Here is a 57,092-nt window from a genome sequence, read left to right on the forward strand (position 1 = left end):
GGTGTTTGCCGGTAACGGCATCGCCGCGCTGCAAGAGGCTGGCGTGATCGAAGCGGATCGCTTTAACTTCATCACTGTGCCGCTGCTGGGCATACACCCGACCGTACAAGGTGTCGGCACGCAAGCGATCGTGCTGGTGCTCGTGATACTCGGTATCTGGCTGTCGCGCCGTCAGGCGAATGCGAAGTAAGGCAGTGCGATAACGCAGTACAAAAAAAGCCCGCTGATGCGGGCTTTTTTATTAGCTTATCTTGCGCTGACCTTATACAGAAGTTGCCAGCAAGGATGCCACCGACATTTGCTGTTCTTTGGTCAGATCCAGGTCGCGCGTTAATTTATTCAACTGCCCGTAAGCAGAGTTAAGCGCGCCACTCAATGAATTGATGGTGGCTTGTATTTGCTGCATCTGTTCCTGCTTTTGCTCGGGACTCAGCCTTTGATTCGCCATGATGGTATTCAGCTTTTGCTGTTGCTCGCGTATTTGTTCCTGCAGCTCGCGTATGCGCTTGAGTAAGTCCTTGATGGTATCGGGCAGGCTGCTCTTGTCTATGTCCTGATTCTTGACAGGCTGGTTCGCTGCTTGTCGTTTTGCGGCAAGTGCCTGGCCGAGGTCAGAGAGTGTGACCCGGGTGCCGGATGATTTTTCACTGGACTCTGCATCTGTTTGCCCGTTAGCCTGCGCAGGGACGCGGTCTTGTGCCGAGTTCGGCGCCGGAATTGTGGAACTGTTAACGGATGTGATGTTCATCTGCAAACCTGTGGGATGGGCAGTTAATGCTTCATTAACGACAGGCTGTGAATAAAGTTGAGAGCAGCGTTGCGGCAGGGATGCTCGTCTTGTGTAAAGTAAAAAGCCCGCATCAGCGGGCTTTTGTTTTAACCCCTGATGCCGGGTTTTGTTTTCAGTCGTCGATAGAGTCGTGCGTATCGGCACTACCTTTGCGCCAGTAGCCGGAGGCGCGTATCCATTTCGGATTCGCTTTATGCACATCGATTAAATGCGTGCGTACGGCTTTGGCTGCTGCTGATTCGCAGGCTACCCAGGCGTGGAAATCGCCTTCTGGCAGTACGCTTTGTTCCAGTGCGGTCAGCAAAGGGAATGTACCTGCACTTGCACCGTTGCGATAGGCCCAAATGATTTGCACGTTGGCAGCACTCGGCAAGTCTACCTGGTCGTCAGCGGAATCAACTTCGGCGATGACGATGGCGTGTGCGCCTGCAGGCAATTCGGCGAGACGACGTGAGATCGCAGGCAGGGCAGTGTCGTCACCGACCAGCAGATGCCAGTCAAAATCTGTGGTCACGATGAATGAGCCACGTGGTCCGCCTACACCGATGCGATGGCCAGGGGCGGCTTGCTCGGCCCAGCGTGTTGCCGGTCCCGCCAGGTGTAGTGCGAAATCAATCTCCAGCGTCCTGGCGACAGGATCGTAACCACGCGGTGTGTAATCACGCATGGTCGGTTTGGCGCCATCCGGCCAGACCGGACCATCCGGGCCGCTCGTTGGCAAGGTCAGGACGCCATTTTCATCAGGGAAGAATAGTTTGACGTGATCGTCAAAGGCCGGACTGACGAAGTCAGCCAGTTCGTCACCACCGAGCGTAATGCGTAAGAGATGTGGTGTGACGCGTTCGGTCTTGACGACTTCCAGTGCGCGGAAGCGCAAGGTGTGGCGCACACGTTTCGGTGTGCGGTCGGGTTGGGTGGCAGCTGGGGGAAGGTTGGCTGTCATTAAATTTGCTCCAATTGTTGGGCTGCGCGATCGAGGATGGCGGCAAAGGCGTTGGCTTGTTCCGCTGTCAGCGCTTCGCCGGACAGGCGCAGGCGCATCGCGAGCTTGAGGTTTTCGATAGCCCGTTTGACTTGCGGTGGACGACCGCCACGCAGGCCGGCACCATCGACGCCGCCATTCAGGCGCAGCAGCATGGCGTCTACCATAGGACGGTTTTCTTCCAGGTGACGCAAACCGGCTTGGGTGATTTGATAACGCTTGCGTCCGCCCTGGTCGGCTTCATCGACGCTGAGCAGCGTCAGTTCTTCCAGCAGGGTGAGGGTGGGGTAAACCGTGCCCGGGCTCGGGCTGTATGTGCCGTCCAGGCGTTCTTCAATTGCTTTGATTAATTCGTAGCCGTGGCTTGGTTTCTCGGATATCAGGTGCAGCAGTACGAAGCGCAAGCCACCGTGGCCGAATATGCGTCCTTCGCCTGTCATGCGGCGGCCTCTGCCGCCACCGATATCATCGCCGTCGCTGCGGCTGGCCATATGGCAGTGAGAATGTTGATGATGTTTCATGTTTTTCCTATCTAGTTTATATCTAGAACAATTACGATATATCTAAATGCAGTCTAAGTCAAATTAGATAGGGTAAATATTTGGAGTAGAGTTAGCTGAGCGGATTGGTGCTCAAAGGCAATAAACTCAAGATTTCCCCTGTGCGCAGCAAGCTTTGCTACGTATGGCGATAATGTCGCTCTGGTGTATGTGAGTGCCATGTAGATAGATAACGGGGTATCGGATTTGGACTTGTTTGATGGAATAGAAGAGCGGCGTAGCTGGCGCGAAGACTTGTGCGCAGGTGCGACGGTGCTGCGTGCTTATGCGCTGGCGCACGAGGCTGACTTGCTGGCTGGCGTGACTAGTGTGTGTGAGGTCGCACCGTTTCGCCATATGCATACCCCGGGTGGTTTTCGCATGTCGGTCGCAATGACGAATTGCGGTGATTACGGCTGGGTCACTGATAGAACGGGTTATCGCTACGATGCGATCGACCCTGTCAGTGGCCAGCCGTGGCCGCAGATGCCGGATGCGTTTCTGAGGTTGGCGAAAGACGCAGCGGCGTCGGCAGGCTTTACGGACTTCACGCCGGATGCCTGTCTGATCAATTGCTATGAGCCGGGTGCGCGCATGTCGCTGCACCAGGATAAGGATGAGCATGACTTCCGCCAGCCCATCGTGTCGGTATCGCTAGGCATACCTGCCGTGTTTCAGTTCGGCGGTGATGCGCGTAGCGATAAGCCGGTGCGTGTGCCCTTGCAGCATGGTGATGTAGTGGTGTGGGGCGGGCCTGCGAGATTGCGCTACCACGGTGTGCTGGCGCTGAAGCAGGCGACACATCCCTTGCTGGGTGGTCGCAGGATTAACCTGACCTTACGCAAGGCAGCCTGATTTGAATATTCATTCTTAATTTGAATATTCGCTTCAGGCATGCTTGCATGCAGCCGCTGGTTTATTGCTCTGCGGCCGCTTTCAGATTGGCGAGACCGATAGCAAAATCATCGCCGACCATTTTGTCCATATTGAAAAAGACACTCATCAGCTTGGACATATAGTTGGCCGGACCGTACATGCTCCAGGTCACCTGGGTGGCATCGCCCTGCGGCTGCAAGGTAAATTCTGCCGTATTGTGTGCTTCGAACGGCGCCAGGAAGTCCAGTTTGATCACGATGCGTGATGCAGGCGATGACTCGGTGATTTCCATCCGTCCCTTACCGACGTTCTTGTCGCCATCCCATTCATAAACTGCACCCTGGCCACTGGCTGCGCCACTGTGTGTGCGTTTCATGTCCGGATCTTTTTTCTCATATGGCGACCATGTGGTCCAGCTATGGAAGTCGTTAATGAGTGGATATATCTTTTCCGGTGGCGCCTTGATGGTCGTTGTGCGTTCGACGCGGAAGGTGTCCGGCTTGGTGGTGGCAAAGACTAGGATGGCGATGATGACAACCAGTACTGCGATGGCGATGATTTTGAACATGGATGGTCCCGTTGTTAGTCGTTGTTATGGGTGCTTGTAGTGGAGTCAGTTCTGGTCCGCTTCCATTTTGGCGCGCAGGCGTTCTTCCTGTGCCCGCAGCTCTGGCGTTAGCTCGGCGCCGAAATCTTCCATGTCAAATATCTGGCGGATTTCGATCTCCGATTCAGCTCCGGTCGGGTTGGGACAGCGTTTGACCCATTCGATCGCTTCTTCTTTCGACTTCACTTTCCAGATCCAGAAACCGGCGATGAGTTGATTCGTTTCTGGAAATGGGCCGTCGATGACCGTGCGTTTGTCGCCTGAGAATCTGACGCGTGCACCTTTCGAGCTTGGGTGCAAGCCGTCACCGGCCAGCATGATGCCGGCATTTACCAGTTCTTCATTGAAGTTGCCCATCTCGGTAAAGAGTTTTTCATCCGGCATGACACCGGCTTCCGTGTTTTTGTCTGCTTTGATGATGATCATGAAGCGCATATTGATGCTCCTCTCGGGTTTTATTTGGCTGGTTCTTCGGCACACATTTTCTGTGCACCTTCACGTATTTCTTCCGGGCTCATATCGCGTATATGGGTAGCGATCGACCATGAATGGCCGAATGGATCTTCCACTACGCCATAGCGATCACCCCAGAAGGTGTCTTCCATCGGCATTTTGGCGATGGCTCCGGCTGCGACCGCGCGGTTGTAGACGGCATCAGCGTTTTCCACATAGAGATGGATGGTGACCGGACTACCTTTCAGCGACTTGGGGCCGAACGAACAGAATTCCGGATATTCATCCATCAGCATCAGCGATGAATCACCGATGCGCAGATGGGCGTGCATGATCTTGCCGCCGGGGCCGGGTAGTACTGAAGCGTCGGTGGCGTGAAAGGCTTTCTTGTAAAACTCGATGGCGGCCGCTGCATCGGCACATACCAGGTGTGGGGTCAGGCTATGCATTCCTTCCGGGATGGCTTTCACTGCTGGCTTACTCATGGTGTGCTCCTCGTGGATATCAGATGTATGGTCCCTGTCTGTTGCATGGACTCTATGGACGGACCTTGTTGCCGGATTCGCCGTTGTAGTCTCTGTGGTGTGCTTCGTATTGCTCTATTTGTTGCAGCAGGCTTTGCATCTCGGCCTGCTCGTGTTCAGCCTGGCCGACCGCCCACAGCTGGTCAAAGCGTTGAATCATTTGCAGGTAGTCGGCCTCGCTGGTACTCAACGCTGGTGCTCCGGCTGGGATGTTCATGGCTGCTTCTGATCGCTGGGCTTAGGGTTGCAGGTCGAACAAGGCCTTGCTGGTTTCCATGTCGAAGGGTGCCGAGAAGTGTTCATGCACGATTTTCCATTTGCCATCTATCTTGCGATATCCGGTGCTTGAACGCATCCATGAGGTCTGCTCCTTGCCATCCTTGTCTACGCCGCCGCAGCGGTTCAGGCAATGGCTGAACGCCACATTGCCGTCAACTGCGATGTGCAGGTCATGCACCTTGAAGCTCATGGCGGAACACATAGACATACACATCTGCCAATGCTTTCTGTATACATCCCAGCCCTTGAATTGCAAGGCCAGGATGGCATCGTAGGCGATGACATCGGGGGCATAGTGCGCCATCGTCGCATCGACATCGGCGGCACTGGCGGCCTTGATCCAGCTATCGATCAATGCGCGGATTTCTGCTTCTGCTGCAGTGTTATTTGTCTCCTGACTCATACTGTTTCTCCTATGGAAGGTAGTTGTTGTGTACAGTGTTCATAAATAATAGTACAACTAGTGTACGGCGTACACATTTATTCAAAATGACGAAAAAAGTAGTGGTTCCTAAGCGCAATACTTACCGCCACGGGGATTTGTACCGGGCTTTGCTGGAAGCGGGAACGCAGATGGCGCGGGCAGGAGGGCCGACTGCAGTGGTATTGCGTGAAGTGACGCGGCAGGTCGGGGTGGCACCGAATGCCGCGTACCGGCACTTTGCCGATCGCAATGCCTTATTGCAGGCGGTTTGCTTTGTCGCTCAGTCGCAACTGGCGCTGGCGATAGAAGCTGAAATGCAAGCATGTGTCGACAATGGCAATGCTGCGGATCTGGCGCGTGCGCATGTGCGTGCCGTCGGTACTGGCTATTTGCGTTTCGCGCGCGCCGAGCCAGGCTTGTTCCGCACGGCATTCTCGGTGCATGAAGATTTGCAGCAGGCGCAGACACCGGCAATGGCCGGGGAGAGTGGCCTCACGCCATTCCAGTTGCTGGGTTCAGCGCTGGACGAACTGGTGGCGGCAGGTGCGATGGGAGCGGAACGCCGCGCAGGTGCCGAGTTCCTGGCATGGTCGGCAGTGCACGGACTGGCCATGCTCTCGATAGACGGGCCTTTGCGTAGCCTGAATGATGAGCAGGCGGCAGCGATAGGGCAACGTCTGATCGATATGGTGGAGTTTGGTATGCCGCTGGCGCGCGGCTGGGGTTGACTGCTTAAGGTTGGCGCAATGGATCCAGCAAATGCCGCAAGGCATTGTGATCCAGTTCATACATGAGTGCGATCAGGCTGCCCAGTTCACCAGACGGAAAACCTTCACGCGCAAACCAGCCCAGGTAGTGACCGGGTAAATCGGCCAGCAACCTGTCCTTGTATTTCCCGTAAGGCATGGTGCGGGTGACGAGTAGTTGCAGTGCTTCCTGGTTCATGTCTGGTGTGTTTGTATTTGCTGACGTAAAAAATAAAGCTGTGCGCTGATGGGAGCGACGATAATGGCGTACGCATATTTTGCGTATGTAAATGATAAAGAAAAAGTGTCGGGCGCAAATTAAATTGCACCAATTTATTAGCCGCGTGAAACTTTTCCCGCCTTATCCTCTCTACAGAATTGTCTTATAATGAGAATCATTGTTATTTGTATTGGCTTGCTGTGAATCTTTCCGAATTGCCTCCCTTTACTTTTGCCGTAGTCGACGACGTGATCAATGTCGATGGCGTGGACCCGATAGCCAAACGCTTGCGTGAACTCGGTTTTGTTTCCGGTGAGCCGGTGCGCATCGTGGCGCGCGGACCTATAGGCGCTGATCCTCTTTTAGTGCAAATCGGCTTTACCCGTTTTGCTTTACGTCGTTCTGAAGCGCAGCGCGTGCGCGTGCACGTCGCCAGCTAATTTTTATATTTCATGTCCATCTCCCGCATTGCGCTTGTCGGCAACCCTAACTGTGGCAAGACTGCCTTATTCAATCAACTGACCGGAAGCCGCCAGAAAGTAGCGAACTACGCTGGCGTGACGGTGGAGCGTAAAGAAGGGCGCTTCACTGCGCCATCCGGTCGCGTCTTCAGCCTGCTGGATTTGCCGGGCGCATACAGCCTCGACGCCACCAGCCCGGATGAAGTGATTACACGTGATATCTGCCTCGGTCGACGCGCTGGCGAAGCGGTGCCGGAGCTGATCGTGTGCGTGGTGGATGCGACCAATCTGCGCCTGCATTTGCGCTTCGTACTCGAAGTCAAACGCCTCGGACGCCCGATGGTGCTGGCGCTGAATATGATGGATGCGGCGCGCAAACGTGGCGTCACTATCAATCGCGAAGAGTTGCAACGTCAGCTCGGCATGGATGTGATTGAAACCGTCGCCATCCAGACCGGTGGTGCACAAGACCTGGTCGCGCATCTGGATAAAGTGGTGGCCAAGGATATGGTCGCGCCGGTGGTGCACGAAGGAGAAGTGCATGATCAGGTACGCAAGATACTGGCGGCAGCGGTAGTGATGCCAACCGCGACTTCCGGCATAGACGACACGATAGATCGCTGGGTGCTGCATCCGGTGTTTGGCCTGGCGATTCTGGCGCTGGTGATGTTCTTTATTTTCCAGGCGGTGTTTTCCTGGGCCGAGCCTTTGATGGACGGTATAACCGAAGGCGTGACCGTCACCGGCGAGTGGTTCGCCGCGACTTTGCCGGATGGTTTGCTGCGCAGCCTGGTCGTGGATGGTTTGTTTGCCGGGCTGGGTGCGGTGCTGGTGTTCCTGCCGCAGATTCTGATCTTATTCTTCTTTATCCTGGTGCTGGAAGAATCCGGCTACCTGCCGCGTGCGGCTTTCCTGCTGGATCGCCTGATGTTCAAGGCCGGGTTGACCGGACGTTCCTTTATTCCTTTGCTGTCCAGCTTTGCCTGCGCGATTCCCGGCATCATGGCAACGCGCAGCATCCAGGACCCGCGGGATCGTTTGACGACCATCCTGGTTGCGCCGCTGATGACTTGTTCGGCACGTTTGCCGGTGTATACCTTGCTGATCGCGGCCTTCATTCCGGCCAGCACGGTGTGGGGCATCTTTAATCTGCAGGGTATCGTGCTGTTTGTGTTGTATGTGGCCGGTATCGTCAGTGCGATGGCGGTGGCCTGGTTTATCAAGCGCATGCGCAAGGATAAGAGCGAGCACGCATTGCTGATGGAATTGCCTTCGTACCGCATGCCAGGCGTGCGCAACGTCGCTATCGGCCTGTGGGAACGCGCGCTGATCTTCCTGCGCCGTGTGACCACTATCATCCTGTCGCTGACAGTATTGCTGTGGTTCCTCTCGACTTTCCCGGCGCCACCTGCGGGCGCAACTCTGCCTGCCATTGATTACAGCCTGGCGGGTCAGCTCGGACGTTTGATGGAACCTGTCTTTGCGCCTATCGGTTTCAACTGGCAGATCTGTATTGCACTGATTCCTGGTCTGGCGGCACGTGAAGTGGCGGTGGCGGCGCTGGGTACCGTATATGCGATGTCGGGCAGCGAAGAAGCGGTGGCCGCGCAACTCGGCCCCTTGATTGCCGCGCAATGGTCGCTGGCGACGGCCTTGTCCTTGCTGGCCTGGTATGTATTTGCGCCGCAATGCATGTCGACGCTGGCCGTGATCCGACGTGAAACCAATTCCTGGCGTACAGTAGCCGTCTCCGCAGGTTATCTGTTTGGCCTGGCTTATCTGGCCGCATTCCTGACTTATCAGATTACAAAGGCACTGACATGAGCGCGTATGACTTGCTGCAAGATGTGATTATTGGTGCGATTGTTTTCTTCAGTGCGCTGTACGTGCTGCGCAAATTGATGCCGAAGTGGATGCGCGCCCGTCAACAGGCGCTGGCGACCATCTTGAGTAAACCTGCGCGGCCGTATCTGTTACGCAGCCTCGGTGCTTTTCTGATGCCGGGTGAGAGTTCTGGTGGTGGTTGCGGTAGTGGTTGCAGCACGTGCTCGACCTGCGAATCAAATCCGGAAGCAGAGCCTGAAGCGAAGCTGGAAGCAAAGCCGCTGGAGTTCCAGCGACATATTTGAACTGAAGTAATGCAATCGCCTGATCCTTCAAGCGATTGCAATCCGGCCGGGCTTACTTGAGATTGAGCTTGGCCATCACCGGCTGATGATGTTCTTTCGTCAGCAAACGATGCAGGTAGTTGGCATCCGCAGTCCGGCTCGAACTCCCACGCGCATTCAATAAAACCATGATGGCATCGCGTCCAGCGGCACGTACACGCATGATGATGCAGCGTCCGGCTTCCTGCGTGTAGCCGGTTTTCGACAGCGAGATAGCCCAGTTCTTGTCACCGACCAGCTTGTTGGTGTTGTGATAGTGGCGCATCGAGCCATTGACGTCGATCAGGTCATTGCTGACAGTCGTTATTCTTTCGATTTCCGGATATTTGGATGCTGCCAGCGCGAGCCTGGCCAGGTCACTGGCGGTCGAGGTGTTGTACGGCGAGAGGCCGGTTGGTTCTTCTATATTGGTGCGGCGCAGGTTGAGCATATGCGCCTTGTTGCGCACCGCCAGCTTGAAGTGTTCCAGTCCGCCAGGGTAGCTACGGGCCAGCGCGTGGGCAGCACGATTGTCGGACGACATCAGTGCCAACTCGAGCAATTCATGGCGCGATAATACGGCGCCTACCGGCACGCGTGAGGAGCTGAACTTCAGGGTGTCGACATCCTCTTCAGCGACCGTGATGCGCTCATGCATATCGGGTTTGGTATCGAGTACCACCATCGCAGTCATCAGCTTGGTGAGCGAAGCGATGGGGACGATGTCGGTGGCATTCTTTTCAAATACGACGTGGCCAGTGCTTTCATCAATCACGATGGCATGTTTGGAACCGACGGTAGTAGCAGAGGCAGAGCTGGCAGCGGTGATGGCAACAGCGAGGAGGATGGAACGGATCATAAACGCTCGTATGAATTTCTTTGAGCGGGAATCATATCCTCGTTTGTTACTGCAAAGTTGCTGTTAGCTAGTGCGCAGCAGACTATTTTTTGTAACGGATGTTAATTTGTTCAGAGATGTTCTGAACGGCGTATGCGGAGGTGGTGGAGGGTGATACCTGCTGCACAATTTTTAGGCAGTGCAGCAGGTGTTTCAATTCTGTGAATTGATGCCGGAAGATTATTTCTTCGGCAGGTTAGGATCAACCGTGTGTGCTACCGCTGCGAACATATCGGCAACGGTTTCGAATTGGTTTTTGCCCAGGTACTCGGCTTCACGCATCAGGTGCATGGCGAGGGCGGTGTTGCTTTCTTCGTTGCTGCCTTTCAGGCTGCGGCCAAGATGGCGACAGAAAGAAAGGATCTCGCTTCTGCTGTAGGTATCTTCTGCCGGTGCCGTGTCTGTGTTCTGATCGCTCATGGATGCTCCTGTCGTTGGTATGAGTAAGAGGCAAATAGTATCCAATCAGGGCGGGGTTTGTCTTGGTATGGGTCAATTAATCATTTTTTATCAAATCATGCCCCCGGCACATCATCGCATAAAGCACATTCAATTAATGTTACAAGCAATTGATTAATTGGAGTTTTACTTTTAAATCTAAAGTGGATTCTAGAATGGTGAATTGCATGAGTGTAAGCTTGTGATGGCGTGCGAATTGCTAGTAAAACCGGGGCTACACCCGTACACAAATGATTTTCCTATTGCAAGAAAGTGAACGTTCTTGCATCAGACATGCCAAAGCGTGCTGAACATATAGCTATCAAGGAGCACAATGCAACGTCGTGATTTACTCAAAGCTTCCGCCGCACTGACACTGGCCGGATTTCATGCTCCCGCACTTTACGCAGCGGGCAGCGCCAATTCCAACCTGAAAACCCTGGGCAAGGCAGAAGCCTTCGACTATGCATGGCTCAAAGGGCGCGCTCGCACCCTGGCCAGTCAGCCTTACCATGCGCCCGATTATCCGGTGCCGGCGGCAGTCAAGGCGCTGGATTGGGACCAATACCAGGCCATCGGCTATCGCGACGATCACGCTTTGTGGGCGCAGGAAAAATTGCGCTTTCAGGTCAAGTTTTTCCATCTCGGCATGTATGCCAACCAGTCGGTCAAGATCCATGAAGTCAAGGATGGCAAAGCGCTCGAGATCGCTTACGATCCGGCCATGTTCAACTATGGCAAAAGCGGACTGAAAGGTTCGGAGATGCCCAAGGATCTCGGCTTTGCTGGTTTCCGCGTCAACTTTCATACCGATCTGGTGCGCGACATTACCGCTTTCCTCGGCGCCAGTTATTTCCGCGCAGTTGGTGGCGAATGGCAGTACGGCCTGTCGGCGCGCGGGCTGGCTATCGATTGTGGTATGGAGCGGCCGGAAGAGTTTCCGCGTTTCAGTGAGTTCTGGCTGGAGCGCCCCAGCAAGCAATCGAGTCATTTGGTGGTGTATGCCTTGCTCGACTCGCCTAGCATCTCGGGAGCCTACCGCTTTGAAATCGCACCGGGTGCGACCACCCTGATGGATGTCGATGTTGCGCTGTATCCGCGCAAGACCATAGAGCGCATGGGTATCGCGCCGTTGACCAGCATGTTCCAGATGGGCGAAAACGACCGCCGCATCAGCAATGACTGGCGTCCGGAAATCCATGATTCCGACGGCCTCGAAATGTGGACCGGCAATGGCGAATGGATCTGGCGCCCCTTGCTCAATCCCGAACACCTGCGCTTCAATGCCTACGCCGATGAGAATCCACGCGGCTTTGGCCTGATGCAGCGCGACCGCAACTTCGACCACTATCAGGATGATGGCGTGTTTTATGACCGTCGTCCGAGCCTGTGGGTGGAACCTAAAGCAGGGTGGGGCAAGGGTTCGGTGCAACTGGTCGAGATTCCGACACTCGACGAAACCTTCGACAACATCGTCGCCTTCTGGAATCCGGAGGCCAAGCCACAAGCCGGGCAGGAACTGCTGTACGGCTACAAACTACACTGGGGCGCGCAGATGCCATACGCACCCAAGGCCGCAACCGTGGTGGCGACCCGCACCGGCGTCGGCGGCGTGATCGGCAAGAAGCGCACCTATTTCTCGTGGCGCTTCGCGGTCGACTTCGCTGGCGGCGATTTCGCCTTGCTGGGCAAGGACGTGAAGGTCGTGCCGGTCATCTCGGCGACGCACGGCACGGTGGAAATCACTTCGGCGCGGCCTTTGCACGACATTAAAGGCTATCGCGCTATTTTCGACCTGAAGATCGCGGACGACGTCAAAGGGCCGATCGATCTGCGCCTGTATCTGGCCGCCGATGGTCAACCTTTGTCTGAAACCTGGTTGTATCAGTGGACGCCGCCGAACGATCGCAGCTATTAACAGCTGCCGGCAGTTACTAAAACGCAGTCTCGATTCATACAACATTTGCCGATTTTGATCTGGCAAATGTTGCAATGAATCAAGTTTTTGCCGCTAACGCCGATTACAATAGGTATCCATTACCTAAAACCGGCTTCTAGCTCATGCTGACACTCGCATCGATCCTGACCACCACCGCGTTGCTCAGTCTCGCAATGGCGATAGTGCTTGGTTCCTTGCTGCGTTCGTCGGTGCCGGGCGTGCAGGAGTGGTTTGCGTCCAACCTGATGGTAGTGATTGCATTGCCTTTGCTGGCTTTGCGCGACCTGATCCCGGATTTCATCTCCGTCGTCATCGCCAATACCGTGCTGGCTTTGGCCGCAGCCTATTATTTCGTCGGCTGCGCGCGTTTCGTCGGGCAACCGCCACGCTGGAAGCTGCTGATAAGCAGCATCGTCCTGATCGCGTTGGGCCTGATCATCTGGCGCTACGCCATTAACAGTATCCCGGTGCGGGTACTGATCATGACCACCTTCTTCTGCACACTGTGCGTTTCTTCCAGTGTGGTCTTGCTACGGCACAAACCACCGCATCGCAATCACTACAACTATTGGTTCGCTGCCGCCCTGGCGCTGATTTTCGCGGCATGCCAGTTGACCCGTGGCATTTACTTCATTACGCTGGATGAGCCGTCCAGCACCATGATGTTCGATAACTTCTGGAACATCGTGCTAATGGTCATCGGTGCCGTAACCTTGCCGACCATGACCATGGCTGCTGTAATGCTGACCCATGATTCCATGCTGGCGACGCTGGAAGACGCAGCCAATCACGATCACCTGACCGAAGCCATGTCGCGTAAACGACTGGAAGCAGTGGCGCGCGAGCAGATCATGCGTGCCGCAAAGCTGGCCCGACCCTTGTCCCTGCTGATTATTGATCTCGACCACTTCAAGCGCATTAACGATACATTCGGCCATGCTGGCGGAGATGAAGTGCTGCGCGAATTTGCCCGCATGACACGGGCCTCCCTGCGAGACGGTGATGCGCTGGGACGACTGGGCGGGGAAGAATTCGGCATCCTGCTGCCGAATACCGATACCAACGGGGCGTTGGCGATCGCACGGCGTTTGCGTGAGGATTCCGAACGACACCTGATCTCAGGCGCTTTTGGCGAATGCCATTACAGCATTAGTATCGGCATCGCCACCTGGCGTGACGGTGAAAGTTTTGACCGTTTGAGCATACGCGCCGATCGTGCGTTGTACACTGCCAAGAACGAGGGCCGCAACCGGGTGCTGGTAGACGAGCACAGCAGCACGGAAACCCTGGTATCTGCCGCGGCCTGACACCGGATAGCGCTTCCGCCTGGCTATCCATAGCCAGTGATAGTCAAGCACGGAGCGCAAGCCATGCACATCCTCTGGACTTACCTCAAGCCGCACAATCGCCTGGTCGTATTAGCCTTGTTCCTGGCGGCGATCAGCCAGGTATTGGCGCTGATCGATCCCATCATCCTTGGCAAAATCATAGATGAGTACGCGATCCGGCCGGAGGGCAAGACGGATCAGCAACTGGTTGCCGGTGTTCTTTCCCTGCTCGCGCTGGCGCTGGTCATCGCCGTGCTGTCGCGCCTGGCCAAGGCTTTGCAGGAATACCTGACACGGCTGGTAGTGCAAAAGCTGGGCACAGAAATCTTCAATGACGGCTTGCGCCAGTTGCTGCGCCTGCGCTTCCAGGAATTCGAAGACTTGCGTAGCGGCGAAACCCTGTCCCTGCTGCAGAAAGTACGTGCCGATAGCGAACGTTTCATCAATTCCTTTGTGAATACCGTCTTTGCTGCCATCGTCGGTATGGGCTTCCTGACCTGGTATGCGGTGACCAAGCACTGGATGCTTGTGCCGGTGTTCCTGATCGGTGTGCTGGTACTGGGCGGGCTGACCGGTTTGCTCAGTCGTGAAATCAAAAGCCAGCAGCGCTCCATTGTGCGTGAAACCAATCGCAACTCCGGCTTTATCGCCGAATCGCTGCGCAATATTGAACTCATCAAAAGCCTGGGCCTGACTTTTGCCGAGATACGTCGCTTACAGGCGCAAACCATGGTGCTGTTTGCACTGGAAATGAAAAAGGTCAGGCGCATACGCTTGCTATCCTTTCTGCAGGGCACCACGCTGGTGGTGCTCAAGCATGCAATCCTGTTTGCCTTGTTGTGGCTAATCTTCCGAGATGTACTGAGCACCGGTGAGCTGATCGCGATGCAATTCATCTCGGTGGCCATCCTTGCGCCTTTGCAGGAGCTGGGCAACATCATCATTGCCTACCGCGAGGCAGAAGCTTCACTGATGAACTTCGATGCATTGATGAAGAAGCCGGTTGAACGTGGCCCGGAGACGCCTATCGATCTGGGCCCGGTCAGCGATGTGCGTTTTGAGGATGTCAGCTTCAGCCACAAGCACGCGAGCGAACCGGCCTTGCAGCATGTCTCGTTCTCGGCCAGTCTGGGTGACACCATCGCTTTCGTCGGGCCGTCCGGTTCCGGCAAGTCGACGCTGGTGAAGCTGTTGGTGGGTCTGTACACGCCAGCCAGTGGCGAGGTGTATTACAACGATATTTCAACCAAGGACTTTCGCTACAACCGTGCGCGCCGCCAGATCGGTTTCGTGACGCAGGAAACGCATTTATTCGCCGGAACCATACGGGAAAACCTGCAATTCGTTAAGCCTGATGCGACAGATGAGGAAATCATCGCTGCGATGGAGCAGGCGTCGTGTGCTTACTTGCTCGAGCAATCGCCGGAAGGGCTGGACACCATGATAGGGGAGATGGGCGTCAAACTCTCTGGCGGCGAAAAGCAGCGGCTATCGATCGCCCGTGCACTGATACGCCAGCCGCGTTTGCTGATCTTCGACGAAGCGACCTCAGCGCTGGATTCGCTGGCCGAAGAACAGATCACCGATACGGTGCGCATGATCTCTGCGCGCAGCACGCAAATCACCATCCTGATCGCGCATCGGCTATCAACCATCATGCATGCCAACACCATCTTCGTGCTGGAAAAAGGGCACATCGTAGAAAGCGGCAGCCACCTCGCTTTACTGGAAACCAAGGGCTTGTACTACGCGATGTGGCGCCAGCAAATAGGTGAACGCAGTAGCTGGCCGGGTACCAAGCAGGATGATGAAGAGCAGGACGAGAGCGAAGCAGATAGGAATGATCGCGAGCGTGATGCGCAAATGACGATGTTCAACCTTGGTGAATGATCTATCCGTCAGCAGGCGCTGACATCCGGGCAGGCGGTTTTCAATTCCGGAGGGAAGAGGTAAGATAAGGGCATGTTTGATCTCTCATTAATGGGACGCCTGTCGTTCACACACGCGTCGCCTACCAAATCTCCGTTGCAGCCAGGTCGACAATTCCTCGGGATCTTCGAGGAACGTGACGCTGTGCTGTATGTTCCAACCGGCCTTGAACCGAATGCCAAGGTGCCTTTGCTGGTCATGTTCCATGGCGCAGGCGGCAGTGCGGAAAAAGTCTTGCCCTTCCTCGAAGAGCATGCCGAGCGCAATAAATTCCTGCTGCTGGTACCGCAATCGCTGTACGTGACCTGGGATATCGTGATCGGCGGCAACGGCCCTGATATCCAGCGCCTGGGTCAGGCGCTGACAGAAGTTGCTTCTCATTACCTGATCGACCAGGAACATTTCGGCTTCGCCGGGTTCTCGGATGGCGGCAGCTATTCACTGTCAACAGGCATCACCAACGGTGACCTGGTCAGCCACGTCATTGTATTTTCCGGTGGCTTCATGTCGGTCTTCATGCAGGAAGGCGCACCCAAGGTCTTCATCTCGCACGGTTTGGTCGATGAGCAACTGCCGATAGAAACCAGTGCACGTCCGCATGTCGCCAAGCTGAAAGCGGCCGGTTATGACGTAGAGCTGGTTGAATTCAATGGCAATCACTCGATCCAGCCGCCTATCGTGGCACTGGCAGTTGATTTCTTTTTGAAGTAAACACTTGAAATAAAGCAGGGCGGTCGCATTACTAATTAAACGATGATGCGGAACTGATGATGCGACCCGCTATCCAATCGTTTTTCGCTATCTGAGTTATAAGTTTGCTGAACTTGCTGCATGTTGCAGCTTGGGTCAGAATGCAAGAGCGTAGTTTCAAGCATGCCAAATCATATGCATGTGATTCTCAATCACTGAGTAATAACCGAGGAGCGATGTATGAAAAAACCTGTTAAAGCTACTAAAGCCGTGAAGTCTAGCAAAGCCAGTTCGGTAGCAGACATCAAGCGCCGCCAAAGCGCACCTTTGATCACCCCTAGCGACATGGGTACCAAGGCAACGAAAGACATCTCTGCTGCCATGAATGGCGTACTGGCAGACGTGTTCGCGCTCTACCTCAAAACCAAAAACTTCCACTGGCACATGAGCGGCCCTCACTTCCGTGACTATCACTTGCTGCTCGACGAACAAGCCGTACAGATTTATGCGATGACGGATCTGATCGCGGAACGTATCCGTAAAGTAGGCGGCATGACCTTGCGCTCCATCGGTCACATTGCACGTACCCAGCGCATCAAGGATAACGATGCAGACTACGTCGAACCTAACGACATGCTGGCGGAGCTGCGTGAAGATAACAAACTGCTGACTTCACGCCTGCGTGCTGCGCATGCTGTGTGTGACGAACATCATGATATCGGTACTACCAGCCTGATCGAAGTCTGGATTGATGAGACTGAACAGCGCACATGGTTCCTGTTTGAAGCGGGACGGAATGCTGATTCGACCGGTCATTAATTTACGGTTGGTTTGTTTTTGAAGATGCCGCTTGGTTTTGCCGAGCGGCATTTTTTATTGGTGGGTTGCGTTTAGTTGTTGCGGATGGAGTTTTCACTCCGTAGAGACTGGGGTTGCCGGGAATGGCCCGGCGGCCACAGCCTCTTGGCTTTATCGTAGTGAGGTCTTTCAGACGCGTACTATTTCTACCGTTATGTGCGCTAGCTCTTCGTGTATTGCCAGCTGTTGTCTGAAGTAGTCTGGGGCTACATCTTCTCGCACTGCGAGTGTCAGTATGCAGGCATAGGTTTGTTTGCCGACTCGCCATACATGCAGATCACAAATAGTCGCCGCTATCGGACTATCCGCAATGACTTCACGTATTTCCTCGACCACCGGCGCATTCATTTCTGCATCCAGCAGTACCCGACCGCTATCCCGTATCAGGCCATAAGCCCAGATCGCGACCAGTCCGGCACCGACTATCCCCATGACCGGATCCAGCCAGCTTGCACCCCATAGCTTGCCGCCAAAGAGGGCGACGATGGCGAGTACCGATGTGGCTGCATCCGCCACGACATGCATGTAGGCCGAACGCAGGTTCAGGTCGTGATGATGGTCATCATGCGTGTGTCCGTGGTCATGGCCGTGATGATGATCGTGACCATGTGAGTGATCGTCTTTCAAAAGATAGGCGCAGACCAGGTTGACCAGCAAGCCGATGGCAGCGATGGCGATGGCCTGGTCGTAGTGCACTGCGGTCGGATTGATCAGGCGCTCTATCGACTGATACAGCATCAGGCCTGCAACCAGCAGGAGTAGCAGGGCGCTGGTGTAGGCGCCGAGGATTTCTATTTTCCAGGTGCCGAACGCAAAACGGTGGTCGTTGGCGTAGCGTCTGGCCAGTACGTAGGCCATGACGGCGAGGCCCAAGGCGACCGAGTGCGAACTCATGTGCCAGCCGTCGGCCAGCAAGGCCATGGAGTTGTAGGCATAGCCGCTGATGATTTCGGCCACCATCATGACAGTCGTTAGCAGCAGTGCCCACGCGGTTTTCTTTTCGGCTATCGGATTGCCACGATTGAAGATGTGTTCGTGCACCAGATGGGCCGGGGCTTGTAGCGTGGTTTCGGAGGTGTTCATATGCTTTTCCGGTGAATTTAATATACTATACCCCAGTATATTAGCAGGCAGTCTGAAAGGATGTTTACAAATGTCACATACCCACGGAAACAAGAAGCTGCTGGCGCGTGTGCGCCGCATGAAGGGGCAAGTCGAGGCGCTCGAGAAGGCACTGGAAGGTGGCAGTGATTGTGGTGCGGTGTTGCAGCAGATTGCGGCAGTACGCGGTGCTGCCAACGGTTTGATGAACGAGGTACTGGAAAGCCATATCCGTGAACACCTGGGGGCGCATGTCGTTTCTGAAGAGGAGCGTCAGGCTGATCTGGAGCAGGTTCTTACCGTCCTGCGTTCGTATCTGAAGTAAACGCTGCTTGTCGCCCGGCCAGATTCCTTGCCTTCATGTATCATCTGCGCGCTGCTGAAATGATGGAAATTAAGCTCTGTAGCAGTTCTGCAGACTATGAATTAAAGCAATAGTAAGGAATGGAAATTGAAGAAACTGATGTTGGCTGCTTCGCTGTTTGCCTCCTCTGTGGCACTGGCTCATGATGACGGACACGGTAAGCCGGTATTCGATGCGAGCAAGGCTGAGCAGAAAGAGTTTGGCATAGCCGGTGACCCGACCAAGGTGCACAGAACCATCAAGCTGGTGATGAGCGACGATATGCGTTTTACCCCGACCCGGATCAAGGTCAAGGAAGGGGAAACCGTCAAGCTGGTCGTCAAGAACAAAGGCAAGATCATGCACGAAGTCGTCCTCGGGACGACGGCATCATTGCAGCAACATGCGGCCACAATGCGTAAATTTCCTGACATGGCGCATGCAGCGCCGTACATGGCACATGTAAAGCCGGGCGGTATCCAGGAAATTGTCTGGACCTTTAATCACCCTGGCCATTTTGATTTCGCTTGCCTGTTGCCTGGTCATTTTGAGGCTGGAATGGTTGGCAAGATCGAGGTAGGTGAAAAGAACCGCCGCAATTATTTCAATTAACAGCAAATCCGCAGTATTCCGGCAGTGCCTCCCGCTATCAGGCACTGCCGCACCCCTCTACAGAGTTATCTCCCACGCGTAATTTTTACATCTTGTTTACACCGGCACGATCAGTCTTTACGACTTTTTTAGATTGATAAGTCTACGCTTCTATCCATCAACAACCTGTATGGGGAAGATGGATGGACATGGTATTTATCGCCGCGATTGCGGTGCTGTTTGGCCTTAGTTGCGCCTACGCTAGTGGGTGCGACAAGTTGGAAGAGCGGTTGGGAGAGCGTCCATGAATATGTTTTATATCGTGGGTGCGGTGGTTGCCGTTGGCCTCCTGATTTATCTGCTGGCAGCCTTGCTGAATGCGGAGGATCTGTAAATGAGCACGCAATCCGTCATTTTGCTGGCAGTGTTCCTGCTGGTACTTCTGGTACTCGCTTATCCGCTCGGCACCTATTTAGCCAAAGTCGGTGGCACCGCGCCTATCCGCGGCCTCGGCTGGCTCGCACGTTTCGAGCAATTCCTGTATCGCCTTGCGGGTAGCAATGCGCAAACAGAAATGAGCTGGAAAGGCTACGCGATCGCCTTGCTGGTCTTTAACGTGCTGGGTACTTTATTTGTCTACGCGGTGCAGCGCCTGCAAGCCTGGCTACCCTTGAATCCGCAGGCATTCGGTAATGTCAGCCCGGATTCTTCGTTCAATACTGCCGTCAGCTTTGTTGCCAATACCAACTGGCAAGGTTACGGCGGCGAATCGACGATGAGTTATCTGACGCAAATGCTGGCCTTGACCGGGCAAAACTTCTTTTCCGCTGCCACCGGCATCGCCGTGATCTATGCCTTGATACGCGGCTTCAGCCATCGTTCGGCCAAGTCTATCGGCAACTTCTGGGTCGACCTGACGCGTTCCACTTTGTATGTGTTGCTGCCTTTATCCGTGATCGTGGCTGTCATCCTGATGAGCCAGGGCGTGATACAGAGCTTCTCGGCGTACAAGGACGTGGCGCTGATCGATCCGATTACTTATCAGCAGCCGCAAATGAAGGCCGACGGCCAGCCTGTGCTGGATGCGCAAGGTGCACCAGTGCTGGAAACCCTGACTGCCAAAACACAGACCATCGCAATGGGACCAGTCGCGTCGCAGGAAGCAATCAAGATGCTGGGTACCAATGGTGGTGGTTTCTTCAACGCGAACTCGGCTCATCCTTACGAAAATCCGACCGCATTTAGCAACTTGGTGGAGATGCTGGCCATCTTCCTGATCCCGGCCGCACTGTGTTTTGCTTTTGGTCGCATGGTCGGTGATATGCGCCAGGGCTGGGCCATCCTCGGTGCGATGACCTTGCTGTTTGTCGTACTGACTGCTGTCGTGATGGGTGCCGAGCAACAGGCGCATCCGGGCATGGCAGCGCTGGGAGTGGATCAGGGCGCAAGCCTGCTGCAGGCGGGCGGCAATATGGAGGGCAAGGAAACACGTTTCGGCATCAGTGCTTCCGCCTTGTTCGCAGCTGTCACTACAGCGGCTTCATGCGGTGCGGTGAACGCCATGCACGATTCCTTTACACCATTGGGCGGCATGATCCCGACCGTCCTGATGCAACTGGGTGAGGTGGTGTTTGGCGGCGTCGGCACCGGTTTATACGGGATGCTGGTGTTTGCCATCCTGGCGGTATTCATCGCTGGCCTGATGATAGGTCGCACACCTGAGTATCTGGGTAAAAAGATCCAGGCTTACGAAATGAAAATGGTTGCGCTGGTAATCCTGGTGACACCTTGCCTGGTGTTGTTGGGCACGGCGATCGCGGTGGTGGTCGATCCGGGCAAGGCGGGCATCCTGAATCCGGGTGCACATGGATTCTCTGAAGTCCTGTACGCCTTTACCTCTGCAGCGAATAACAACGGCAGTGCATTTGCCGGGCTTTCTGCCAACACGCCTTTCTATAACGTGATGCTGGCCATAGCGATGTGGTTCGGTCGCTTTGCCGTGATCGTGCCGGTGCTGGCGATAGCAGGTTCGCTGGCAGCGAAGAAGCGACTGGAGGTCAACGCCGGAACCATGCCTACCCATGGCCCGCTATTCATCGCCTTGCTGGTCGGCACCGTGCTGTTGGTCGGTGTCCTGAACTATGTGCCTGCCTTGGCATTGGGACCGGTAGTAGAGCACCTGCAACTTTTTAAATAACAAGCAAAGAGAATCCATTATGCGTATGTCAGAAACCAAGGCAGCCAGCATGACGCGCAAGAACCTGTCGCTATTCGATAGCAAGCTGATAGGTCCCGCCATCGTCGATTCGTTCAAAAAACTGAATCCTCGTTCGCAATTGCGCAGCCCGGTGATGTTTGTCGTATATGTCGGCAGCATCATTACCACGCTATTGTTCATCCAGTCGCTTATCGGGCAGGGCGAAGCCAACCCTGGCTTCATCCTTGCCGCATCGGTATGGCTGTGGTTCACCGTATTGTTCGCTAACTTCGCAGAATCGCTGGCGGAAGGCCGCAGCAAGGCACAGGCAGAATCGCTGCGCGCCTTGAAGCAAACAGTGTTGGCCAAGAAGCTGGCAACACCGAAGCATGGCACTACCTGGCTGCCGGCATCGCCAGGCGATTTGCGCAAAGGCGATACGGTGCTGGTCGAAGCCGGTGATGTGATCCCGGTCGATGGCGAAGTGATAGAAGGCGTGGCTACTGTCGATGAGAGCGCGATTACCGGCGAGTCTGCACCGGTGATCCGCGAATCCGGCGGCGACTTTTCAGCTGTAACTGGTGGTACCCGCGTCCTGTCCGACTGGCTGGTGGTCAGGATCGCGGTGAATCCGGGTGAAGCTTTCATCGATCGCATGATCGCGATGGTTGAAGGTGCAAAACGTCAAAAGACTCCGAATGAAATCGCATTGACGATATTGCTGGTGGCTCTGAGCATCGTGTTCCTGGTGGTGACCGTAACTTTGTTGCCTATGTCGCTGTTCTCGGTCGAGATGGCAAAGGCGGCAGGTGTCGCCAGTTCGCCTATCACCATCACCGTGCTGATTGCTTTGCTGGTCTGCCTGATCCCGACCACCATAGGTGGCTTGTTATCCGCCATAGGTGTCGCTGGCATGAGCCGCATGATGCAGGCGAATGTGATTGCGACTTCCGGCCGTGCAGTGGAAGCAGCAGGCGATGTGGATGTGCTCCTGCTGGACAAGACCGGCACCATTACCTTGGGTAATCGCCAGGCATCCGAGTTTTATCCGGCACCGGGTGTGACGCAGATTCAACTGGCTGACGTTGCACAACTGGCTTCGCTGGCAGATGAGACACCGGAAGGCCGCAGCATCGTGATCCTGGCCAAACAGAAGTTCAATATGCGCGAACGCGATATTGCAGCCTTGCAGGCGAGTTTCGTACATTTCAGCGCGCAGACCCGCATGAGCGGCGTTGACCTGGGTGATCGCGCCATTCGCAAAGGTTCGGTTGATGCAGTGAAAAAGCATGTGGAAGCGTTGGGTCGCAGCTTCCCGGAAGAGGTATCACGCCAGGTTGACGACATTTCACGTCGCGGCAGCACGCCGCTGGTGGTAGTCGATGATGGCCGTGTGATGGGTGCGGTGGAACTCAAGGATATCGTCAAAGGCGGTATCAAGGAGCGCTTCTCCGAGCTGCGCCGCATGGGTATTAAAACCGTGATGATCACAGGCGACAACAAACTGACAGCGGCGGCAATTGCCGCAGAAGCAGGCGTTGATGATTTCCTCGCTGAAGCAACACCGGAAGACAAACTCAAACTGATACGCGATTACCAGTCGCAAGGGCGGCTGGTCGCGATGACCGGCGACGGCACCAATGACGCGCCGGCGCTGGCGCAGGCTGACGTGGCGGTGGCGATGAACTCGGGTACGCAGGCGGCGAAAGAGGCGGGCAATATGGTCGATCTGGATTCCAATCCGACCAAGTTGCTGGAGATCGTCGAGATCGGCAAGCAAATGCTGATGACGCGCGGCTCGCTTACGACTTTCTCGATTGCGAATGACGTCGCCAAGTACTTCGCCATCATTCCTGCCGCCTTTGTGAGCACCTATCCACAGCTGAAAGCACTGGATGTGATGCAGTTAAGCAGCCCGTCATCGGCCATCATGTCTGCGGTGATTTTCAATGCACTGATTATCGTGGTCTTGATACCGCTGGCATTGAAGGGCGTGAAGTATCGCGCTGTCGGTGCGGCATCGCTACTACGTCGCAATATGTTGATCTATGGTTTGGGTGGGATCATCGTGCCGTTTGTCGGTATCAAGCTGATCGACATGATTCTGAGTTTGCTACACCTCGTTTAAGGAAATAAAATTATGAAATCCACCTTTCGTCCGGCATTGATCATCTTCGCGATGCTGACGCTGATTTGCGGCGTGATTTATCCGTATGCCGTAACCGGCATAGGCAAGCTGGCCTTCTCCAGCCAGACCGAAGGCAGCATCGTTAGTCAAAATGGTGCTGTGGTCGGCTCCAGCCTGATAGGGCAGGCCTTCAGTTCGCCGCAGTACTTCTGGGGCCGTCCTTCGGCAACCGGACCTATGCCGAATAACGCAGCTGCTTCCGGCGGCTCCAACCTGGGCCCGACCAATCCTGCATTGCTCGATGCTGTGAAAAGCCGGATAGATGCATTGAAGGCGGAAGATCCGGACAACATCGCAGCGGTTCCGGTCGACCTGGTGACCGCATCCGGCAGCGGTCTTGATCCTGATATCAGCGTCGCTGCCGCCTACTATCAGATCCCGCGTGTAGCACGGACACGCAAACTGGCGCAGGAAGAAGTCAAAGCCATCGTTGATCGCATCAGCCAGCCGCAATACCTGGGATTCTTTGGCGAGAACCGTGTGAACGTGTTGGCGTTGAATCTGGCACTGGATCAGCGTTGAAACGCATGGTCACTAGCAATTCAGTATAGTTCGGGTGTTGCGTAAGCAGCATCCGAATGTGTCACAATCGATGTCACATCACAGCCCGACCTTACATGCCATCCAGCGAACACCAACGCCCCGATCCTGACACCTTGCTCGCGCAAATGCAGGCGCAGGACAGGCGCGCCTCGCGCGGCAAGCTGCGGATTTATTTTGGTGCGTCGGCCGGGGTAGGCAAGACCTACGCAATGTTGAACGCCGCCCGCAGCATGCAGGCGGAAAAGCGCGATGTCGTGGTCGGCTTGGTGGAAACCCACGGGCGCAAGGAAACCGCCGCCTTGCTGGATGGACTGGAAATCCTGCCGCGCAAAGAGATTCCGTATCGCGACAAAACCATAGCCGAATTCGATATCGACGCAGCGCTGGCACGCAAACCAGCATTAATCCTGGTCGATGAACTGGCCCATTCCAATGCGCCGGGTTCGCGCCATCCCAAACGCTGGCAGGATGTAGAAGAGCTGCTCGGCGCAGGCATAGACGTGTTCACAGCGGTCAATGTCCAGCATCTGGAAAGCCTGAATGACGTCATAGGCGGGATAACTGGCATACGGGTGGCGGAAACCTTGCCGGATACCGTATTTGACCAGGCAGATGAAATTGTATTGGTAGATATTCCGGCTGATGACTTGCTGACGCGACTCAAGGAAGGCAAGGTCTATCAGCCGCAGCAAGCCGAGCGCGCATCGCGTAACTTCTTCCGCAAAGGAAATCTGATTGCCTTGCGCGAACTGGCCTTGCGTCGCACGGCAGACAGGATAGAAGACGATGTACAGGCTTACCGCGTTGAGAAATCCATCAATGCAGTATGGAAAACCGATTCCGATTTGCTCGCCTGCATAGGGCCGCGTACCGGTGCCGAACATGTAATCCGCAGTACCGCACAGCTGGCCGGCCAGTTAAATGCGCAGTGGCATGCAGTCTATGTAGAGACACCAGAACTACAGCGACTGGCACCGACGGAACGCGAACGTATCCTGAAGACGCTGAAGCTGGCGCAGGATCTGGGCGCGACCACGGCGGTTTTGCCAGGCAGCGATATCGCGCATGAGATAGTCAGCTATGCGCGCAGTCACAACTTCTCGCGCATCATCCTTGGTCGCAATCACAGCCGCTGGCCGTGGCGCAAACCGCATGCGCAACGCATCGCCAACTATGCACCCGATATAGATCTGATAGAAACCGGTGAACGGCAGGAACGTGCCAGCGTTGCCGACAAAACTAATGCCAAAGTTACCGCGCAGGATGATGAGGCAGCAGCAAGTGGAAAATCGCCGTACCTGCCTTATGTGTGGACGGTGGCGATCTGTATCCTGACTGCGCTGGTGACGACGCCTATGATGCCGCATCTGGATCTGGCGAACATCGTCATGTTGTTCCTGCTGGCGGAAGTCTTGATTGCTGTACGCTTCGGGCGCGGACCTGCGGTACTCGCTGCCTTCCTCAGCGTGGCGGTATTTGATTTCTTCTTCGTTTCACCGCGTTTCTCCTTCGCTGTCAGCGATGTGCAGTATCTGGTCACATTCTCCGTCCTGCTGGTGGTCGGCCTGATCGTCGGACAACTGACTTCAGGCTTGCGCTTTCAGGCCAGGATAGCGGCGCAGCGCGAAGGGCGGGCGCGGGCTTTGTATGAATTCGCCCGCGAGTTATCGAGCGCCTTGCAGGCCGAGCAGGTCTTTGAAACCACGCAAAACTTTATCCAGCGCACCTTCCGTGCGCGCGCCATACTGCTGCTGCCGAATGACGAGGCACGGCTGCAAACAACGCAAGACCATGAAATAGACCTTGGTATCGCGCAATGGGCATTTGATCACGCCACACCGGCAGGCATGGGCACCGATACCTTGCCGGCCAGTGCCTACTTTTACTTGCCGCTGGTAGCACCCATGCGCACGCGTGGTGTGCTGGCGATCAAACCGGACAACCGCCGCTGGATGCTGGTACCCGAGCAGCGCAGGCAGTTGGATACCTTTGCCGCGTTGGCGGCGATCGCACTGGAGCGGGTGCATTACATCGAAGTCGCGCAAGATGCCTTGTTGCGCATGGAGTCCGAACGCTTGCGCAACTCCTTGCTGGCAGCGATATCGCACGACTTGCGTACTCCTTTGACAGCACTGGTCGGCCTGTCCGAATCGCTGACCAGGTCCAAGCCTGAACTGGCCGACGCACAGCAGGAACTGGCGCATGCCTTGCATGAAGAAGCCTTGCGTATGGGGAATCTGGTCACCAATCTGCTGGACATGGCGCGCATCCAAAGCGGCGAGGTGAAACTGAATCTACAGTGGCAGCAGTTTGAAGAAGTGGTCGGCAGTTCACTGCGTGCCGTGCAGTCCTTGCTGGGCAAGCATCAGGTAGTGACCAGACTGGCGGCTGATCTGCCTTTGGTGAATTTTGATGCTGTGCTGATAGAACGCGTGCTGTGCAATTTGCTGGAAAACGCCAGCAAATATACGCCACCCGGTTCGCAGATTACGATAGCCGCTGAAACCAAAGGGCAGTACTTGAGTGTCGCTGTCTATGACAATGGCCCTGGCTTGCCCCCCGGACAGGAAGAAGTTATTTTTGAAAAATTCACGCGCGGTGAACGCGAATCTGCAACGCCCGGAGTCGGTCTCGGTCTGGCGATTTGTCGTGCCATCATAGAAGCGCATCAGGGTACTATCCGAGGCGGGCATGCACCGCAAGGTGGTGCTGCCATTACCTTTACACTGCCTTTGGGCACACCTCCAGCCATGCCGGACATGGATGAAGGTGAAATCACCAATCAGACACCATGAGCGAATCAGTCCCGATAGCATTGCTGGTAGAAGACGAACCGCAAATCCGTCGCTTCGTACGCGCAGCGATGGAGGAAGAGGGCTGGCATGTGTATGAAGCAGAAACCATGAAGCGGGGTCTCATCGATGCAGGCACCCGCAAGCCCAATCTCATCATCCTCGACCTTGGCTTGCCGGATGGCGACGGCATGGACTTCATCGCGGACATACGTGCATGGTCACCGGTACCCATCATCGTGTTGTCGGCACGTGTCATCGAAAGCGACAAAATCAAGGCGCTGGATGCGGGTGCTGATGATTACCTGATTAAACCTTTCGGCGTTGGTGAATTGTTGGCGCGGGTACGCTCGACGATACGGCGACATAGACGGGTAGATGGCGATGCACAGGGTAGCTTCACCTTTGGTGACGTCAAAGTTGATCTGAATGCGCGACTGGTGACCAAGGCAAGCCAGATGGTACATCTGACGCCGACTGAATATCGCTTGCTGAGTGTGCTGGTGGCAAATGCCGGGCGTGTTGTGACGAATCCGCAGTTACTGCGGGAAGTGTGGGGGCCTTCGCACTCGGAGAGCGGGCATTACTTGCGGATATACATGGGGCATTTAAGGCAGAAGCTGGAGGATGATCCGGCGCAGCCCAGATATTTGCTGACTGAGACCGCAGTTGGGTATCGTTTGCTGCAGCCTTTATGAGTCGTGGTAGTCACTCCGACATATAGGCTTATTGCTTTTGATGCATTGGCATCAACTCCCGCTCCACTCCTGCAGAAAAGTCCCCCGAAACTCGTACAACCATTCCAGTCGCTGCTGTCCCAGCCGTTTCCCAGCCTCAGTCTGCATACTCGCAGGCAGCGTAGCCAGTTTCACCTGTATATGATCTAACGCATAGCGCTTATCATCCAGCTCCCGTTGCGTACCCAAAGCATCATCCGGATGCGCCAGCTCGCTCCCCATGCGTCCAGCGATGTAAAACAAACGCGCCAATCCAACCGCACCCAGTGCGTCCAGCCTGTCCGCATCCTGCACGATGCGTGCTTCTATCGTGGTCGGTGTAATCGCAGCAGAGAAGCTATGCGCTTCTATCGCATGCGCCAGTGCCGGAAGTTTGTCAGCAGGAAAGTTCATCGCGGTCAATTCACGACACGCGAGTTCAGCCGCCTGGCGCGATGCCAGATGACGTTGCGGATCGTTCTTCGGCAGGTTCACCAGGTCATGCAGATAGCATGCTGCCTGCACCACCAGCGCATCTGCCTCCGGATGATCTTTTAGTAACGTTTCTGCGGTGTGCCAGACGCGATGCAGATGATTGATGTCGTGCGCACCATCATCACCAGCAGCATCGGTGGCCAATTGGATGAAGCGTGTTTGCCAGTTGGCAGATGGATGATTCATATGGAAATACAGGCAGTGATTCGACAGCCATCATGATAACAGCCGTCCCGTGTACCCAGGCCGATAGTCGATTGGCCTGGGCATCGGCGGATGCTTATCTGCCTTCGTGGCGTTCTTCCTGTCTGGGAGATGAACGTGGGCGCTCTTGTACATGTTGTTGCGGCCGCTCCTGTTGCTGCACATGCTGTGGCGGACGTGGTTCTTGTGGATGTGCCAGTTGCGGTTGTGGCGTCGGGCGGAACTGTGGTGCTTGCGGATGCTGCGGCTGTTGCTGCATTTGTGGATGCATTTGTGGCTGAGCCTGCATTTGTGGTGCAGCCGGTTGATTATAGGAACGTGTTTCAGGACGTGATTGCTGCCTGAATTCTTCATGTCGCTGGTTGATCCCGCTGTGCTGCACGTCACCGGAACGCAAGCTGCTTGGTGCACGGTTATCTATGCGATCCGGAGCACGCTCGGGAATGTTCTGTGGCCTACCTGTACTGGATAAGGTGTGGCGCGACGACGCATCCTCCATGCCGGTGGAAGTCACTCGTTCACCTCTTTGCGAACGAGGACGATTGTCCTGCTTGCGCTCAGTTGGTCGTGCTTGCACATCCCTTGCAGGGGCAGATGGAGCAGCGCGGTCTCCATGGAATTGTGGTGCAGGTGCGGCTGGGCGTGCACCAGGATGCTGGTCAGCCGGGGAGAAGTGCGGCATGGTCATGACACCATTGTTTGGTGATGGACGATGTTGGTTCTGATTGCCAGCGACGTTCGGATTGCCGAAATTCGGGCGATTGTCATTACCGTTGTTATGCACGTTGCCACCCAGTGGTGGTTGGTTAACGCCACCGAAATGATTGGTCGTGATGCGCGTATCGTAGTTGCGGTTAATCGTGATGCTGGAGCGGGGCGCATAGACCGTGTTGTTATAGGTCACTGCAGGACGTGCCCAGCCGTGGTTGGGGCCGTAGTCAGGTCCATAACCTGGGCCGTGGCCACCCCAGTTCATACCCCACGAATGCCAGCCCCAGCCTTGATGGCTGAGAGCAGAGCCAACGATGACTCCGACCCCGAAGGAGATGATGCTGCCAGCGATGAGGTTGCCGCCATAGCCCGGATGATAGACGTAGTTGGGATAAACCGGTATGGGCGCGCCATAGACCAGTGCAGGGTTGTAATCCGGCACATACACGACATCAGCTTGTGCCGATTCGATGATGATGGTTTGCGGTGGTGGCGGTACTGAATAGTAACGGGCGTCATCAGCGTATTCAGGCGGTGGTGCCAGACGCGGGCTGGAAGTCACTTTCATCAGGCTATTATTTTTCAGATTGCCGGATTGCTGGGCGCTCTGGCGCATGGTTTGTACCGCATTCATCACGTCATTCGGTGCATTCGCGTAGGCCATACCGAGCGCAGTCGTCCACTGGATGTTGTTGGCCATCTGGCTCAATACAGCGGGGAAGGCGGTCAGCGATTTAACGCTGACATCCCACGGTTGCTGATTGGCGGCATCCTGCAGCGCCTGGCCTTTCAGCGCCGGGTTTTGTGTCAGCCATAGATTGGCTGCGGTAATCTGATCCGGATACTGTGCTCCCGCGAGGACTTGCGCGAGTAATTTGTCAGGGAACAGGGCGACCGGCGCCACCATTTGCGTAAGCTGTTCGGCAGTTGGCGGCGTGTACGCAGGTGCGGTCGGAGCTTGCGGTGTAGTCACTGTCGTGGCGACGGGATCGGCGGCCTTGTTGTCTTGCGCTTTATTGCAACCGGCCAGCGTAAGCAGGCTGATGATCAGCGAAGACGAGACGACGGTAGTAAAAGTAGGTTTGCCAGCTTTCATGTTGTGCACCTGTCAGCTATTTTGGGGCGCATTTGCGTATTCGGCGTGTGCGTACTCAGTCTTGATAGATCAAAAACGGCTGTCGACAAGCGGCAGTTGACCCGGTCTTGTTACCGACTGTAACAGCTGACGACACTTGCAGAGCGAGGAAGCGCGCCGACCACGGCAATGAGTAGCAAGTCAGTATTACCAAACTAATACTAAGACTCCATTTACCGGTCGGCAGTTCCTGCTGCCGGTGCGGCTTGCCGCTGTGCATGGGCGGCAAGCCAGCTTATCAAAAGGTTTTGCTGATGGAGAGCAGGACAGCATTCTTGCCCATGAATTTGCCGTTGACTGGCGAGGCGTAAGCCGATCTGTCGGCATCGGTGCCGACTACGGCGAACGCCCCTGTGAATATGCCGAAATCCTTGGTGACGCCCAGCTTCCAGTCGGTATAGCTGAGTCTGTCGTTACTGATGCCCGCGTTATCACCTGCAACTTTTTGGTGACCGGCATGCAGGTTGAGGATGTAACCATTGCTGATGTCGATGTTGGCACCTATGTCCAGGTAGCCACTGTTTTTGCTATCGACGAAACCAAACAGGTTGGTTAGCGCATGCGAGTACTTGATGTATGCAGGACCGTAGGAAAGCTGGCCATAGACTTCAGTGGTATTGGCGTTCGGACGCAAACCATTCGACGGATAGACATAGGTCAGCACGCCGAGGTCGTAAGCAATGTCCTTGCTCAGTTCACCACGCTTGCCTCCATAGATATCGACTTCTAAATCACCGCTACCGCCGCCATCCTTGACCCATTTGATGGTGGATAACCAGGTGCCTGCGTAAAAGCCGCTGGGATTGTGCACGTAATCAGCGCCGCCTTGCAATGCAGCTTGCAAACGCGTCTGTGAAATGCCGCGATACCGATAGTCGGAAACGACTGCGGCGTTGAAGCTGACTTCGTTATCCGGTTTGCGGTCTTCTGCGTGTGCCATGTTGCCGCCGACGCTTGCTGTGATGGCGGCGGCCAGGATTAATTTTTTCATGCTGCCTTTCAGTTTGATGGTGAATACAGTGAATTGATGTGCGTGCATATTGCAGCCGTCAACCTGACCGTCAGCTTAGTCATCAACATGTAAAAAATTTCTAAAAAGATGGGAGCGGAAACGTAAATGCCGTATAAAAATCAATGCGCTCAAGCACGATGAGTAAACAGTTGTGATTTATTATTTAACAATTAAATCATTACTTGAGTAGAATAGACCCACCAGACTGAGATAGTAGCCGTACGGACTATCTACCCGTACAGCTATGTGTTTGCACGATAGATCGCTATTTTTCGACAACATCATTACTAAAGGGAGCAAATATGAAGCGATTACTGGTTGCCGGTATGTTGATGACTGCGGCTGTATCTTCCGTTTATGCGCAGTCCAATCTGAGATTCCTGCAAGACACACCTATCAGCAAGTTCAAAAAGGCTGATACCGACCTGATGTTCAAAACCCTGTATCAGGCACTCGATACAGCGGAAGACGGCAAGACCGTCACCTGGGAAAATCCTAAAGCATCGAATAGCGGCAGCATCACGCCTGCCAAAGATCCGCAAGGACGTGCCGATTGTCGTCTGGCGAAAGTCGAGAATCGTCACCTGACCCTGCATAGCACTCACGACGTTGTCTTTTGTAAAGTGGGTGGCAAGTGGAAGTGGGATAAAGCAGGTAAGCAGTAAGCACTCGAAGCAACTGTCTGATTCGTTCAACTTCAGGGGAACTCTATGATGAAACGTTTAATCGGCATCACATTGCTGGCAGCCAGCAGCGTAGGCCATGTGGCTATCGCGCAGGACAAGGCAGCAGCACCTGCTACAGGTGAAGTCAGGGTGGTGAAAAAGCCGGGCAGCCTGGGCGTTGGTGAAACCCTTACTACGCGCGGCACGATTACCTCTGTCGATCAGGCTGCGCGCCTGATGACGGTGCAGCGTGCGAATGGCGAAACAGTCGTGGTGCAGGTCGGCAAAGGCGTGAAAAACTTCGACCAGATCAAGGCTGGTGATCAGGTTGTGTATCGCGTCGGTGAAGCCGTGCTGCTGGAGCTGAAGAAAAAAGGTGACGGCATACGTGAGCGTACCGAAACCGAAGGTGCGGGCGTATCAAAACCGGGTGAAAAACCAGGTGTGGTCGTCGCACGTCAGGTGCAGGTTGTCGCTGATGTGACAGCTGTCGATAAAAAGAAAGGCAAGATCACTTTGCGGGGCGTCAACGAAACCCGCACACTGAAGGTGAAAGATCCTAAGGTACTGTCCAAAGTGAAAGTCGGCGACCAGGTTGAAATCACCTATCTCGAAGGTGAAGCCTTGTCGGTCGAAGCAGCAAAATAATTTGATTGTTGTCATCCGTCCCGATCATGCGAGCGGGACGGAGTTTCAATGGCATCCGCCACCATGTGTACCCAGGTTTTTCGGTTCACTATCTTCCGCATTTGCCAATCCCTGCAAGATTCCGCATTCCTCTACCGTCTGTATCGTAATACAGCGGCTGCGCAATTGTTTTAACTCCGTTTGCAGGACTTTCAATTCCTTGATGCGATGGGAAACGTGTTCTATATGCTTATCCAGCAAAGTGTTGACGCCTGCGCAGTTTTCTTCCGGCGTATCGCGGAAGCTGAGCAGGGTGCGGATTTCATCCAGCGTCATGTCCAGTGAACGGCAATGACGGATGAATTGCAGGCGTTTGACGTGCGCATCGCCATACAAGCGGTAGTTGCTGGCTGAGCGCAAGGCTTGCGGCAACAGGTTCTGTTGTTCGTAATACCGTATGGTTTCTACCGAAGAACCGGTTTGCAGCGCCAATTCGCCGATTTTCATCGCTTGCTGTGTCATTTGCATACCTTCCGACAGAAATATTCCTGCATCGTCACGCTTATTCAAATAAGTGCTTGACCCTATAGTCACTACAGGGTTTCTAATGCATACAATAGTGACGCATCTAGCGCTTTGCAAGGAGAATTTATGCACTGTTGTGACCATGACCATAAGCACGGCGGCAATACACATGAGCACGCTCATGCGCCAACTGCGGTACACCCAGCAATCGTCGCCAGCGGCGCAGCGCAGGCCGTGCTGCTGATCCAGAAAATGGATTGCCCGACCGAAGAAAAGCTGATCCGTGATCGCTTTAGCAAGATGGCGGGCATCGTTGCGATGGAATTCAACCTGATGCAACGTGAACTCACCGTGCATCACAATCTGCCTTCGGTAGCAGAAATCGTTGCCGCCCTGAAAAAACTCGATCTCGATCCGGTCGTTAAATCCGATACACAAAACCTGACGCGCGAGGGCCTGGCTGACCAAACCGAATTGTCCGGCGACTATCGTATATCGCCATTGAAGTGGACCTTGATGGCGATCTCTGGTGTAACGGCAATCGGTTCTGAAGTGGTCGCCTGGACGTCGGGCAATGAAACCTCGTGGCTGGTGATTGCACTGGCGCTGACAGCGATTTTGACTGGTGGCCTGGATACGCTGAGAAAAGGCTGGATCGCCTTGCGTCATTTTTCGCTGAACATGAACTTCCTGATGTCGCTGGCCGTAATAGGTGCAGTGCTGATAGGGCAGTGGCCGGAAGCTGCAGTCGTCATCTTCCTGTTCGCGGCGGCAGAGATGATAGAGGCCTTGTCGCTAGATCGTGCGCGCAATGCGATCCAGGGGCTGATGGCGATGGCGCCGGAAATGGCGACCGTGCGCAATGAAAGCAACGAATGGCTAGCCATCAGTGCCGCGCAGGTACAGCTGGATGCATTGGTGCGCGTCAAACCGGGTGAGCGCGTGCCGCTGGACGGCATCATCGTGGATGGCCTAAGTACAGTGAATCAGGCGCCGATTACAGGTGAAAGCATGCCGGTGGCCAAGCAAAGTGGTGACACCGTATTTGCCGGAACCATCAATGAACTTGGCACCTTTGATTATCGTGTGACCGCGCTGCAATCGAACTCGACCCTGGCGCGCATCATTAAGAGCGTGCAACAAGTGCAGGGCGAGCGTGCACCTACGCAACGTTTCGTCGATCAGTTTGCGCGTTACTACATCCCCATCGTAGTGCTGCTGGCAATACTGGTGGCGTTGCTGCCGCCATTGCTGCTGGCGCAGCCATTCCAGCCGTGGTTGTATAAAGCATTGGTGCTGCTGGTGATCGCCTGTCCATGTGCATTGGTGATCTCGACTCCGGTCACGGTAGTGAGCGGGCTGGCGGCTGCGGCACGTCACGGCATCCTGATCAAGGGCGGCGTTTATCTGGAGCTTGGTCGCAAGCTGAAAGCGGTGGCGCTGGATAAGACCGGTACCATCACAGTCGGCAAGCCGCTCGTCACCGATACCCAGCAGATCAAGGAAGGTGATTTGCATGCGATGCTGCGCCTGGCAGCCAGTCTGGCACAACGTTCGGATCATCCAGTGTCTTCAGCGGTCGTGGCGCACTGGCAGGAACAGCAAAGCAGCATATCCTTGTTTGAAGTCAGCGACTTTGAAGCGCTGACCGGACGTGGCGTGCGCGGCATGATAAATGGTGATGCCTATTACCTCGGCAACCATCGTTTGATCCATGAACTCGGCATTTGTGGTCCCGAACTGGAGGCAGCGCTGGATGCATTTGAACAAACCGGTAAAACGGCGGTGGTGTTGGGCTCCAGTGCTTCACCTTTATTGATATTGGCAGCGGCCGACACCATACGGGATAGCAGCCAGGCGGCAGTAGCCAAGTTACAGCAGATGGGTGTGCAAGTCGTGATGCTGACCGGCGACAATCCACATACTGCGGAAGCGATAGGCAGCAAGGTCGGTATCAGTGATGTGCGGGGCAATCAGTTGCCTGACGATAAGCTGGCGGCGATTAATGAATTGCGTGATCGCTATGCTTATGTCGGCATGGTCGGTGACGGTATCAATGACGCGCCAGCCCTGGCCAAAGCGGATATAGGCTTTGCGATGGGAGCTGCCGGTACTGATACTGCACTGGAAACCGCCGACGTCGCGCTGATGGATGACAACCTGGGCAAACTGGCCGATTTCATTGCCCTCAGCAAAAAGACACATAGCGTACTGATGCAAAACATCACGCTGGCGCTGGGCATCAAAGCCGTATTCCTGGCATTGGCACTGGGTGGCGAAGCGACCTTGTGGATGGCTGTGTTTGCCGATATGGGTGCCAGCCTGTTGGTTGTTTTCAACGGTTTGCGCCTGCTGCGTGCGGTTTAAGCGGCGCTGTATATTTCTGAAATAAAACGATGTTATGATTCAGACCGTGAAAAAACTGCTGATCATTCTGATGCTGTTAGCTCTGCCGCTCCAGTTCACCTGGGCCGCGGCAGCTGCCTATTGCCAGCATGAGAATGCCACAGCAGGTGCGCACTTCGGTCATCACAAGCATCAGGAAGATACCGAACTGCCAGGCGACAACCCGCAGTCGCTGAAAGTCCACAAAGATTTCCATCATCCGGATAGTCAGGGCTTGTTCCTGTCGCAATTGCCGCCGGCCATGTCACCGGTAGCTACCGTTCATACCGAGTTGCATCCTCCGCTTTATTCCTCGCATATACCGGACGGGCCCCGTAGGCCTGATCGGCATCCCGTCGCCTGACTCGACGGGACTATCCTTAGTTTTTACATACACTGACGTCCCGTCGAATTCTTTTCCCATCCACAGGAGAATTCGATGTACAGGTATTTATTGCCGCTGGGCATAGCTGCGTTTGTATCGCTGCCCGCATTTGCACAAAGCACTATTTACGAACCGGTTGCGAGCGGCATTACCGCAAACCGTATCGTGGAGCCACCTGAAGGCATTACCCTGGAAGCCGCGCTGCGCATGGCGCTGGACGGCAATGCAGATTTATCAGCCGCACGCAATGAAGCGGCTGCTATCGATGCGACCATCAAACAAGCCGGGCTGATCCCCAATCCCGAGGTCTCGGTGCAGCTGGAAGGCGCGCAGCGTGACACCCGTACCACCACCTGGCAGGTGAACCAGCCGATAGAGCTCGGTGGCAAGCGTGCGGCACGTATCAATGCGGCCAGCCGGGCCTATGACACCGCGTATGCCGATCTGAATAGCAAGCGGGCGGAAATACGCGCCGTCGTCATTACCGCTTTCTTCAATGTCCTGAATGCACAAGAGCGACTGCGTCTGGCTGAGGCATCGCTGCAGCTGGCGCAACGCGGCACTTTGGTCGCATCGCGTCGGGTCACCGCCGGGAAAGTGTCGCCAGTCGAAGAAACCAAGGCGCGCGTAGCGGAAGCCAACGTGCGGCTGGAGCTGAGCCAGGCCAAAAGCGAACTGGTAATTGCACGCAAACGCCTGGCGGCAACCTGGGGTAATCCTGTGCCACGTTTCCAGCAGGCACAAGGCAATGTGGAAACCCTGCCTGCCTTGCCACAGTGGCCGGAATTGAATGCGCGCCTGAATCAGTCGCCATTGCTGACACGCGCACGGCACGAGCTGGAGCGCCTGCAAGCGGTAGCCGAAGTCGAGAAGAGCCGCCGCATACCCGATGTCACCGTCAGCATGGGGGTGAAAAAGAATGGTGACGCGGGCAACCAGGCAGTGGTCGGCTTATCGATCCCTTTCCCTATGTTTGACCGCAACCAGGGCAACATCCTGGAAGCCTTGCGTCGTGTCGACAAGGCGCGAGATGAGTTGAACGCCACCGAAATTCGCCTCGATGGTGAATTGGCGCAAGCCTATGAACGCCTGAATACCACGCGTACCGAAGCCGATACCTTGCAGCGCGACATCCTGCCAGGAGCGCAGAGCGCCTACGATGCCGCGACGACTGGTTTTGAATTCGGTAAATTCAATTTCCTTGATGTGCTGGATGCACAACGCACATTGTTACAAGCCAGGTCGCAATACCTGCGCACCTTATCAGAAGCCCACAGCGCTGCCGCCGAGATCGATCGCATCATCGGTGAGCCCCTGAACGCTAACAAGCCATAAGACGACATCATGAAAATCAATCTGAACAAAAAACAAAGCACAGCTATCGCCATCATCGTCGCCATCGGTATCTTATTGGCTGGCCTGATACTGTGGCCGGGTAAAAACAGCGCTGGCGGTGACGGACACGGTCATGCAGACAGTCATGGCGATACCGAACATCATGCCGAGGGCAAGGCCGAAAAGAAAGACCATGCTGATGCAGACAAGCACGCTGATGGCGAGCACCATGAGGAAAAGCTGAAAGCCGAGACAAAAGGGCATGACGAAGAGAATAAAATCGTCCTGACTGATGCGCAAATCAAGGCGGCCGGGATCAGCCTGCAGGTAGCCGATGGCGCGCACATCAAGACTGCGCTGGTCCTGCCAGGTGAAATCCAGTTCAATGAAGACCGCACCGCGCACGTCGTGCCGCGTCTCGCCGGTGTCGTGCAAAGCGTGCCAGCCAACCTTGGCCAGCAAGTCAAGAAAGGGCAGGTATTGGCCGTCATCGCCAGCACCGGTTTGTCGGAACAACGCAGTGAACTGTTTGCCGCACAAAAGCGCCTGGGCCTGGCCAAGCTGACTTTTGAGCGTGAAAAGAAATTGTGGCAAGAGAAAATCTCGGCCGAACAGGATTACCTGCAAGCGCAACAAGTACTGCATGAAACTGAAATCGCTGTACAAAACGCACGTCAGAAACTGGCCGCGCTCGGTGCCGATGCCGGGTCAGCAGGCGCATCCAATCGTTATGAAATACGCGCCCCCTTCGACGGCATAGTTGTAGAAAAGCACATCTCGCTGGGTGAGGCGGTGAAGGAAGATACCAACGTGTTTACCTTGTCTGACCTGAGCACTGTATGGGCCGATATCGCTGTGCCGGCCAAGGACCTGAACGTCGTACGTGTCGGTGAAAAAGTCACGGTAAAAGCCAGTGCATTTGAATCCAGCGCCACCGGCACCATTGCCTATGTCGGCTCCTTGCTCGGTGTACAGACGCGTACTGCCAATGCACGTGTAACCCTGCCTAATCCGCAAGGCACCTGGCGTCCGGGTCTGTTTGTGAATGTGGAAATCGTATCGAATGAAGTACAGGTGCCGATAGCAGTTGCGGCGGACGCGATACAAACCATCAACGACAAATCGGTGATCTTCGTCAAGGTTGCGGATGGCTTTGTCGCCCAGGACGTCACGACCGGCCGCAGCGACGGCAAGCGCATAGAAATAGTCAAAGGCCTGAAAGCCGGTAGCGAATACGCTGCCAGCGGCAGCTTCGTCATCAAATCGGAACTGGGTAAAGCCAGCGCCGAGCACTCGCATTGATGCGAAGGAGCCTTCATCATGTTTGAACGTTTAATACGCTTTGCCATCGAGCAGCGCTGGCTGATCATGCTGGCTGTGGTAGGTATGGCTGCGCTCGGCATCTACAACTATCAAAAGCTGCCTATCGATGCGGTACCTGACATTACCAACGTACAGGTACAGATCAATACCGAGGCATCCGGCTATTCACCGCTGGAAACCGAGCAAAGGGTGACCTATCCGCTGGAAACAGTGATGGCCGGTTTGCCGCACCTGAAGCAGACACGCTCGCTGTCGCGCTACGGCCTGTCGCAAATCACGGTCATTTTTGAAGACGGTACTGATATCTACTTCGCACGCCAGATGATCAGTGAACGGCTACAGGAAGCACGCGAGTATCTGCCGACAGGTGTAACACCACGCATGGGTCCTATCTCGACCGGTCTCGGCGAAATTTACCTGTGGACGGTAGAGGCCAAGGAAGGCGCAAAGAAAGCGGATGGTTCGCCTTATACACCTATGGACTTGCGTGAGATCCAGGACTGGATCATCAAACCGCAACTGCGCAACGTCCCGGGTGTTACTGAAATCAACTCCATCGGTGGTTACGCCAAGGAGTACCAGGTTGCACCAGTGGCTGAACGTCTGGCCTCATATGGCCTGAACCTGCAAGACATCATCACCGCGCTAGAACGCAATAACGGCAACGTCGGCGCAGGCTATATCGAAAAGCGTGGCGAGCAATTGCTGATACGTACGCCAGGTCAGGTGCAGTCGATAGCCGACATCGGCAATATCATCCTCGGCAATGTGCAGGGCGTACCTATCCGCATCCGTGATGTCGGCGAAGTGGAGATAGGGCGCGAACTGCGTACTGGCGCGGCCACCGAGAATGGCAGGGAAGTGGTGCTGGGCACGGTCTTCATGCTGATCGGGCAGAACAGTCGTACCGTCTCCCAAGCGGTGGACAAGAAGATGGTGGAGATCAATCGCACGCTGCCGGAAGGCGTGCACGCAGTGACGGTCTACGACCGCACCGTACTGGTTGATAAAGCCATCAATACCGTGAAGAAGAACCTGCTGGAAGGCGCGATCCTGGTGATCGTGGTGCTTTTCCTCTTCCTTGGCAACTTCCGCGCTGCATTGATTACGGCGATGGTGATTCCGTTGTCGATGCTGTTTACCTTCAGCGGCATGGTGACCTACAAGGTCAGCGCCAACCTGATGAGCCTGGGTGCGCTGGACTTCGGCATCATCGTTGATGGTGCGGTCGTGATTGTCGAGAACTGTGTGCGACGGCTGGCACATGCGCAGGCCGCAGCAGGGCGCTCATTGAATCGCAGCGAACGCTTCCTTGAAGTCTTTGCGGCAGCTAAGGAAGCGCGCCGTCCGCTGATTTTCGGTCAACTGATCATCATGGTGGTGTATCTGCCTATCTTTGCACTCAGTGGCGTCGAAGGTCGCATGTTCCATCCGATGGCGTTTACGGTCGTCATTGCACTGATCGGCGCGATGATACTGTCCATCACCTTTATTCCTGCAGCGGTGGCGCTCTTCATCGGTGACAAAGTGGCGGAAAAGGAAAACGCACTGATGCATGCAGCCAAACGCTGGTATGCACCGGCACTCGACTACGTGATGGGTAACAAACCTGTGGTACTGACCTTTGCCTTTGTGCTGGTCTTGCTGTCGGGGCTGCTGGTCACGCGTATGGGTAGCGAGTTTGTGCCTAACCTGAATGAAGGTGATATTGCGATCCAGTCGCTACGCATACCTGGCACCAGCCTGACGCAGTCGATAGAAATGCAGAAACAACTGGAAACCGCATTGACCAAAGCACATCCGGAAATCCAGCGCGTGGTGTCCCGCATAGGTACGGCTGAGATCGCATCTGATCCTATGCCGCCTAACATTTCCGATGGCCTGGTCATGATCAAGCCTGAAAGCGAATGGCCGGAACCGAAGAAGTCGCGCGCTGAATTGCTGGCGGCGATACAAAAAACTGCGGCCCAGCTTCCAGGCAATAACTATGAATTCTCGCAACCGATTCAATTGCGTTTCAATGAATTGATCTCTGGCGTGCGTAGTGACGTCGCGGTCAAGTTGTTTGGCGATGATATGGATGTGCTGAACGATACGGCGGCCAAGATTGCGACCGTCATGGGCAAGATACCGGGAGCGGCAGAAGTGAAGGTCGAGCAAACCACCGGCTTGCCCATGCTGACAGTGAACATCGATCGTGAAAAGACGGCACGCTACGGTTTGAACGTGGCTGACGTACAGGACACGATAGCGACTGCGATAGGGGGCCGGGAAGCGGGAACCTTGTTCCAGGGGGATCGTCGTTTCGACATTCTGGTGCGTTTGCCTGAAAACGTGCGTAACGACCTCGATGCGATACGCCGCCTGCCTTTGCCGCTGCCACGTGAGCAGGCTGGCGCAACGCGTACCAGTTTTATTCCGCTGTCTGAAGTCGCGACCCTGGACCTGGCGCCAGGCCCGAACCAGGTCAGCCGCGAAAACGGCAAGCGTCGCATCGTCGTCAGTGCCAACGTGCGTGGACGGGATATCGGCTCTTTTGTTTCGGAAGCCGAAGATCAGATCGCACAGCAAGTCAAAATCCCGTCCGGTTACTGGACCAGCTGGGGTGGTCAGTTCGAGCAACTGCAATCAGCGACCGAACGCCTGCAACTGGTAATCCCGGTAGCGCTGGCTTTGGTCTTCACACTGCTGTTCGTCATGTTCGGCAATATGAAGGATGGCTTGCTGGTCTTTAGCGGCATACCGTTTGCGCTGACTGGCGGCATCATCGCGCTCTGGCTAAGGGATATACCGATATCGATATCCGCCGCAGTTGGCTTCATTGCGCTGTCCGGGGTGGCGGTACTGAATGGCCTGGTGATGATTACCTTTATCCGCAGCCTGCGCGAAGACGGGCATAAGCTGGCGGCGGCTGTGCGTGAAGGTGCGTTGACACGCTTGCGGCCAGTCCTGATGACAGCGCTGGTCGCTTCGCTCGGTTTTGTCCCTATGGCTATCGCGACCGGAACGGGTGCAGAAGTCCAGCGTCCGCTGGCGACCGTGGTGATAGGCGGCATTTTGTCGTCCACTGTACTGACGCTGCTGGTCTTGCCTTTGTTGTATCGGATGGCTTACCGCAAGGAAGAGGAGGCTGAAAGCACGGTAAATAGCTGAGCACGCACATGAAAATGGCCGGGTGGTGCATAATCTAGGGCTGGATCCAAGTCGTTTTACGCGACAGGTCACACCGTGGATGCATGCAGGTAAGTTGAGTACCCCGCAGCATCCGGTCATCGTATGAAAGGCAGTTCAGGCAGTGAAACCGAGCAGAAACGATCCTTGCCCTTGTGGCAGCGGCAATAAATACAAGAAATGCTGCGGCAAGGTTATACAAATAGCACCAGTACGCCCCGTACCATACAGCAGCGCCCGTCGCGAATGCGGGGATTGCACCGCCTGCTGTGACGGCTGGCTGAAGTCGACCATCTATGGTCACGAAATGCGTCCTGGTGTGCGTTGCCACTTTGTGAAAGATGGCGGTTGCACCATTTATGAAACCCGCCCTGATTCGCCTTGCCGTCAGTTCATCTGTGGCTGGGTCGACGAAGGCAGTCCATTCCCGGATGAGTTCAAGCCGACCAAACTCGGTGTCATCATCGTGCAGACCACCTGGCGCGGACAACCGGCGTATCGCCTGGCCTACGGCGGACGCGATCTGGAAAAGAGTGAGCTGGAATGGATGATGAAGTTCAGCCAGCAGACCAATCGTCCTTTCTTCTACGAACAGCACGGCCAGACCTTGGGTTACGGTCCGGCGGCCTTTCTGGAAGACATGCAAATGCGGATACAGCGCGGTATCCCCTTATTTGAGTCGCACGCTGCGGCGCGTTAATTCCTTGTCTTTTTGTTGATATAAGGCTGGATCAGTTTGATTACTGATTCAGCCTTTGTTTTTTTGTGTCGTCGTTTTCAGTCTAAGCCACGTTGTTATGAATAAATACGGTTAACGGCTGTTGCTGTCATCGTGCCGTCATCCTGCTTGCTTAGCATTGCGCTGTTTTTTAGATGTGTCGTGCCGACTTGTGCCGACGCCTGAGTGCAGCGAAATGCAAATGAGTGAACATGATTAGCGCGATACAACGTAATTTTTATAGGTTGGGACCGGCGTTTGCATATGTCCGCACAAGCCTGATCAAGGAACGCAGCAGGGCACTGATGTGTATGCTGGGCATCCTCTTGCCATTGATCTTGTTTGTCGCCTTGGCAGACACGATCAGCAATAGCAGCTGGATCGCTCTGGAACGAACCATGCTGTGGTCACTGCGGGTGGAGACTGAATCCATGCTGAGCCAGTTTGCAGTGTGGTTCTCAATGCTGGTCACGGTGATCAGTGTCTGCATACTGTGCTATTTACTATATCGCCAGCAATGGCGCACGGCACTGTTCTGGTTATGCTCTGTTTCCGGTGCCGCGATGATGGGCAACATCATGAAGGGTACGATACAGCGCGCCCGTCCTGAGCTGTGGTTGGATGCGCCGGACACATCGTTTGGATTTCCGAGTGGACATGCGACGCATTCGATGGCCATCGTCATCACCTTGCTGGTATTGCTGCGCTTGAGCAGCTGGCACAAGGTGGTCTTGCTGAGCGGATTTCTGTTTGCCGCGCTGGTAGGGCTGAGTCGCATGTATCTCGGTTATCACTATCCGAGCGATATTATTGCAGGCTGGATGGTCGCTTTATGCTGGGTAATGACATTGCGTATTTTATTCAATCAAAACTACCTGACCTTGCAGGCCGGGCAGGATACGGCGCTTCATTTTTTGCACAAAAAATTTTTGCTGTAATTGAATTTCGCCGTGCGCTGGCGTACAGTCTGATTGTCGTACCGCACTTACTATCGTTCTCAACAGGCCATTCATCACAGAAGGAGTTGATATGAGCAACGCGTGTAAAGAAAGCAGATCGCTATTAGCTATCCACCTGATTGAAGAACAACTGAAGGTTTTACCTGTATCAATCGCAATGATCCTGCAACCAGCGAAAGCCGGTGCTGCAGACGCAGGTGGTGCACCAGTACTCATGCTGCACCGGAAGAAGAAACAGGCAAAAACAGGTTCCGCCGGTAATATCGTGGTGGACAATGCGCAAGCGACAACCGTCCTGGATTTCCAGGCTTCCAATAAAACCCTGCATGAAAGCCCTTTGCAAAAAGCGACTTATCTGCGTGTGGTGATCAGCAACGCTTTACTATCAATAGGCATGTTTCTGAAGGAGCATGATCTCGGCTCAATGCGCACGCCGGAGATTCAATTCCTCGACCATGTCATGGATGCGATCCTGAATGCCAATACCTTCAAAATTCCACAAGGTTACATTCCGATGGCGACCTTTGATGGATTGGTCATAGACAGCAGCCTGAACGGCAAGCCTTTGTTTGGTGATGGTGAGCAGGAAGGCTTCATGGAGTTTGGTGATGCAGTGGCTCTGCTGCAATGGCTGGCGCATTACCTGCATAAAGAGAGGCATTTTGTCAGTGGTGGCGATGCCGGATAATCCCACTGGCTGGCTGTTTGCACTCGAAACCACTCCATTTTGGAGTGGTTTTTTGCTTAATGGCGGCAAAAGCCGATATCGGCTGAAATTTTGCCGTGTAAAAATATATGGATATAAATAGCATATTGGAAAAAGCCCGTTTGGCTTTGTAGTGGCAACTTTTGACTGTTATATTTATTGCAGCCAACCCATACCGGGTCGAATTTGATGCACTCAATATTCGGGACAGCCATGAATACGCCGCTTACTTTTGCCAGTCTTGCGTTTGCACTCATCGCCTTGACGGCCTGCGATAAGAAATCCCCGTCCGCGCCACCTAGTCCCACCGTCACTACACCCGCTGCCGAGCAACCGGCTGCTATTACTCCGCAATCCGGCAATGAAGCCACGACCAAATCCGGTTCCGGGCCACATGAGGCTGGTACCGCGATAGGTGGCGTCGCGGGCAATCAGGAAAAAGACGGTGCCAAGTCCGGCGGAGCGCCTGCGCCCACCGGTGGTGACGGCTCAACTCCGAAATAATTACAGATTAAGCACGACACCAATTAACAGCATCGACGAGTTTCACCATTTGTTTGTTCCGATAGCAATTTTGCAGGAGGCTACCCGATGGACATGAACCGAAGGCAGTTTTTTAAAGTAACCGGTGCGGGGCTGATGGCATCCAGCCTGGCCGCACTGGGCTTTTCGCCGACGTTGGCGTTGGCAGAGGCGCGTAACTTTAAATTGGCCCGTGCCACTGAGACGCGTAATACATGCCCGTATTGCTCGGTCGGTTGCGGCCTGATTATGTATAGCCTGGGCGACAAGGCGAAGAACGTCACGTCCGACATCATCCACATCGAAGGCGACCCTGATCATCCGGTCAATCGCGGCACCTTGTGTCCGAAGGGCGCAGGCTTGCTTGATTTCGTACACAGCACGAATCGCCTGAAGTATCCGGAGATCCGTGAACCCGGCAGCAATGAGTGGAAGCGGGTGTCCTGGGATACGGCGATGGCACGCATTGCCAAGCTGATGAAGGAAGATCGCGACGCCAACTTCGTTGCCAATAATGCCGATGGTAAGCTGGTTAATCGCTGGACCAGCACCGGTATGCTGGCAGCATCCGCATCCTCGAACGAAACGGGTTACATCACACACAAGGTGATGCGATCCATGGGGATGCTAGTCTTCGATAACCAGGCGAGGGTTTGACATGGTCCTACGGTAGCCAGTCTGGCTCCGACGTTTGGACGAGGTGCGATGACCAACCACTGGGTGGACATCAAAAACGCCGATCTTGTTTTAATCATGGGTGGCAATGCCGCCGAAGCCCATCCTTGCGGCTTCAAATGGGTAATCGAAGCCAAGCACCACAATAAGGCCAAGCTGGTCGTCGTCGATCCGCGCTTCACGCGTTCGGCTGCGATGAGCGACTACTACGCGCCTATCCGCGCCGGTAGCGATATCGCCTTCCTCGGCGGTGTGCTCAACTATCTGCTCAGCAACAATAAAATCCAGCAGGAGTACGTCAAGAACTACACCAATGCTTCGTTTATCGTTGGTGAAGATTACGGCTTCAGTGATGGTTTATTCACTGGCTACGATGAAGCCAAACGACGCTACAACAACAAGAGCTGGGGCTATGAGCTGGACGACAAGGGCTTTGCCAAAGTCGATCCTACGTTCGAGCATCCACGCTGCGTGTTGCAGATCATGAAGCGGCATTACTCGCGCTACACACCTGAGATGGTCAGCCGTATCACCGGCACACGTAAGGATAAATTCCTCAAGGTGTGCGAAATGATCTCGACTACGGCCGTGCCTAACAAGGCGATGACGGTAATGTACGCACTCGGCTGGACCCAGCATAGCCAGGGTTCGGAAATGATACGTACCGCAGCCATCATGCAACTGCTGCTCGGTAACATCGGTATCGCCGGTGGCGGCATGAATGCCTTGCGCGGACACAGCAACATCCAGGGTCTGACTGACCTCGGCTTGCTGTCCAACTCTTTGCCGGGCTATCTGTCGCTGGCAACCGAAGCCGAGCAGGATCTCGAGACGTATTACAAACCACGTGCGCTCAAGCCTTTACGGCCGAATCAAATGAGCTACTGGCAGAACTATCCGAAGTTCTTTGTCAGCCTGCAAAAAGCGTGGTGGGGCAATGCCGCAACAGCTGAAAACTCGTGGGCCTTCCACTATCTGCCTAAACTCGACAAGGTGTACGACGTCTTGCAAGCCTTCGAGTTGATGAACCAAGGCAAGATGAATGGCTACATTTGCCAGGGCTTCAATCCGGTTGGCTCGTTCCCGGACAAGAAGAAAATCGTTGATGGTTTATCCAAGCTGAAATACCTGGTCATCATCGATCCGCTGGCAACCGAGACGGCAGAGTTTTGGAAAAACCACGGTGAGCATAACGACGTCAAAACCCAGGACATACAAACTGCGGTGTTCCGTCTGCCATCAACCTGTTTTGCTGAGGAAGATGGTTCGCTTACCAATTCAGGCCGCTGGCTGCAATGGCACTGGAAGGGCGCAGAACCTCCCGCTGAAGCACGTGGTGATGCAGAGATCATTGCCGATCTGTTCCATCGGATGAAAACCGCCTATCAAAAAGATGGCGGCGCATTCCCTGACCCTATCGTCAACCTGACCTGGCCGTACAAGATTCCGCACAGCCCGTCCGCACAAGAGCTGGCGATGGAATACAACGGTAAGGCCCTGACTGATCTGGCCGATCCGAAAGATGCCACCAAGTTCCTGGCGAAAGCTGGAGAACAGGTATCGGGTTTCGGTTTGCTGCGCGACGATGGCAGCACCGCTTGCGGTTGCTGGATCTATGCTGGTTCATGGACGCAGGCAGGCAACCAGATGGCACGGCGCGACAATGCCGATCCATGGGGCATAGGACAAACGCTGAACTGGGCCTGGGCCTGGCCAGCTAATCGTCGCATCCTGTACAACGCCGCTTCCAGCGCACCGGACGGCAAGCCATGGGATCCGAAACGCAAGCTGGTGCAGTGGAGCGGAACCAGCTGGGGCGGATCGGATGTGCCTGACATACGGCCGGATGCGAATCCGGGCGAGGCAGATCGCGTGCAGCCATTCATCATGACGGCGGAAGGTGTGTCACGCCTGTTCGCTCCTAGCGGTATGGCAGAAGGTCCGTTGCCTGAGCATTACGAACCGTTCGAATCGCCACTGGATAACAATCCTATGCACCCGAACAATCCTAAGGCCAGGGCCAATCCGGCAGCTCGTGTTTTCAAGGGAGATATGGCGAACTTCGGTACGGCAAAAGACTTCCCGTATGTGGCAACCAGCTACCGCCTGACCGAGCATTTCCATTACTGGACCAAAAACGTGCTGACTTCGGCCATCATCCAGCCGCAGCAGTTTGTTGAAATCAGCGAGCAATTGGCGAAAGCGAAAGGTATCGCCAATGGGGATCAAGTGAAGGTGTCGTCAAAACGTGGCTATATCAAGTGTGTCGCACTGGTCAGCAAGCGCATCCCGCAACTGGACTGCGATGGCAAGAAGGTGGACACGGTGGGCTTGCCGAATCACTGGGGCTTTGTCGGCGTGGCGCGTCCCGGTTATCTGGTCAATACGCTGACCCCATTCGTGGGGGATGCGAATACCCAGACGCCGGAGTACAAGTCGTTCCTGGTCAACATCGAGAAGGCTTAAGGAGTCACTATGTCCTCACTACAATCTCTTGATATTGCATTGCGTTCGGCCACTACGACTGCCAGCCCGCAGGCGCGCACGCACATGACTGAAGTGGCGAAACTGATAGACGTCAGCAGCTGCATAGGTTGCAAAGCCTGCCAGGTAGCGTGCATGCAGTGGAATGATTTGCGCGATACGGTCGGTGACACCATAGGCACTTATGACAATCCGCGCGACCTGACGCCAGACTCATGGACGGTCATGCGCTTCTCGGAAGTCGAAGTGGAAAGCAAGAGCGAAGGCATTCGTCTGGAATGGCTGATCCGCAAGGATGGCTGCATGCATTGCGACGAACCCGGCTGCCTGAAAGCATGCCCGGCACCGGGTGCCATCATCAAGTATACGAATGGCATCGTCGACTTCATCAGTGAACACTGCATAGGTTGCGGCAACTGCGTGATTGGTTGTCCGTTCGATGTGCCGCGCATCAGCAAGAAAGACGATAAAGCCTATAAATGTTCGCTGTGTTCGGATCGCGTGACCGTTGGTCTGGAGCCTGCCTGCGTCAAGGCTTGTCCGACCGGTGCGATCCGTTTCGGCAGCAAGGAAGATATGCATACCTTCGCTGCTGAACGCGTGGTTGACCTGAAGGAGCGCGGCTATGACAAGGCGGGTGTCTATGATCCGCAAGGAGTAGGTGGTACGCATGTGATGTATGTGCTGCAGCATGCGGATAAACCGAATCTGTATCACGGTTTGCCGGAGAACCCTAGCATCAGTCCGCTGGTTGCATTGTGGAAAGGTGCCGCCAAACCATTGGCGGTAGCGGCCATGATAGGTGCGACGATCGCTGGCTTCTTCCACTACATCAAGGTCGGCCCGCTGGACGCTGATGCGGAAGACGAACATGCAAGCAAACCGCCTGCAGCACCGGATGACGGTGCTGAAAAGCGCAACGCAGATATAGTCTGAGGAGTAGCGACATGGCAAAAATCATAGAACGTTATCCGGACCGTACCCGTATCAATCACTGGGTCGTTGCATTCCTGTTTATCTGTGCTGGCCTGACCGGTCTCGCAATCTTCCATCCATCGATGTATTTCTTCAGCGCCTTGTTTGGTGGCGGATCGTGGACGCGCATCTTGCATCCATTCTTTGGCGTATTGATGGTGTTGGGTTTTGTGTTCCTGTTCCTGCAAGTCTGGCGTGATAACTTCTGGACGCGCGAAGACAGTGAGTGGGTCAGGAAGGCACCAGAGCTGCTGAAGGGCAACGAGGAGGGCATGCCTGCGGTAGGTAAATACAATGCCGGGCAAAAGGTCGTGTTCTGGTTGTTTGGCATCAGCCTGGTTCTCTTGTTTGTGACGGGCTTTATGTTCTGGCAACCGTGGTTCGCGAATTTTTTCCCTATCGTGGTGCGCCGCATCGCGGTGCTGGTACATGCCATCGCTGCTACCGTATTGATCCTCAGCGTCATCATCCATGTGTATGCGGCGATCTGGGTCAAGGGTTCGGTGCAAGCGATGACGCGCGGTACAGTCAGTGAAAAATGGGCGCGCAAGCACCATCTGCTCTGGTATCGGAAAATCAGTGGCGAAAAATAAGGTTTGAGGGCACAATCGATTCATGACCATCAGCCAAGCACGTCCACTGCTCAGTCCTGAAGAGATTGCTGTCCGCGCCGGACAGCAGGTTCCTCACCTGCACATGCCGGAACGTTTCGATGTGTTTTCTGCACGCGAAACCCGTTTGCGGCAGCATGCTGCATCCCATGCGATGCAGGACTTCCTGGTTTTCGCCGCAGAACTGGCACATGCCCAGCACCAGGCCTTGCAAGCATATCCGGCAGTAGCCTTGCCTGATGCTGCGGCCCTGGATGCAGCGCGTGGCACTGCACAAGCCCCTCTACCTGCCGCCTTGTGGTCACGTGATCCACTGTGGCGTAGCGCCTTGCGCACCATGCTCGATAACTTGTTGCCGCGCCTGGCAAACAATCCGGCACAGGCAGTGGTGCAGGAATTGCAGCAAATGAGTGATCAGGAAATGGAGTTACAGGCTGATCGCTTGCTCAACAACATCATGTTTGGCCTGAACCTGGCGATCGCACCGTTGATTGCTGCCGGTTTACAGGTGTACTGGACGCATATGCTGCTGGCAACGGTGGCAGCGCGTGGCGACGATAGACTGGCACCATTTGGCCGCATCGGCGATTCGACTCGTTGTCCTTGCTGCGGCAGCTTGCCAACCGCTTCGGTTTCACGTGTCGACGGCGAAGGTAATTATCGTTACCTCCATTGTTCGCTGTGCTCGCTCCAATGGCATATGGTGCGCATCAAGTGCAGCCATTGCGAAAGCACCAAAGGCATCCACTACCATTCGCTGCAGGCCGCTGGCGACACCGCGTCGACCAATGCCGTATCAAAAGAAGCAATAGAAGTAGAAACCTGTGACGAGTGTAATCACTATCTCAAAATCGTCCGCATTGAACGCGATACGGCAGTCGAGCCGGTGGCGGATGACCTCAGTTCCGTCATCCTCGACCTGCTGATCTCTGAAGCTGGATATCAGCGACATGGCGTCAGTCTGCTGCTCCTGTTTGGCGACCCGGAAGCTGCATCCAACGACGACGGCGGAGGCGGGTAATGGCGGCGACCGGAGAGTCCGTGGTACACGGCTCGAAGGCCAGTCCGCAGGATCTGCCTTCGATCGACAAGCTGTTGCGACTGCCGTCCGTGCAGCCCTTACTCACAGAACATGGCCATACCCTGGTGGCGACGCAAGCGCGCGTACTGCTCGATAATCTGCGTGTGCAAGCTTTATCCGGCAGCCTGCAACAGGCAGACATACAAACCGACACCCTGGGTACCAGACTTGCGCTGGCGATAACAGAGCGACTCGCACCACGCATGCGACGGGTACTCAATCTGACCGGGACCGTCATACATACCAACCTTGGCCGTTCCGTATTGCCACAAGCAGCGATACGTCATCTGACAGCGATGATGGAAGGGCCGAACAACCTTGAATACGATCTGGTCGATGGCGGCCGCGGTGACCGCGACAGCATAGTAGAAGGCTTGTTGTGCGATATCACCGGCGCCGAAGCGGCTACCGTGGTGAATAACAATGCTGCCGCAGTATTGCTATCAATTGCTGCGCTGGCTGGCGGGCGTGAAGTCATCGTTTCGCGTGGTGAACTGGTCGAGATAGGCGGTGCTTTCCGCATGCCGGATGTAATGGCAAGTGCCGGTGCCATTATGGTCGAAGTCGGCACCACCAATCGTACCCATCTGGCTGATTACCAACGTGCGATCAATGAACGCACGGCGATGCTGATGAAGGTGCACACCAGCAATTATGCGGTGGAAGGTTTCACTTCATCCGTAGCCGAAGCAGAACTGGCAGTACTGGCACGGGAACGCAACGTCGCGCTGGTAACCGATCTTGGCAGCGGTTCATTGGTCGATATGGCGCAACTAGGTTTGCCGCAGGAACCTACGCCGCAACAAATGCTGGCGGCTGGCTGTGGAGTCGTGACTTTCTCCGGCGATAAATTGCTCGGTGGCCCGCAGGCTGGCTTAATTGTCGGCGAACGCGACCTGATCACCAAAATACGTAAATTCCCGATGAAGCGCGCGCTGCGTCTGTCCAAGCTGCCATTGGCAGCGCTGGAGGCGACGCTGACGCTTTATCTGCAACCGGAATTGTTGACACGTGATTTACCAACGCTGCGCTGGCTCACACGTACGCCAGAACAGGTGACTGCCACTGCGCAAGCTTTGCTGGCACCGCTGGCTGCTGCGCTGGAACCGCGCTATACAGTTGCTCTGCAAAGTATGCAGAGCCAGATCGGTTCCGGCTCCTTGCCAGTGGATCGTTTGCCATCGGCTGGCCTTGCCATTTCGCCAGTACTGTCTGGCAAACGTGGCACTGGTACCGCGCTCGACAATCTGGCGACGGCCTTGCGTGCTTTACCACTGCCCATCATAGGACGTGTGGCGGATGATAGCTTGTTGCTGGATTGCCGTTGCCTGGATGACGCTACGGAAGTATTGGCGCAACTCGCAAACCTGCGCGCGAGTCTGATATGAGGTGCCAATGATAGTTGGTACGGCCGGACACATTGACCATGGCAAGAGCGCGCTGGTACGCGCACTGACCGGACAGGAAGGCGACCGGCTGCCGGAAGAAAAGCGGCGCGGCATCACGATAGAGCTGGGTTATGCCTACATGCTGGCAGCGAATGGCAATCTGATCGGTTTTGTGGATATGCCTGGTCATGAAAAACTGGTGCGTACCATGGTCGCTGGCGCCAGCGGCATCGACTTTGCGTTGCTGCTGGTCGCCGCTGACGACGGCATCATGCCGCAGACAATAGAACACCTGAGCATACTGTCGCTACTAGGCGTACAACGCGGTGCCGCACTGATTACCAAGATAGATCGTGTAGACGAAAATCTGAAACAGGAACGTATCAGGCAAGTGCAGGCTTTACTGAAAGAAGCAGGCCTGTCGGATTATCCGGTACTGTGTGTATCGGCCTTGCAGGGCGATGGTATAGAAGAGTTGCGCAACTTGCTGCAGGATGAAGCAGCACGCATACAGCCTGCCGTCACGAACGAAAAAGCGTTTCGCATGGGACTGGACAGGGTATTTACACTGGACGGTGTCGGAACTGTGGTCGCAGGCAGCATTGCCGAAGGGCAGGTAAGTACCGGCGATATGTTGTGTCTGGCACATGCGCCGGACAAGACCTATCGCGTACGCAGTCTGCACGTACATAGCCAAAACATGGAACTGGCTTATGTCGGCCAGCGTTGTGCGGTCGGCCTGGTCGGGCTGGAGCGTAGTGAGGTTGAACGCGGACAGATGCTATGCGATCCGCTGATTGCGCAAAGTTCCGAACGCATGGATGTGTGGCTGCAGGTAGCAAGCACCGAGGATACCCCTCTGCGTTCCGGTACCTTGGTACATATGCATCTGGCGACACAGGAATGCATGGCTTCAGTGGCGATACTTGGACAGTCGGCGTTGGCGCCGGGCGAAGCAGGATTGGCGCAACTGGTGATGCAAACACCCGTTAATGCGTGGCATGGTGACCGTTTCATCTTGCGCGACGCATCTGCCAATCGCACCGTCGCAGGTGGCAGTGTGCTCGATACCCATGCGCCTGCGCGCTATCGCCAAACACCGCAGCGGCTAGCCTATCTGCAGACACAACGCAGTAGCGATCCGGCGATACGTTTGCAAGGCTCGCTCGCGCATGCACCGTTTGGCGTCAATAGTGCAGAGTGGCTGCGCAGTGCAGGCTTGCGTGGCTGGCCATTTAATCCAGATGAGCTGGAGGGCATTGTATTTGGTCAGGGACGGGCGTGGGCGATTGCTCAGGAACGTTTGCAGGAGAATGAGGCTATTGTCGTTAATGCCTTGCAGGCCTTCCATGCCAAGTATCCGGAAGACATAGGGCCGGATCTGCAGCGAGCGCGCCGTCTGGCAGTGCCGCGCATGTCGGAAGCATTATGGGCGCAATTGATAGATCGTATGGCAGCGCACGGTGTGCTGGCCAGGCGCAATGGCTTCCTGCATCTGGCTGAACATGGCGTGCAGTTACAGGCAGCAGAAAAGATAGTTGCGGAACGTGCCTTGCCCTTGCTGTTGGAAGGTAATTTCGATCCTCCATGGGTGCGTGATATTGCCGATGTGATCAAACAGCCGGAGTCGCAAGTGCGTCACGTATTTATCCGGCTGGCGAAAGCTGGTGACGTGTATCAGATCGTTAAGGATTTGTATTACCATCCTAAGGTGGTACGCAAGCTGGCGACACTGGTGCGCGAGATCCATCAGCGTGACGGTGAAGTAACAGCTGCAAATTTTCGTGATGCGACCGGCTTGGGACGCAAGCGTGCGATCCTGATACTGGAATTCTTTGACCGGATAGGTTTTTTGCGGCGCGTCGATGACAAACATTTGCTGCGCCCGGGTACAGTTTTATTTCCCGCAGGGGAGTGAAGTAAGTACGGAAGGAAATCGTCCCTGGTGGGGCGGCTGGGCTTCAAACCCAGTTGGTGGCGCCATGCGTCGCCGGGTGGGTTCGACTCCCGCTTCCTTCCGCCAGGATTACATTCAGCGCGTCATCACGCGCCTGAGACCGAAGCTGATGGCATCGACAGTACAGACCAGGATCAGCATCGCCATGATCACACTGGCCGCCTGCTGCATCTGAAACAGCGACAGATGGTACTTCAGCATTTGTCCGAGTCCGCCAGCACCAACCACACCTAGTATGGCGGCAGCGCGGATATTGTTTTCCCAGCGGTATAAGACATAAGACATCATTTGCGGACTGCTTTGCGGCAGCGTCGCATACAGGAAAGCCGCGACCGGATGGCTACCATTGATGCGCAGCGATGCTTCAGGCAAAGGCGGACAGTTCTCCAGCGTATCTGCAAACAGGCGACCCAGCACACCTATCGTATGAATGGTAAGTGCCAGCGTGCCGGCAAACGGTCCAAGGCCGGCAGCTATTAGCAGGATGGCAGCCCATACCAGTTCCGGTATCGAACGCAGGACATTCAGCACACCACGCGTCAACACCCGTGCACCCATGCCGAAGCGGCCACTGGCAGGCAGGCTCAGCAGCAAGCCAAAGAAGGCTGCCAGCAAGGTACCTATCGCCGACATCGCCAGTGTTTCCAGCGTTGCATACGCTATCTTTTCGAGGAAGGTTGGAGCCAGCTCAGGTGGTGAGAAGCCGCGCAGGAATTCGATGCTGGTACGTACCGCATCCTGGCTAAAGAAATCCCGCCATTTCAAAGGTAAAGAGACGAAGCTGGCAATGATGAGCAACACTATGCCCAGCAATAAAGCCGTGGTCGACCAGCCTGTTTTCGGCGGCTTGGGTAGCGTATTCGGGGCGTTCATTCCAGCCTCCGCCGCAACATGGCCGATACGCCATCGGCGCACGCCACCAGCAAGACAAATACGATCAGCATGGTGCACAACTCATCGCCCGCCATCATCTTCATTGATTCATCCATGCGCTGGCCGAGTCCACCTGCGCCGACAAAGCCCATCACAACCGAACCGCGGATCGCACATTCCCAGCGATAAACCGTGTACGAAACCAGTTCAGATGCAGAGGAGGGCAGTGCGCCGTACAGGAAAGCGCCGAGGCGGCTGCTGCCGTTTTGCAGCAAGGTATCGGAGGCAGATGCGTCGGAAGACTCCAGGATGTCGGCGTAGACTTTGCCCAGCATGCCGCAATACGTCAGCGCAATCGCGACCACACCGGCGGTCGGACCCAGACCGACTATACGGACCAACAGCAATGCCCATACCAATTCTGGCACGCTACGCAGCAGCACCAGTAACCAGCGGATCAATTGGCGAAACATCTTGGCCAGCGGTGCTACGCGTCCGGTGCCCAGACGTGAAATCGACAGGCGCTCGGTAGCCAGCAAAGTCATCGGAATCGCGCCTACCAAGGCCAGCGTCATGCCCGCCGTTGCCATCGCTACCGTTTCCCAGGTGGCAGCAGCGACCATTTGCAGGAATTCAACTGAGTGTGCTGGCGGGAAGAAAGTCGTCAGGAACTTCCACGTCGCTTGCAGGCTTTGCTGGTCAAATAGAATCCAAGGTTTGAACTCTGCAAACACCAGCATCGGCCATAGCACAACGAGCACGACCACAAATCCCATGACGCGATTGCGCCAGGCCGGATCTCGGTGTTGCATGGCGATGGAAGTGGCCGGGTTCATGTGGACTGGCTCCATCAGCAGCGTGGTGGCACGGCATTAGGAACGAGCACTGCGTCAGTGCTATCTGCTTCAGGAAGCTCTGGCTTTTCGCTATTGCGATACAGCGCTGCGATCATCGTGTCGCTGACATCCTGCCTTGCCGCGTCAAATACGATGCGACCGTCACGCAAACCAACGATGCGCGTGAAATGGGCGCGTGCCAGTTCTACCTGATGCAGGCTGCAAATCAGCGTTGCATGACGCTTGCTCGCTTCCTGCTGTAGTACCGCCAGCGTTTGCAGGGCCAATGTCGGGTCGAGCGCAGATAAAGGCTCGTCTACCAGAAATACTTCCGCTTTCGACACCAGTGCGCGAGCCATGCCACAGCGCTGCCGCTCACCACCAGACAAGCGGTCGACACGTGCATACAGCTTATCCTGCAGGTTAAATCGCGACAATGCTTCATAAGCGATCTCAGGCGTTATCGGCCGCACCAGCGAGCGCATCGCCTGCCATACACTCCACTGCGGCAGATACCCCGCCAGCACGGCGTTGACTACGCGCTGGCGCGGCGGCAAAGGTGGTGTTTGCGGTGCGAGGAATAGACGTGTGCGCAATGCATGGCGCTCACTGCTGGATAGTTGCCACGGGTCGCCGCCGAATATATTCAAGCTGCCGGAGACAGGCGTCAACGCACAAGCCAGCGTATGCAAGAGGCTGGTTTTTCCGGCGCCGGATGGGCCTATCAGTGCGAGCTGTTCGCCCTGGGCTACGGATAGATTCAGTTCACGCAAGGCCAGCGTAGAGCGGGCTGCGCCACTGTGGTGGACAGAAATATTGTGCAGTTGAATAGTCATGCCGATCAATCAGACAGATACAAATGAAAATCGGACAGCATCACCCCCGGACCGGAGGCGATGCTGAAGACTAGTTTATTTCAACAACCCGGCATTACGCGCTGCGGCTTCAATGGCGGTGTAGTTGGATGCCTTGGTAGGAATAAAACGCGTTGCGCGTTGCAACTCAAGGATTTCCTTACCCTCGGGGTCATTACTGTTGAGAGCAAGGAAAGCATCGGTCAGCTTCTTCTGCGTGACCGGATTCATGTCGGAACGTACGCTCCAGTTGTAATCGTAGTAACCAGGCGTGGTGTAGAACACGCGTACCACTTGCGGATCCACCTTGCCGGAGGAAACCAGTTTTTCCCATACCGAGATATTCAATGCACCGGCGTCGACCTTGCCACCGGCAACGGCCGCTACGGTCGCATCATGCGCACCAGAAAAAGACACGCGCTTCATGTCGGTATCAGGATTAATCTTTGCTGCCAGCAGGAAGGAGCGTGGCATCAAATGACCGGAAGTCGAGGATTCGGAGCCAAAACTGAAGTTCTTGCCCTTCAGGTCTTCCAGCTTGTTAATCGATTTATTGGTGGTAATGAAGACGGAACGGAATTTCTCATCCTCTTCGCGCTGCACCAGCGGGACGATTTTGCCGCCGCTACGTACATTGGCCTGTACAAAGGTAAAGCCGCCGAACCAGACCATGTCAAGCTTATTGTTAATCAAGCCTTCGACCGACGCAGCATAGTCAGTAACAGGCGTGAATTCGACTTTCATGCCCAGTTTTTTTTCCAGATATGTACCCAGAGGTTTGAACTTGCGCTGCAACTCGGTTGGTGCTTCGTCAGGGATGGCGGATACGCGTAAAACTTGCTGAGCATGTACCAGACTGGTCGTGCTCAGCATCAGCGTGG

The 57,092-nt window shown here is 55.2% G+C and carries 56 protein-coding genes and 1 tRNA gene (2 of these 57 cut by a window edge); 37 read left to right on the top strand and 20 right to left on the bottom strand.

The annotated features are described in order from the left end of the window. Positions 1-190 carry the 3' end of an FTR1 family protein gene (locus H7U06_RS09495; RefSeq protein ID WP_230089555.1) on the top strand. It extends 1,688 nt beyond the left edge of the window, so the window shows 190 of its 1,878 coding nt (coding positions 1,689-1,878); the start codon falls outside the window, past its left edge; the stop codon is at positions 188-190. Between the two features lie 72 nt (positions 191-262). Here H7U06_RS09495 and H7U06_RS09500 read toward each other — a convergent pair whose 3' ends face one another. The 3 genes from H7U06_RS09500 to H7U06_RS09510 form a co-directional block, all read right to left on the bottom strand. Further along, positions 263-748 carry a hypothetical protein gene (locus H7U06_RS09500; RefSeq protein WP_217703450.1) on the bottom strand — a complete coding sequence of 162 codons (486 nt, stop codon included), beginning with the start codon at positions 746-748 and terminating at the stop codon, positions 263-265. Between the two features lie 154 nt (positions 749-902). Then, positions 903-1,733 carry a siderophore-interacting protein gene (locus H7U06_RS09505; RefSeq protein ID WP_175625882.1) on the bottom strand — a complete coding sequence of 277 codons (831 nt, stop codon included), beginning with the start codon at positions 1,731-1,733 and terminating at the stop codon, positions 903-905. Next, positions 1,733-2,293: a PadR family transcriptional regulator gene (locus H7U06_RS09510; RefSeq protein ID WP_175625883.1), complete on the bottom strand. Its 561-nt coding sequence runs from the start codon at positions 2,291-2,293 to the stop codon at positions 1,733-1,735. The genes H7U06_RS09505 and H7U06_RS09510 overlap by 1 nt, the downstream gene beginning before the upstream one ends. A 225-nt stretch (positions 2,294-2,518) precedes the next feature. On the opposite strand from H7U06_RS09510, the gene alkB reads away from it, so the two are divergent. Next, positions 2,519-3,166: a DNA oxidative demethylase AlkB gene (gene alkB, locus H7U06_RS09515; RefSeq protein WP_217703451.1), complete on the top strand. Its 648-nt coding sequence runs from the start codon at positions 2,519-2,521 to the stop codon at positions 3,164-3,166. A gap of 61 nt (positions 3,167-3,227) precedes the next feature. Here alkB and H7U06_RS09520 read toward each other — a convergent pair whose 3' ends face one another. From H7U06_RS09520 to H7U06_RS09540, 5 genes are read right to left on the bottom strand one after another with little or no spacing between them, the layout of a single operon-like run. Then, positions 3,228-3,755, bottom strand: a complete 528-nt coding sequence (locus H7U06_RS09520) for an SRPBCC family protein (RefSeq protein WP_175625884.1) — start codon at positions 3,753-3,755, stop codon at positions 3,228-3,230. A 45-nt stretch (positions 3,756-3,800) separates the two neighbouring features. Continuing rightward, entirely contained in the window at positions 3,801-4,229 is a 429-nt protein-coding gene (locus H7U06_RS09525; RefSeq protein ID WP_175625885.1) for a YciI family protein, read from the bottom strand. Positions 4,230-4,249: 20 nt separating this feature from the next. After that, positions 4,250-4,732 carry a VOC family protein gene (locus H7U06_RS09530; protein ID WP_175625886.1) on the bottom strand — a complete coding sequence of 161 codons (483 nt, stop codon included), beginning with the start codon at positions 4,730-4,732 and terminating at the stop codon, positions 4,250-4,252. A 52-nt stretch (positions 4,733-4,784) separates the two neighbouring features. Next, entirely contained in the window at positions 4,785-4,988 is a 204-nt protein-coding gene (locus tag H7U06_RS09535; RefSeq protein ID WP_175625887.1) for a hypothetical protein, read from the bottom strand. Between the two features lie 21 nt (positions 4,989-5,009). Beyond that, positions 5,010-5,453 (bottom strand): nuclear transport factor 2 family protein, encoded by a 444-nt coding sequence (locus H7U06_RS09540; protein ID WP_175625888.1) that lies wholly within the window; start codon positions 5,451-5,453, stop codon positions 5,010-5,012. A gap of 86 nt (positions 5,454-5,539) precedes the next feature. Between H7U06_RS09540 and H7U06_RS09545 the strand changes: the two genes are divergently transcribed. Then, positions 5,540-6,202: a TetR/AcrR family transcriptional regulator gene (locus H7U06_RS09545; RefSeq protein ID WP_175625889.1), complete on the top strand. Its 663-nt coding sequence runs from the start codon at positions 5,540-5,542 to the stop codon at positions 6,200-6,202. A gap of 4 nt (positions 6,203-6,206) precedes the next feature. On the opposite strand, the gene H7U06_RS09550 is transcribed toward H7U06_RS09545, so the two are convergent. Beyond that, positions 6,207-6,419 (bottom strand): DUF3820 family protein, encoded by a 213-nt coding sequence (locus tag H7U06_RS09550; RefSeq protein ID WP_012079690.1) that lies wholly within the window; start codon positions 6,417-6,419, stop codon positions 6,207-6,209. Between the two features lie 221 nt (positions 6,420-6,640). On the opposite strand from H7U06_RS09550, the gene H7U06_RS09555 reads away from it, so the two are divergent. Genes H7U06_RS09555 through H7U06_RS09565 form a run of 3 tightly spaced genes read left to right on the top strand, consistent with a single transcriptional unit; the run spans position 6,641 to position 9,030 of the window. After that, on the top strand, positions 6,641-6,880 hold the full coding sequence (locus tag H7U06_RS09555) for a FeoA domain-containing protein (RefSeq protein ID WP_175625890.1): 240 nt from the start codon (positions 6,641-6,643) through the stop codon (positions 6,878-6,880). A 12-nt stretch (positions 6,881-6,892) separates the two neighbouring features. Beyond that, the gene (locus H7U06_RS09560) at positions 6,893-8,725 is read left to right on the top strand and encodes a ferrous iron transporter B (protein ID WP_175625891.1); all 1,833 of its coding nucleotides are present in this window, start codon (positions 6,893-6,895) and stop codon (positions 8,723-8,725) included. Then, the gene (locus H7U06_RS09565; protein ID WP_175625892.1) at positions 8,722-9,030 is read left to right on the top strand and encodes a DUF6587 family protein; all 309 of its coding nucleotides are present in this window, start codon (positions 8,722-8,724) and stop codon (positions 9,028-9,030) included. Before H7U06_RS09560 ends, H7U06_RS09565 begins: the two co-directional genes overlap by 4 nt. Before the next feature lie 52 nt (positions 9,031-9,082). On the opposite strand, the gene H7U06_RS09570 is transcribed toward H7U06_RS09565, so the two are convergent. Both H7U06_RS09570 and H7U06_RS09575 read right to left on the bottom strand, forming a co-directional pair. Continuing rightward, on the bottom strand, positions 9,083-9,907 hold the full coding sequence (locus H7U06_RS09570) for a D-alanyl-D-alanine carboxypeptidase family protein (protein ID WP_175625893.1): 825 nt from the start codon (positions 9,905-9,907) through the stop codon (positions 9,083-9,085). Between the two features lie 219 nt (positions 9,908-10,126). After that, the gene (locus tag H7U06_RS09575; RefSeq protein WP_175625894.1) at positions 10,127-10,366 is read right to left on the bottom strand and encodes a hypothetical protein; all 240 of its coding nucleotides are present in this window, start codon (positions 10,364-10,366) and stop codon (positions 10,127-10,129) included. 352 nt (positions 10,367-10,718) lie between these two features. Here H7U06_RS09575 and H7U06_RS09580 point away from each other — a divergent pair, with 352 nt between their 5' ends. The 5 genes from H7U06_RS09580 to H7U06_RS09600 all read left to right on the top strand — a co-directional run bounded on the left by H7U06_RS09580 (position 10,719) and on the right by H7U06_RS09600 (position 17,089). Further along, a complete protein-coding gene (locus tag H7U06_RS09580) occupies positions 10,719-12,302 on the top strand; it encodes a glucan biosynthesis protein (protein WP_175625895.1) in 1,584 nt (527 codons plus the stop codon). Between the two features lie 143 nt (positions 12,303-12,445). Continuing rightward, complete coding sequence (locus H7U06_RS09585; RefSeq protein ID WP_175625896.1) at positions 12,446-13,630, top strand: diguanylate cyclase; 1,185 nt, start codon at positions 12,446-12,448, stop codon at positions 13,628-13,630. A 63-nt stretch (positions 13,631-13,693) separates the two neighbouring features. Next, positions 13,694-15,541, top strand: coding sequence for an ABC transporter ATP-binding protein (locus H7U06_RS09590; protein ID WP_175625897.1), 1,848 nt, complete (start codon positions 13,694-13,696; stop codon positions 15,539-15,541). A 72-nt stretch (positions 15,542-15,613) separates the two neighbouring features. After that, positions 15,614-16,291 (top strand): alpha/beta hydrolase, encoded by a 678-nt coding sequence (locus H7U06_RS09595; protein ID WP_175625898.1) that lies wholly within the window; start codon positions 15,614-15,616, stop codon positions 16,289-16,291. 219 nt (positions 16,292-16,510) lie between these two features. Beyond that, positions 16,511-17,089: a Dps family protein gene (locus H7U06_RS09600; protein ID WP_230089558.1), complete on the top strand. Its 579-nt coding sequence runs from the start codon at positions 16,511-16,513 to the stop codon at positions 17,087-17,089. 168 nt (positions 17,090-17,257) lie between these two features. Here the strand turns inward: H7U06_RS09600 and dmeF are convergent, their stop codons facing one another. Continuing rightward, on the bottom strand, positions 17,258-18,211 hold the full coding sequence (gene dmeF / locus H7U06_RS09605; RefSeq protein WP_175625899.1) for a CDF family Co(II)/Ni(II) efflux transporter DmeF: 954 nt from the start codon (positions 18,209-18,211) through the stop codon (positions 17,258-17,260). Positions 18,212-18,281: 70 nt separating this feature from the next. Between dmeF and H7U06_RS09610 the strand changes: the two genes are divergently transcribed. The 8 genes from H7U06_RS09610 (at position 18,282) to kdpE (ending at position 27,581) form a co-directional block, all read left to right on the top strand. Beyond that, positions 18,282-18,554: a metal/formaldehyde-sensitive transcriptional repressor gene (locus tag H7U06_RS09610; protein ID WP_175625900.1), complete on the top strand. Its 273-nt coding sequence runs from the start codon at positions 18,282-18,284 to the stop codon at positions 18,552-18,554. A 138-nt stretch (positions 18,555-18,692) separates the two neighbouring features. Next, complete coding sequence (locus H7U06_RS09615) at positions 18,693-19,184, top strand: plastocyanin/azurin family copper-binding protein (RefSeq protein WP_175626104.1); 492 nt, start codon at positions 18,693-18,695, stop codon at positions 19,182-19,184. 283 nt (positions 19,185-19,467) lie between these two features. Further along, positions 19,468-19,557: a K(+)-transporting ATPase subunit F gene (gene kdpF, locus H7U06_RS09620; protein WP_175625901.1), complete on the top strand. Its 90-nt coding sequence runs from the start codon at positions 19,468-19,470 to the stop codon at positions 19,555-19,557. After that, on the top strand, positions 19,558-21,360 hold the full coding sequence (kdpA, locus tag H7U06_RS09625; protein ID WP_175625902.1) for a potassium-transporting ATPase subunit KdpA: 1,803 nt from the start codon (positions 19,558-19,560) through the stop codon (positions 21,358-21,360). Positions 21,361-21,379: 19 nt separating this feature from the next. Beyond that, on the top strand, positions 21,380-23,488 hold the full coding sequence (gene kdpB / locus H7U06_RS09630) for a potassium-transporting ATPase subunit KdpB (RefSeq protein ID WP_370458614.1): 2,109 nt from the start codon (positions 21,380-21,382) through the stop codon (positions 23,486-23,488). A 12-nt stretch (positions 23,489-23,500) separates the two neighbouring features. Then, a complete protein-coding gene (kdpC, locus tag H7U06_RS09635; protein ID WP_175625903.1) occupies positions 23,501-24,070 on the top strand; it encodes a potassium-transporting ATPase subunit KdpC in 570 nt (189 codons plus the stop codon). Positions 24,071-24,165: 95 nt separating this feature from the next. Continuing rightward, positions 24,166-26,886, top strand: coding sequence for a two-component system sensor histidine kinase KdpD (gene kdpD, locus H7U06_RS09640; protein ID WP_175625904.1), 2,721 nt, complete (start codon positions 24,166-24,168; stop codon positions 26,884-26,886). Further along, on the top strand, positions 26,883-27,581 hold the full coding sequence (gene kdpE / locus H7U06_RS09645; protein WP_175625905.1) for a two-component system response regulator KdpE: 699 nt from the start codon (positions 26,883-26,885) through the stop codon (positions 27,579-27,581). The genes kdpD and kdpE overlap by 4 nt, the downstream gene beginning before the upstream one ends. 51 nt (positions 27,582-27,632) lie before the next feature. Here kdpE and H7U06_RS09650 read toward each other — a convergent pair whose 3' ends face one another. From H7U06_RS09650 to H7U06_RS09660, 3 genes are all read right to left on the bottom strand, one after another. Then, positions 27,633-28,280 carry an HD domain-containing protein gene (locus tag H7U06_RS09650; RefSeq protein WP_175625906.1) on the bottom strand — a complete coding sequence of 216 codons (648 nt, stop codon included), beginning with the start codon at positions 28,278-28,280 and terminating at the stop codon, positions 27,633-27,635. 94 nt (positions 28,281-28,374) lie between these two features. Further along, entirely contained in the window at positions 28,375-30,105 is a 1,731-nt protein-coding gene (locus tag H7U06_RS09655) for a DUF3300 domain-containing protein (protein ID WP_254873200.1), read from the bottom strand. Between the two features lie 277 nt (positions 30,106-30,382). Beyond that, positions 30,383-31,135 carry a TorF family putative porin gene (locus H7U06_RS09660; RefSeq protein WP_175626107.1) on the bottom strand — a complete coding sequence of 251 codons (753 nt, stop codon included), beginning with the start codon at positions 31,133-31,135 and terminating at the stop codon, positions 30,383-30,385. 323 nt (positions 31,136-31,458) lie between these two features. Between H7U06_RS09660 and H7U06_RS09665 the strand changes: the two genes are divergently transcribed. Continuing rightward, the gene (locus tag H7U06_RS09665; RefSeq protein ID WP_175625907.1) at positions 31,459-31,821 is read left to right on the top strand and encodes a hypothetical protein; all 363 of its coding nucleotides are present in this window, start codon (positions 31,459-31,461) and stop codon (positions 31,819-31,821) included. Positions 31,822-31,866: 45 nt separating this feature from the next. After that, on the top strand, positions 31,867-32,469 hold the full coding sequence (locus H7U06_RS09670) for a hypothetical protein (RefSeq protein WP_175625908.1): 603 nt from the start codon (positions 31,867-31,869) through the stop codon (positions 32,467-32,469). Positions 32,470-32,514: 45 nt separating this feature from the next. Here the strand turns inward: H7U06_RS09670 and cadR are convergent, their stop codons facing one another. Continuing rightward, positions 32,515-32,970, bottom strand: a complete 456-nt coding sequence (cadR, locus tag H7U06_RS09675; protein WP_175626108.1) for a Cd(II)/Pb(II)-responsive transcriptional regulator — start codon at positions 32,968-32,970, stop codon at positions 32,515-32,517. Between the two features lie 129 nt (positions 32,971-33,099). Here cadR and H7U06_RS09680 point away from each other — a divergent pair, with 129 nt between their 5' ends. The 16 genes from H7U06_RS09680 (at position 33,100) to H7U06_RS09755 (ending at position 53,714) form a co-directional block, all read left to right on the top strand. Then, positions 33,100-35,340 (top strand): heavy metal translocating P-type ATPase, encoded by a 2,241-nt coding sequence (locus H7U06_RS09680; RefSeq protein WP_175625909.1) that lies wholly within the window; start codon positions 33,100-33,102, stop codon positions 35,338-35,340. Positions 35,341-35,386: 46 nt separating this feature from the next. Beyond that, on the top strand, positions 35,387-35,722 hold the full coding sequence (locus H7U06_RS09685; RefSeq protein WP_254873201.1) for a cobalt-zinc-cadmium resistance protein: 336 nt from the start codon (positions 35,387-35,389) through the stop codon (positions 35,720-35,722). A gap of 75 nt (positions 35,723-35,797) precedes the next feature. After that, on the top strand, positions 35,798-37,078 hold the full coding sequence (locus tag H7U06_RS09690; RefSeq protein WP_175625911.1) for a TolC family protein: 1,281 nt from the start codon (positions 35,798-35,800) through the stop codon (positions 37,076-37,078). Between the two features lie 9 nt (positions 37,079-37,087). Beyond that, the gene (locus tag H7U06_RS09695; protein ID WP_303049236.1) at positions 37,088-38,380 is read left to right on the top strand and encodes an efflux RND transporter periplasmic adaptor subunit; all 1,293 of its coding nucleotides are present in this window, start codon (positions 37,088-37,090) and stop codon (positions 38,378-38,380) included. Positions 38,381-38,398: 18 nt separating this feature from the next. Next, the gene (locus H7U06_RS09700) at positions 38,399-41,554 is read left to right on the top strand and encodes a CusA/CzcA family heavy metal efflux RND transporter (protein WP_175625912.1); all 3,156 of its coding nucleotides are present in this window, start codon (positions 38,399-38,401) and stop codon (positions 41,552-41,554) included. 142 nt (positions 41,555-41,696) lie between these two features. Next, entirely contained in the window at positions 41,697-42,272 is a 576-nt protein-coding gene (locus H7U06_RS16270) for an SEC-C metal-binding domain-containing protein (protein WP_217703453.1), read from the top strand. A gap of 329 nt (positions 42,273-42,601) precedes the next feature. Beyond that, positions 42,602-43,228: a phosphatase PAP2 family protein gene (locus tag H7U06_RS09710; protein WP_175625913.1), complete on the top strand. Its 627-nt coding sequence runs from the start codon at positions 42,602-42,604 to the stop codon at positions 43,226-43,228. Positions 43,229-43,319: 91 nt separating this feature from the next. Next, positions 43,320-43,937 (top strand): hypothetical protein, encoded by a 618-nt coding sequence (locus H7U06_RS09715; protein WP_175625914.1) that lies wholly within the window; start codon positions 43,320-43,322, stop codon positions 43,935-43,937. Between the two features lie 231 nt (positions 43,938-44,168). After that, entirely contained in the window at positions 44,169-44,459 is a 291-nt protein-coding gene (locus H7U06_RS09720) for a hypothetical protein (protein WP_175625915.1), read from the top strand. An 87-nt stretch (positions 44,460-44,546) separates the two neighbouring features. Further along, a complete protein-coding gene (fdnG, locus tag H7U06_RS09725) occupies positions 44,547-47,618 on the top strand; it encodes a formate dehydrogenase-N subunit alpha (protein WP_175625916.1) in 3,072 nt (1,023 codons plus the stop codon). Positions 47,619-47,627: 9 nt separating this feature from the next. Continuing rightward, positions 47,628-48,572, top strand: a complete 945-nt coding sequence (gene fdxH / locus H7U06_RS09730; RefSeq protein ID WP_175625917.1) for a formate dehydrogenase subunit beta — start codon at positions 47,628-47,630, stop codon at positions 48,570-48,572. 11 nt (positions 48,573-48,583) lie between these two features. Beyond that, complete coding sequence (locus tag H7U06_RS09735; protein WP_175625918.1) at positions 48,584-49,204, top strand: formate dehydrogenase subunit gamma; 621 nt, start codon at positions 48,584-48,586, stop codon at positions 49,202-49,204. Between the two features lie 22 nt (positions 49,205-49,226). Next, positions 49,227-50,243: a formate dehydrogenase accessory protein FdhE gene (gene fdhE, locus H7U06_RS09740; protein WP_175625919.1), complete on the top strand. Its 1,017-nt coding sequence runs from the start codon at positions 49,227-49,229 to the stop codon at positions 50,241-50,243. Continuing rightward, complete coding sequence (gene selA, locus H7U06_RS09745) at positions 50,243-51,691, top strand: L-seryl-tRNA(Sec) selenium transferase (RefSeq protein ID WP_175625920.1); 1,449 nt, start codon at positions 50,243-50,245, stop codon at positions 51,689-51,691. The genes fdhE and selA overlap by 1 nt, the downstream gene beginning before the upstream one ends. A gap of 7 nt (positions 51,692-51,698) precedes the next feature. Next, the gene (gene selB / locus H7U06_RS09750; RefSeq protein ID WP_175625921.1) at positions 51,699-53,609 is read left to right on the top strand and encodes a selenocysteine-specific translation elongation factor; all 1,911 of its coding nucleotides are present in this window, start codon (positions 51,699-51,701) and stop codon (positions 53,607-53,609) included. 9 nt (positions 53,610-53,618) lie between these two features. Next, a tRNA-Sec gene (locus tag H7U06_RS09755) sits at positions 53,619-53,714 on the top strand. 9 nt (positions 53,715-53,723) lie between these two features. On the opposite strand, the gene phnE is transcribed toward H7U06_RS09755, so the two are convergent. The 4 genes from phnE to H7U06_RS09775 all read right to left on the bottom strand — a co-directional run. Next, positions 53,724-54,521, bottom strand: coding sequence for a phosphonate ABC transporter, permease protein PhnE (gene phnE, locus H7U06_RS09760; RefSeq protein ID WP_175625922.1), 798 nt, complete (start codon positions 54,519-54,521; stop codon positions 53,724-53,726). Continuing rightward, on the bottom strand, positions 54,518-55,357 hold the full coding sequence (locus tag H7U06_RS09765; protein WP_175625923.1) for an ABC transporter permease: 840 nt from the start codon (positions 55,355-55,357) through the stop codon (positions 54,518-54,520). The genes phnE and H7U06_RS09765 overlap by 4 nt, the downstream gene beginning before the upstream one ends. A 14-nt stretch (positions 55,358-55,371) precedes the next feature. Then, entirely contained in the window at positions 55,372-56,193 is an 822-nt protein-coding gene (locus H7U06_RS09770; RefSeq protein ID WP_175625924.1) for a phosphonate ABC transporter ATP-binding protein, read from the bottom strand. Between the two features lie 75 nt (positions 56,194-56,268). Beyond that, on the bottom strand, positions 56,269-57,092 hold the 3' portion of the coding sequence (locus tag H7U06_RS09775) for a putative selenate ABC transporter substrate-binding protein (protein WP_175625925.1). Its footprint extends 46 nt past the window's final position; 824 of the gene's 870 nt are visible here — the last part of the coding sequence; its start codon lies beyond the right edge, outside the window; the stop codon is at positions 56,269-56,271.

This window comes from Herminiimonas sp. Marseille-P9896 (genome assembly GCF_903993245.1).
Classification (GTDB): Bacteria; Pseudomonadota; Gammaproteobacteria; order Burkholderiales; family Burkholderiaceae_D; genus Oxalicibacterium; species Oxalicibacterium contaminans.

Excerpts from the sequence above, each read along its gene's own strand:
- H7U06_RS09600 (WP_230089558.1), top strand. The coding sequence starts at position 16,511 with ATGAAAAAACCTGTTAAAGCTACTAAAGCCGTGAAGTCTAGCAAAGCC.
- H7U06_RS09670 (WP_175625908.1), top strand. The coding sequence starts at position 31,867 with ATGATGAAACGTTTAATCGGCATCACATTGCTGGCAGCCAGCAGCGTA.
- H7U06_RS09735 (WP_175625918.1), top strand. The coding sequence starts at position 48,584 with ATGGCAAAAATCATAGAACGTTATCCGGACCGTACCCGTATCAATCAC.
- H7U06_RS09505 (WP_175625882.1), bottom strand. The coding sequence starts at position 1,733 with ATGACAGCCAACCTTCCCCCAGCTGCCACCCAACCCGACCGCACACCG.
- cadR (WP_175626108.1), bottom strand. The coding sequence starts at position 32,970 with ATGACACAGCAAGCGATGAAAATCGGCGAATTGGCGCTGCAAACCGGT.
- H7U06_RS09580 (WP_175625895.1), top strand. The coding sequence starts at position 10,719 with ATGCAACGTCGTGATTTACTCAAAGCTTCCGCCGCACTGACACTGGCC.
- kdpF (WP_175625901.1), top strand. The coding sequence starts at position 19,468 with ATGAATATGTTTTATATCGTGGGTGCGGTGGTTGCCGTTGGCCTCCTG.
- H7U06_RS09550 (WP_012079690.1), bottom strand. The coding sequence starts at position 6,419 with ATGAACCAGGAAGCACTGCAACTACTCGTCACCCGCACCATGCCTTAC.
- H7U06_RS09535 (WP_175625887.1), bottom strand. The coding sequence starts at position 4,988 with ATGAACATCCCAGCCGGAGCACCAGCGTTGAGTACCAGCGAGGCCGAC.
- H7U06_RS09700 (WP_175625912.1), top strand. The coding sequence starts at position 38,399 with ATGTTTGAACGTTTAATACGCTTTGCCATCGAGCAGCGCTGGCTGATC.
- H7U06_RS09610 (WP_175625900.1), top strand. The coding sequence starts at position 18,282 with ATGTCACATACCCACGGAAACAAGAAGCTGCTGGCGCGTGTGCGCCGC.
- H7U06_RS09615 (WP_175626104.1), top strand. The coding sequence starts at position 18,693 with ATGTTGGCTGCTTCGCTGTTTGCCTCCTCTGTGGCACTGGCTCATGAT.
- H7U06_RS09575 (WP_175625894.1), bottom strand. The coding sequence starts at position 10,366 with ATGAGCGATCAGAACACAGACACGGCACCGGCAGAAGATACCTACAGC.
- H7U06_RS09665 (WP_175625907.1), top strand. The coding sequence starts at position 31,459 with ATGAAGCGATTACTGGTTGCCGGTATGTTGATGACTGCGGCTGTATCT.
- H7U06_RS09595 (WP_175625898.1), top strand. The coding sequence starts at position 15,614 with ATGTTTGATCTCTCATTAATGGGACGCCTGTCGTTCACACACGCGTCG.
- H7U06_RS09560 (WP_175625891.1), top strand. The coding sequence starts at position 6,893 with ATGTCCATCTCCCGCATTGCGCTTGTCGGCAACCCTAACTGTGGCAAG.
- H7U06_RS09690 (WP_175625911.1), top strand. The coding sequence starts at position 35,798 with ATGTACAGGTATTTATTGCCGCTGGGCATAGCTGCGTTTGTATCGCTG.
- H7U06_RS09565 (WP_175625892.1), top strand. The coding sequence starts at position 8,722 with ATGAGCGCGTATGACTTGCTGCAAGATGTGATTATTGGTGCGATTGTT.
- kdpA (WP_175625902.1), top strand. The coding sequence starts at position 19,558 with ATGAGCACGCAATCCGTCATTTTGCTGGCAGTGTTCCTGCTGGTACTT.
- H7U06_RS09510 (WP_175625883.1), bottom strand. The coding sequence starts at position 2,293 with ATGAAACATCATCAACATTCTCACTGCCATATGGCCAGCCGCAGCGAC.
- selB (WP_175625921.1), top strand. The coding sequence starts at position 51,699 with ATGATAGTTGGTACGGCCGGACACATTGACCATGGCAAGAGCGCGCTG.
- H7U06_RS09585 (WP_175625896.1), top strand. The coding sequence starts at position 12,446 with ATGCTGACACTCGCATCGATCCTGACCACCACCGCGTTGCTCAGTCTC.
- H7U06_RS09520 (WP_175625884.1), bottom strand. The coding sequence starts at position 3,755 with ATGTTCAAAATCATCGCCATCGCAGTACTGGTTGTCATCATCGCCATC.
- phnE (WP_175625922.1), bottom strand. The coding sequence starts at position 54,521 with ATGAACGCCCCGAATACGCTACCCAAGCCGCCGAAAACAGGCTGGTCG.
- kdpE (WP_175625905.1), top strand. The coding sequence starts at position 26,883 with ATGAGCGAATCAGTCCCGATAGCATTGCTGGTAGAAGACGAACCGCAA.
- H7U06_RS09680 (WP_175625909.1), top strand. The coding sequence starts at position 33,100 with ATGCACTGTTGTGACCATGACCATAAGCACGGCGGCAATACACATGAG.
- kdpD (WP_175625904.1), top strand. The coding sequence starts at position 24,166 with ATGCCATCCAGCGAACACCAACGCCCCGATCCTGACACCTTGCTCGCG.
- H7U06_RS09570 (WP_175625893.1), bottom strand. The coding sequence starts at position 9,907 with ATGATCCGTTCCATCCTCCTCGCTGTTGCCATCACCGCTGCCAGCTCT.
- H7U06_RS09590 (WP_175625897.1), top strand. The coding sequence starts at position 13,694 with ATGCACATCCTCTGGACTTACCTCAAGCCGCACAATCGCCTGGTCGTA.
- kdpB (WP_370458614.1), top strand. The coding sequence starts at position 21,380 with ATGCGTATGTCAGAAACCAAGGCAGCCAGCATGACGCGCAAGAACCTG.
- H7U06_RS09720 (WP_175625915.1), top strand. The coding sequence starts at position 44,169 with ATGAATACGCCGCTTACTTTTGCCAGTCTTGCGTTTGCACTCATCGCC.
- H7U06_RS09660 (WP_175626107.1), bottom strand. The coding sequence starts at position 31,135 with ATGAAAAAATTAATCCTGGCCGCCGCCATCACAGCAAGCGTCGGCGGC.
- H7U06_RS09770 (WP_175625924.1), bottom strand. The coding sequence starts at position 56,193 with ATGACTATTCAACTGCACAATATTTCTGTCCACCACAGTGGCGCAGCC.
- H7U06_RS09695 (WP_303049236.1), top strand. The coding sequence starts at position 37,088 with ATGAAAATCAATCTGAACAAAAAACAAAGCACAGCTATCGCCATCATC.
- H7U06_RS09525 (WP_175625885.1), bottom strand. The coding sequence starts at position 4,229 with ATGCGCTTCATGATCATCATCAAAGCAGACAAAAACACGGAAGCCGGT.
- dmeF (WP_175625899.1), bottom strand. The coding sequence starts at position 18,211 with ATGAACACCTCCGAAACCACGCTACAAGCCCCGGCCCATCTGGTGCAC.
- H7U06_RS09530 (WP_175625886.1), bottom strand. The coding sequence starts at position 4,732 with ATGAGTAAGCCAGCAGTGAAAGCCATCCCGGAAGGAATGCATAGCCTG.
- H7U06_RS09655 (WP_254873200.1), bottom strand. The coding sequence starts at position 30,105 with ATGAAAGCTGGCAAACCTACTTTTACTACCGTCGTCTCGTCTTCGCTG.
- H7U06_RS09540 (WP_175625888.1), bottom strand. The coding sequence starts at position 5,453 with ATGAGTCAGGAGACAAATAACACTGCAGCAGAAGCAGAAATCCGCGCA.
- fdhE (WP_175625919.1), top strand. The coding sequence starts at position 49,227 with ATGACCATCAGCCAAGCACGTCCACTGCTCAGTCCTGAAGAGATTGCT.
- selA (WP_175625920.1), top strand. The coding sequence starts at position 50,243 with ATGGCGGCGACCGGAGAGTCCGTGGTACACGGCTCGAAGGCCAGTCCG.
- H7U06_RS09545 (WP_175625889.1), top strand. The coding sequence starts at position 5,540 with ATGACGAAAAAAGTAGTGGTTCCTAAGCGCAATACTTACCGCCACGGG.
- H7U06_RS09650 (WP_175625906.1), bottom strand. The coding sequence starts at position 28,280 with ATGAATCATCCATCTGCCAACTGGCAAACACGCTTCATCCAATTGGCC.
- kdpC (WP_175625903.1), top strand. The coding sequence starts at position 23,501 with ATGAAATCCACCTTTCGTCCGGCATTGATCATCTTCGCGATGCTGACG.
- fdxH (WP_175625917.1), top strand. The coding sequence starts at position 47,628 with ATGTCCTCACTACAATCTCTTGATATTGCATTGCGTTCGGCCACTACG.
- H7U06_RS09710 (WP_175625913.1), top strand. The coding sequence starts at position 42,602 with ATGCTGGGCATCCTCTTGCCATTGATCTTGTTTGTCGCCTTGGCAGAC.
- H7U06_RS09715 (WP_175625914.1), top strand. The coding sequence starts at position 43,320 with ATGAGCAACGCGTGTAAAGAAAGCAGATCGCTATTAGCTATCCACCTG.
- H7U06_RS09500 (WP_217703450.1), bottom strand. The coding sequence starts at position 748 with ATGAACATCACATCCGTTAACAGTTCCACAATTCCGGCGCCGAACTCG.
- H7U06_RS09765 (WP_175625923.1), bottom strand. The coding sequence starts at position 55,357 with ATGAACCCGGCCACTTCCATCGCCATGCAACACCGAGATCCGGCCTGG.